Source organism: Luteimonas deserti (assembly GCF_013425765.1).
GTDB classification, from domain to species: Bacteria; Pseudomonadota; Gammaproteobacteria; order Xanthomonadales; family Xanthomonadaceae; genus Luteimonas; species Luteimonas deserti.
Genome location: NZ_JACCJZ010000010.1, coordinates 112,611 through 168,860, shown reverse-complemented (window position 1 = coordinate 168,860; position 56,250 = coordinate 112,611). Strand labels below are relative to the sequence as shown.

At 70.6% G+C, this 56,250-nt stretch carries 52 protein-coding genes and 3 pseudogenes (2 of these 55 running past the window's edge); 19 read left to right on the top strand and 36 right to left on the bottom strand.

What is annotated here, in order from left to right; genetic code table 11:
- A protein-coding gene (tyrS, locus tag H0E82_RS04325; RefSeq protein ID WP_180544153.1) for a tyrosine--tRNA ligase crosses the window boundary here: on the bottom strand, positions 1-203 show its start. It extends 1,009 nt beyond the left edge of the window; 203 of the gene's 1,212 nt are visible here — the first part of the coding sequence; its start codon is at positions 201-203; its stop codon lies beyond the left edge, outside the window.
- A 194-nt stretch (positions 204-397) separates the two neighbouring features.
- On the opposite strand from tyrS, the gene H0E82_RS04320 reads away from it, so the two are divergent.
- Together H0E82_RS04320 and H0E82_RS04315 are read left to right on the top strand one after the other, a co-directional pair.
- Positions 398-1,867, top strand: a complete 1,470-nt coding sequence (locus H0E82_RS04320) for a M23 family metallopeptidase (RefSeq protein WP_180544151.1) — start codon at positions 398-400, stop codon at positions 1,865-1,867.
- 53 nt (positions 1,868-1,920) lie between these two features.
- On the top strand, positions 1,921-3,051 hold the full coding sequence (locus tag H0E82_RS04315) for an anhydro-N-acetylmuramic acid kinase (protein ID WP_180544149.1): 1,131 nt from the start codon (positions 1,921-1,923) through the stop codon (positions 3,049-3,051).
- Here the strand turns inward: H0E82_RS04315 and H0E82_RS04310 are convergent.
- The 3 genes from H0E82_RS04310 to H0E82_RS04300 form a co-directional block, all read right to left on the bottom strand.
- The gene (locus tag H0E82_RS04310) at positions 3,039-3,323 is read right to left on the bottom strand and encodes a hypothetical protein (RefSeq protein WP_180544147.1); all 285 of its coding nucleotides are present in this window, start codon (positions 3,321-3,323) and stop codon (positions 3,039-3,041) included. The two genes, H0E82_RS04315 and H0E82_RS04310, sit on opposite strands and share 13 nt — an antisense overlap.
- Positions 3,324-3,491: 168 nt before the next feature.
- Entirely contained in the window at positions 3,492-4,892 is a 1,401-nt protein-coding gene (locus H0E82_RS04305) for an AmpG family muropeptide MFS transporter (RefSeq protein WP_328796957.1), read from the bottom strand.
- Positions 4,889-5,707 (bottom strand): exodeoxyribonuclease III, encoded by an 819-nt coding sequence (locus tag H0E82_RS04300; RefSeq protein ID WP_180544145.1) that lies wholly within the window; start codon positions 5,705-5,707, stop codon positions 4,889-4,891. Before H0E82_RS04300 ends, H0E82_RS04305 begins: the two co-directional genes overlap by 4 nt.
- Positions 5,708-5,814: 107 nt before the next feature.
- On the opposite strand from H0E82_RS04300, the gene H0E82_RS04295 reads away from it, so the two are divergent.
- The 4 genes from H0E82_RS04295 to H0E82_RS04280 all read left to right on the top strand — a co-directional run bounded on the left by H0E82_RS04295 (position 5,815) and on the right by H0E82_RS04280 (position 9,075).
- Positions 5,815-6,300: a GNAT family N-acetyltransferase gene (locus tag H0E82_RS04295; RefSeq protein ID WP_180544144.1), complete on the top strand. Its 486-nt coding sequence runs from the start codon at positions 5,815-5,817 to the stop codon at positions 6,298-6,300.
- On the top strand, positions 6,297-6,956 hold the full coding sequence (gene pyrE, locus H0E82_RS04290; RefSeq protein WP_180544142.1) for an orotate phosphoribosyltransferase: 660 nt from the start codon (positions 6,297-6,299) through the stop codon (positions 6,954-6,956). Before H0E82_RS04295 ends, pyrE begins: the two co-directional genes overlap by 4 nt.
- Positions 6,957-7,001: 45 nt before the next feature.
- Positions 7,002-7,640: a hypothetical protein gene (locus H0E82_RS04285; RefSeq protein ID WP_180544140.1), complete on the top strand. Its 639-nt coding sequence runs from the start codon at positions 7,002-7,004 to the stop codon at positions 7,638-7,640.
- Between the two features lie 640 nt (positions 7,641-8,280).
- Complete coding sequence (locus H0E82_RS04280; protein WP_180544138.1) at positions 8,281-9,075, top strand: undecaprenyl-diphosphate phosphatase; 795 nt, start codon at positions 8,281-8,283, stop codon at positions 9,073-9,075.
- 18 nt (positions 9,076-9,093) lie between these two features.
- Here the strand turns inward: H0E82_RS04280 and H0E82_RS04275 are convergent, their stop codons facing one another.
- The 20 genes and pseudogenes from H0E82_RS04275 to arsH form a co-directional block, all read right to left on the bottom strand.
- Positions 9,094-10,380 (bottom strand): RNA polymerase sigma factor, encoded by a 1,287-nt coding sequence (locus H0E82_RS04275; protein WP_180544136.1) that lies wholly within the window; start codon positions 10,378-10,380, stop codon positions 9,094-9,096.
- Positions 10,381-10,478: 98 nt separating this feature from the next.
- Complete coding sequence (locus tag H0E82_RS04270; protein ID WP_180544134.1) at positions 10,479-10,883, bottom strand: VOC family protein; 405 nt, start codon at positions 10,881-10,883, stop codon at positions 10,479-10,481.
- Positions 10,880-11,314 (bottom strand): VOC family protein, encoded by a 435-nt coding sequence (locus H0E82_RS04265; RefSeq protein ID WP_180544132.1) that lies wholly within the window; start codon positions 11,312-11,314, stop codon positions 10,880-10,882. Before H0E82_RS04265 ends, H0E82_RS04270 begins: the two co-directional genes overlap by 4 nt.
- Positions 11,315-12,335: 1,021 nt before the next feature.
- Positions 12,336-12,953, bottom strand: coding sequence for a YbhB/YbcL family Raf kinase inhibitor-like protein (locus tag H0E82_RS04260; protein WP_180544130.1), 618 nt, complete (start codon positions 12,951-12,953; stop codon positions 12,336-12,338).
- Between the two features lie 26 nt (positions 12,954-12,979).
- Positions 12,980-15,049 (bottom strand): tetratricopeptide repeat protein, encoded by a 2,070-nt coding sequence (locus H0E82_RS04255; RefSeq protein ID WP_180544128.1) that lies wholly within the window; start codon positions 15,047-15,049, stop codon positions 12,980-12,982.
- Positions 15,050-15,226: 177 nt separating this feature from the next.
- Positions 15,227-16,201 (bottom strand): annotated as a pseudogene (locus H0E82_RS04250) (YheT family hydrolase); the annotation flags it as partial.
- Positions 16,202-16,251: 50 nt separating this feature from the next.
- A complete protein-coding gene (locus H0E82_RS04245; protein ID WP_180544126.1) occupies positions 16,252-17,055 on the bottom strand; it encodes a lysophospholipid acyltransferase family protein in 804 nt (267 codons plus the stop codon).
- Positions 17,056-17,110: 55 nt separating this feature from the next.
- The gene (locus tag H0E82_RS04240) at positions 17,111-17,527 is read right to left on the bottom strand and encodes a hotdog fold thioesterase (RefSeq protein ID WP_180544124.1); all 417 of its coding nucleotides are present in this window, start codon (positions 17,525-17,527) and stop codon (positions 17,111-17,113) included.
- A gap of 332 nt (positions 17,528-17,859) precedes the next feature.
- Positions 17,860-18,030, bottom strand: a complete 171-nt coding sequence (locus tag H0E82_RS04235) for a hypothetical protein (protein ID WP_180544122.1) — start codon at positions 18,028-18,030, stop codon at positions 17,860-17,862.
- A gap of 37 nt (positions 18,031-18,067) precedes the next feature.
- Positions 18,068-18,199 (bottom strand): hypothetical protein, encoded by a 132-nt coding sequence (locus H0E82_RS16945; protein WP_268889895.1) that lies wholly within the window; start codon positions 18,197-18,199, stop codon positions 18,068-18,070.
- A 26-nt stretch (positions 18,200-18,225) separates the two neighbouring features.
- The gene (locus H0E82_RS16940; RefSeq protein WP_268889894.1) at positions 18,226-18,357 is read right to left on the bottom strand and encodes a hypothetical protein; all 132 of its coding nucleotides are present in this window, start codon (positions 18,355-18,357) and stop codon (positions 18,226-18,228) included.
- A gap of 28 nt (positions 18,358-18,385) precedes the next feature.
- The gene (locus H0E82_RS16935) at positions 18,386-18,517 is read right to left on the bottom strand and encodes a hypothetical protein (protein WP_268889893.1); all 132 of its coding nucleotides are present in this window, start codon (positions 18,515-18,517) and stop codon (positions 18,386-18,388) included.
- 29 nt (positions 18,518-18,546) lie between these two features.
- Entirely contained in the window at positions 18,547-18,702 is a 156-nt protein-coding gene (locus H0E82_RS04230) for a hypothetical protein (protein WP_180544120.1), read from the bottom strand.
- Between the two features lie 241 nt (positions 18,703-18,943).
- Positions 18,944-20,062 (bottom strand): MlaA family lipoprotein, encoded by a 1,119-nt coding sequence (locus tag H0E82_RS04225; RefSeq protein ID WP_180544118.1) that lies wholly within the window; start codon positions 20,060-20,062, stop codon positions 18,944-18,946.
- 50 nt (positions 20,063-20,112) lie between these two features.
- On the bottom strand, positions 20,113-20,403 hold the full coding sequence (locus H0E82_RS04220; RefSeq protein WP_328796956.1) for an STAS domain-containing protein: 291 nt from the start codon (positions 20,401-20,403) through the stop codon (positions 20,113-20,115).
- Complete coding sequence (locus H0E82_RS04215) at positions 20,400-21,062, bottom strand: MlaC/ttg2D family ABC transporter substrate-binding protein (RefSeq protein ID WP_180544340.1); 663 nt, start codon at positions 21,060-21,062, stop codon at positions 20,400-20,402. Before H0E82_RS04215 ends, H0E82_RS04220 begins: the two co-directional genes overlap by 4 nt.
- Positions 21,063-21,067: 5 nt before the next feature.
- Entirely contained in the window at positions 21,068-21,622 is a 555-nt protein-coding gene (gene mlaD / locus H0E82_RS04210; RefSeq protein WP_180544116.1) for an outer membrane lipid asymmetry maintenance protein MlaD, read from the bottom strand.
- A 73-nt stretch (positions 21,623-21,695) separates the two neighbouring features.
- Positions 21,696-22,439 carry an MlaE family lipid ABC transporter permease subunit gene (locus H0E82_RS04205; protein WP_180544114.1) on the bottom strand — a complete coding sequence of 248 codons (744 nt, stop codon included), beginning with the start codon at positions 22,437-22,439 and terminating at the stop codon, positions 21,696-21,698.
- Positions 22,436-23,233 (bottom strand): ABC transporter ATP-binding protein, encoded by a 798-nt coding sequence (locus H0E82_RS04200; protein WP_180544112.1) that lies wholly within the window; start codon positions 23,231-23,233, stop codon positions 22,436-22,438. The genes H0E82_RS04205 and H0E82_RS04200 overlap by 4 nt, the downstream gene beginning before the upstream one ends.
- A 164-nt stretch (positions 23,234-23,397) precedes the next feature.
- Positions 23,398-24,132, bottom strand: a complete 735-nt coding sequence (gene arsH, locus H0E82_RS04195; RefSeq protein ID WP_180544110.1) for an arsenical resistance protein ArsH — start codon at positions 24,130-24,132, stop codon at positions 23,398-23,400.
- A gap of 43 nt (positions 24,133-24,175) precedes the next feature.
- Between arsH and H0E82_RS04190 the strand changes: the two genes are divergently transcribed.
- From H0E82_RS04190 to arsB, 3 genes are read left to right on the top strand one after another with little or no spacing between them, the layout of a single operon-like run.
- Positions 24,176-24,499, top strand: coding sequence for an ArsR/SmtB family transcription factor (locus tag H0E82_RS04190; RefSeq protein WP_180544108.1), 324 nt, complete (start codon positions 24,176-24,178; stop codon positions 24,497-24,499).
- A 52-nt stretch (positions 24,500-24,551) separates the two neighbouring features.
- Positions 24,552-25,043 carry an arsenate reductase ArsC gene (locus H0E82_RS04185; protein ID WP_180544106.1) on the top strand — a complete coding sequence of 164 codons (492 nt, stop codon included), beginning with the start codon at positions 24,552-24,554 and terminating at the stop codon, positions 25,041-25,043.
- Complete coding sequence (gene arsB / locus H0E82_RS04180; protein ID WP_180544104.1) at positions 25,040-26,104, top strand: ACR3 family arsenite efflux transporter; 1,065 nt, start codon at positions 25,040-25,042, stop codon at positions 26,102-26,104. The genes H0E82_RS04185 and arsB overlap by 4 nt, the downstream gene beginning before the upstream one ends.
- 42 nt (positions 26,105-26,146) lie before the next feature.
- On the opposite strand, the gene H0E82_RS04175 is transcribed toward arsB, so the two are convergent.
- Positions 26,147-27,901: a phosphoethanolamine transferase gene (locus H0E82_RS04175; RefSeq protein WP_180544102.1), complete on the bottom strand. Its 1,755-nt coding sequence runs from the start codon at positions 27,899-27,901 to the stop codon at positions 26,147-26,149.
- 240 nt (positions 27,902-28,141) lie between these two features.
- On the opposite strand from H0E82_RS04175, the gene H0E82_RS04170 reads away from it, so the two are divergent.
- Positions 28,142-30,136: an LTA synthase family protein gene (locus H0E82_RS04170; RefSeq protein ID WP_180544100.1), complete on the top strand. Its 1,995-nt coding sequence runs from the start codon at positions 28,142-28,144 to the stop codon at positions 30,134-30,136.
- On the opposite strand, the gene H0E82_RS04165 is transcribed toward H0E82_RS04170, so the two are convergent.
- The gene (locus H0E82_RS04165; RefSeq protein WP_180544098.1) at positions 30,114-30,827 is read right to left on the bottom strand and encodes a phosphatase PAP2 family protein; all 714 of its coding nucleotides are present in this window, start codon (positions 30,825-30,827) and stop codon (positions 30,114-30,116) included. The two genes, H0E82_RS04170 and H0E82_RS04165, sit on opposite strands and share 23 nt — an antisense overlap.
- The gene (locus H0E82_RS04160; RefSeq protein WP_268889892.1) at positions 30,824-31,198 is read right to left on the bottom strand and encodes a diacylglycerol kinase; all 375 of its coding nucleotides are present in this window, start codon (positions 31,196-31,198) and stop codon (positions 30,824-30,826) included. The genes H0E82_RS04165 and H0E82_RS04160 overlap by 4 nt, the downstream gene beginning before the upstream one ends.
- A 178-nt stretch (positions 31,199-31,376) precedes the next feature.
- On the opposite strand from H0E82_RS04160, the pseudogene H0E82_RS04155 reads away from it, so the two are divergent.
- The 8 genes and pseudogenes from H0E82_RS04155 (at position 31,377) to H0E82_RS04115 (ending at position 44,708) form a co-directional block, all read left to right on the top strand.
- A pseudogene (locus H0E82_RS04155) lies at positions 31,377-32,066 on the top strand (response regulator transcription factor).
- Positions 32,050-33,350, top strand: a pseudogene (locus H0E82_RS04150) (sensor histidine kinase). The pseudogenes H0E82_RS04155 and H0E82_RS04150 overlap by 17 nt, the downstream one beginning before the upstream one ends.
- Positions 33,351-33,473: 123 nt before the next feature.
- On the top strand, positions 33,474-36,896 hold the full coding sequence (gene recC, locus H0E82_RS04145) for an exodeoxyribonuclease V subunit gamma (protein ID WP_180544096.1): 3,423 nt from the start codon (positions 33,474-33,476) through the stop codon (positions 36,894-36,896).
- A complete protein-coding gene (locus H0E82_RS04140; protein ID WP_180544338.1) occupies positions 36,887-40,510 on the top strand; it encodes a UvrD-helicase domain-containing protein in 3,624 nt (1,207 codons plus the stop codon). Before recC ends, H0E82_RS04140 begins: the two co-directional genes overlap by 10 nt.
- A gap of 322 nt (positions 40,511-40,832) precedes the next feature.
- The gene (locus tag H0E82_RS16760; protein WP_235974165.1) at positions 40,833-43,034 is read left to right on the top strand and encodes an AAA family ATPase; all 2,202 of its coding nucleotides are present in this window, start codon (positions 40,833-40,835) and stop codon (positions 43,032-43,034) included.
- Positions 43,035-43,303: 269 nt separating this feature from the next.
- Positions 43,304-43,720 (top strand): PDDEXK family nuclease, encoded by a 417-nt coding sequence (locus H0E82_RS04125; RefSeq protein WP_180544094.1) that lies wholly within the window; start codon positions 43,304-43,306, stop codon positions 43,718-43,720.
- Positions 43,690-44,142, top strand: coding sequence for a hypothetical protein (locus tag H0E82_RS04120; RefSeq protein ID WP_180544092.1), 453 nt, complete (start codon positions 43,690-43,692; stop codon positions 44,140-44,142). Before H0E82_RS04125 ends, H0E82_RS04120 begins: the two co-directional genes overlap by 31 nt.
- A 401-nt stretch (positions 44,143-44,543) precedes the next feature.
- Positions 44,544-44,708, top strand: coding sequence for a DUF1153 domain-containing protein (locus H0E82_RS04115; RefSeq protein WP_235974164.1), 165 nt, complete (start codon positions 44,544-44,546; stop codon positions 44,706-44,708).
- Between the two features lie 46 nt (positions 44,709-44,754).
- Here the strand turns inward: H0E82_RS04115 and H0E82_RS04110 are convergent, their stop codons facing one another.
- From H0E82_RS04110 to H0E82_RS04095, 4 genes are read right to left on the bottom strand one after another with little or no spacing between them, the layout of a single operon-like run.
- Positions 44,755-45,891, bottom strand: coding sequence for a response regulator (locus H0E82_RS04110; RefSeq protein WP_219338401.1), 1,137 nt, complete (start codon positions 45,889-45,891; stop codon positions 44,755-44,757).
- The gene (locus tag H0E82_RS04105; protein WP_180544090.1) at positions 45,888-46,985 is read right to left on the bottom strand and encodes an HDOD domain-containing protein; all 1,098 of its coding nucleotides are present in this window, start codon (positions 46,983-46,985) and stop codon (positions 45,888-45,890) included. The genes H0E82_RS04110 and H0E82_RS04105 overlap by 4 nt, the downstream gene beginning before the upstream one ends.
- Positions 46,986-46,987: 2 nt before the next feature.
- Positions 46,988-48,121: a sensor histidine kinase gene (locus tag H0E82_RS04100; protein ID WP_180544088.1), complete on the bottom strand. Its 1,134-nt coding sequence runs from the start codon at positions 48,119-48,121 to the stop codon at positions 46,988-46,990.
- A 3-nt stretch (positions 48,122-48,124) separates the two neighbouring features.
- Positions 48,125-49,237, bottom strand: coding sequence for an FIST N-terminal domain-containing protein (locus tag H0E82_RS04095; protein ID WP_180544086.1), 1,113 nt, complete (start codon positions 49,235-49,237; stop codon positions 48,125-48,127).
- A gap of 230 nt (positions 49,238-49,467) precedes the next feature.
- On the opposite strand from H0E82_RS04095, the gene H0E82_RS04090 reads away from it, so the two are divergent.
- Positions 49,468-50,205 (top strand): hypothetical protein, encoded by a 738-nt coding sequence (locus H0E82_RS04090; RefSeq protein ID WP_180544084.1) that lies wholly within the window; start codon positions 49,468-49,470, stop codon positions 50,203-50,205.
- Between the two features lie 180 nt (positions 50,206-50,385).
- Here the strand turns inward: H0E82_RS04090 and H0E82_RS04085 are convergent, their stop codons facing one another.
- The 5 genes from H0E82_RS04085 to H0E82_RS16750 all read right to left on the bottom strand — a co-directional run.
- The gene (locus H0E82_RS04085; protein WP_180544082.1) at positions 50,386-50,898 is read right to left on the bottom strand and encodes a gluconokinase; all 513 of its coding nucleotides are present in this window, start codon (positions 50,896-50,898) and stop codon (positions 50,386-50,388) included.
- Positions 50,898-53,261 carry a GH36-type glycosyl hydrolase domain-containing protein gene (locus H0E82_RS04080; RefSeq protein ID WP_235974163.1) on the bottom strand — a complete coding sequence of 788 codons (2,364 nt, stop codon included), beginning with the start codon at positions 53,259-53,261 and terminating at the stop codon, positions 50,898-50,900. The genes H0E82_RS04085 and H0E82_RS04080 overlap by 1 nt, the downstream gene beginning before the upstream one ends.
- A 5-nt stretch (positions 53,262-53,266) precedes the next feature.
- Positions 53,267-54,643 carry an MFS transporter gene (locus tag H0E82_RS04075; protein WP_180544078.1) on the bottom strand — a complete coding sequence of 459 codons (1,377 nt, stop codon included), beginning with the start codon at positions 54,641-54,643 and terminating at the stop codon, positions 53,267-53,269.
- A gap of 350 nt (positions 54,644-54,993) precedes the next feature.
- Positions 54,994-55,416, bottom strand: a complete 423-nt coding sequence (locus tag H0E82_RS16755; protein ID WP_180544077.1) for a hypothetical protein — start codon at positions 55,414-55,416, stop codon at positions 54,994-54,996.
- 119 nt (positions 55,417-55,535) lie between these two features.
- Positions 55,536-56,250: the 3' portion of an alpha/beta fold hydrolase gene (locus tag H0E82_RS16750; protein ID WP_180544075.1), read on the bottom strand. The gene runs 77 nt beyond the window's last position; the window shows 715 of its 792 coding nt (coding positions 78-792); its start codon lies beyond the right edge, outside the window — the gene reads right to left on this strand; it ends in the stop codon at positions 55,536-55,538.

Below are 56,250 nucleotides of genomic sequence, written 5' to 3'. Positions count from 1 at the left end.
ACCGTGTGGCCGAGGTCCTGGAACTGGCGCAGCTTGTTGAGCAGCACCGTGTGCCCGAGATGCAGGTCGGGCGCCGTGGGGTCGAACCCCGCCTTGATCCGCAACGGCCGACCGAGGGCGAGCCGGGCCTCCAGCTCGTCGCGCTTGAGGAGTTCATCGGTGCCGCGTGCGATCAGCTCGAGGGCGGTAGGGACATCGGACATCGGGGCGGCTCGTTCAGGCGGAGTGTGATGCCCGGCGTGTTGGTCATGTGAACGCGCCACAGCCAGGCGTTAACAGGTCGTTAGGAGGCTCGCGGGGAAAAATTCCCAATCCCGTCAGTGATTTGACGCATGGACCTCACATCTCTATGTTACCCCGCTGACACGTCTTTCACGCCATCCGGGATCCCGCCACGATGACGACACCTGTCCCGCCGCCGCAGGGCGACGCGCACCGCCAGCGGGTGCTGCACGAGAATCTCGAGGCAGCCGCCCGCAACACCGCCCTCGAGCAGGCGCGGCGTGTCGAGCTCTATCCCGGCCGCTGGACCCGTCGCGACTGGGCGCATGTGAGTCTGTTCGCCACCGTCGGCGCGCTGGTGGTGGCCCTGGTCCCGGGCCTGTCGCACGCGATGCGCGATGGCGGCGACGATGCCGGCGCGCTGGTGACCATGTCGCTGGCCCTGCCGCCGCTGACCACCGCGCAGCGCACGGCCCAGCAGGTGCGCGACGACTGGCAGCTGGTGACCGTCCAGCGCGGCCAGACCCTGGGCTCGATCTTCGCCGAACTCGATCTGCCCGCCTCGACGATGCACCGCATCCTCGAACTGCCCGACGCCAAGGCCAAGTTGACGCGCATGCGTCCGGGCACCGAGCTGGGCTTCGAGCTCGCCACCGACGGCAGCCTCAACAAGCTGCGCTACGACCGCAGCGACACCGAGCGCGTGGAGTTGACGGTCACCGGCGACACGGTCGCCGAGCAGGTCATCGAGCGCCCGGTCGAGGTCCGCAACGTGGTGATCAGCGGCATGGTCGGCCGCTCGCTGTTCCATTCGGCGCGCAAGCTCGGTCTGTCGGGCGCAAACATCAACACGCTGACCGACGAGGTCTTCAAGTACGACATCGACTTCAACACCGACGTCACCCAGAACGACCGCTTCAGCGTGGTCGTCGAGCAGGTCTGGCGCGAGGGCGAGCTGATCCGCAGCGGCCCGGTGCAGGCGGCGGTGTTCACCGCCAAGGGCAAGCCGTTCACCGCGTTCCGCTTCGAGCAGGACGGCAAGGCCGAGTACTACAACGCCGACGGCCGCCCGCTGAAGAAGAGCTTCATCCGCATGCCGATCCAGTACGCGCGCCTGAGCTCGCGCTTCGGCAGCCGTCGCCACCCGGTGCTCGGTACCATGCGCATGCACAAGGGCGTCGACTACGCGGCACCGACCGGCACGCCGATCATGGCCGCGGGCGATGCGCGCGTGCAGTTCCGCGGCGTGCAGGGCGGCTACGGCAATACGGTGGTGCTCGACCACGGCCGCGGCCACACCACCCTCTACGCGCACATGTCGCGCTTCGGCAACATCCGCCAGGGCCAGCGTGTGTCGCAGGGCACGGTGATCGGCTACGTCGGCACCACGGGCCTGTCGACCGGTCCGCACCTGCACTACGAATTCCGCGTCAACGGCGTGCACCGCAACCCGCTGCAGCACACGATGCCCGAGCCCGATCCGCTGACCGGCCCCGCGCTCGCGCAGTTCCGCCAGCAGACCGGACCGGCGCTGGCCCGGATCCGCGAGGTCGAGGATCTGATCTACGCGGACGTGTCGGCGACGCCCGATCCAGATCGCCAGGTGGCGGCAGCGCCTCGCGGACGCCCCGGCACGCGCGGCTGACACCTCGAACGCCCGGTTGATCCGGGCGTTCTCCATTCCGGCGATCCGCACCCATGTCCGACCTGTTTCTCGGCCTGATTTCGGGCACCAGTGCCGATGGCATCGACGCGGCCATCGCGCGCTTCGACGATGCCCGGCCCCGGGCGCGGGCAGAACTCGTGTTCGGCCGGACCTACCCCTGGGACGCGGCGCTGCGCAGCCGGCTGGTCGCGCTCGGCCAGCAGGATGCGGACCTGAGCCTGGACGCGCTGGGGGAACTCGAGACCCGCGTCGCCGAGGGCTTCGCCGACGCCGCCAACCGGGCCCTGGCCGACGCCCGGCTCGTCGCCGGCGACATCGCGGCGATCGGATCGCACGGCCAGACCCTGCGTCACCGCCCGCAGGGATGCCGCGGCGATGGCCGGCACGGCTTCACCCTCCAGCTGGGCGATCCCTCGCGGATCGCCGAGCGCACCGGCATCACCACGGTGGCCGACTTCCGCCGCCGCGATGTGGCTGCCGGCGGGCACGGCGCGCCGCTGCTGCCGGCGCTCCACGCGGCCTTGTTGCAGGACGCGCACGAGCAGCGGGCGGTCCTCAACCTCGGCGGCATCGCCAACCTGACCCTGTTGCCGGGTGGAGGGGGCGATGTCCGCGGCTTCGATACCGGCCCGGCCAACGGCCTGATGGATGCCTGGTGCCTGCGCCATACCGGCGCGGCCTTCGATCGCGACGGCGCGATGGCCGCGGGCGGCCGTGTGGATGCCGCGTTGCTCGCTCGGCTGCGCGACGACCCGTGGTTCGCGCTGCCGCCGCCGAAGTCCTCCGGGCGCGACCAGTTCCATCTGGCATGGGTGGAGGCCGCCCTGCAGGGCGGCGAGGCGCCGGCCGATGTCCAGGCCACGCTGCTGGCGCTGAGCGTGGCGACGATCACCGATGCGTTGCGCGCCGCGCAACCGGCGACGACCCGGTTGATCGCATGCGGCGGCGGCGTGCACAACGGCGCATTGATGCGCGCACTCGCCGCGGCGCTCCCGGGCACGCAGGTCGAGTCCAGTGCCGCGCACGGGCTGGACCCGGACCACATGGAAGCGATGGGCTTCGCCTGGCTGGCACGGCGCACGCTGCTCGGGATGCCCGGCAACCTGCCGTTGGTGACCGGTGCGGCGGGGCCGCGGATACTCGGCGGTATCTATCCCGCCTGAGCACCGGGCGCGCGGGCATCGACGGCCGTACCGGAACGGCCGATCAGCGCGAAGGTGTCGTCGGGCACCTGTTCCAGCGCGGAGATCGCAGCAGCCAGCACCGTGTCTTCTTCGGGATCGAAGCTCGAACGCTCGTCGCCGGTGCACGCGCGCAGGCCCTGCTCGAGCAGGAAACGCAGGGTGCGGGCCTGACCCCAGCCCTGGGCCGCGGCGAAGGTGTTGATGCGCTCGACCAGGGCGTCGTCGAGATCCTTGAGGGTGAGGTCGGTCATTCCGTGGCGTCTCCGGTGCAGATCATCGGCGCGTCGGAGACGCGCCCGGGGGATCGCACAAGAAGAACACAGATCCGGGGCCTGCGACCACGGCCTGGGTCACGAAACACATGGACGGCCGGCCACCGCGCAGGGCGGCTCACATTCGATGGGGCCGGGCTTGCCCGCCTAGCCCACGACGTCCGCGGCACGCACCGACGGCTGCACCGGCGGGCGTCGCCAGAGCACGATGCACAGCACGATGGCGGGGATGCCGATCAGCGCGGTGCCGGTGAAGAACAGCGCATAGCCCTCGAGCAGGGTCCGCCCCACCGCCAGCTGTTCCACCCAGACGCCGGAGAAGCCCTTGAGCACCTTGCCGGCGAGCGCGTAGAACGAGCTGAGCAGCGCGTACTGGGTGGCGGTGTAGCCCAGGCTGGTCAGGCTCGACATGTAGCCGATCAGGGCCACGCCGGCATAGCCGCTGCAGAAGTTGTCGATCACCATCGCCGCGGTGAACACGCCGGCATCCGAGCCGTGCAACGCGAGGTAGGCGAACGCCAGGTTCGAACCGGGACCGAGCACCGCGCCGGCCAGAAGCGTCGGCATGAAGCCGAAACGCACGGCCGACAGGCCGGCGGCGGCGATGCCGACGATGGTGGCGATCAGCCCGACCGAGCCGCGCACGGCACCGACGGTTTCCTTGTCGATGCCCAGATCGGCGTAGAAGGGGTTGGCCATCGGCCCCATCACGAAATCCGGCATCCGGTACAGGCAGATCGCCAGCAGCATCACGAAGGCGAACCGTCCGTGCTGGGCGAAGAACGCGATGAACGGGCCGACGATCGCGTCGAACAGGCCACGCGGCGTCCACAGCGTCGCCGGCAGCCCGCTCGTCACTCCGCTGGCCACCGGCTCGCGGGCGATCATCACAGCGACCATCCCCACGCCCATCAGCGCCGCCATCCACAGGTACGACAGCGACCAGCCGACGTGCGCGGCCATGATCAGGATCAGGGCGTCGGTGACCAGCAGCGCGCCGCGGTAACCGAGCGTCGAGCTCGAGGTCAGCAGGCCCTGCTGCTCGTTGCTCGACGCGCTCTCGATGCGCCAGGCGTCGATCACGATGTCCTGGGTGGCCGAGGCGAAGGCGACCGCGAGCGCCAGGCCGCCGAAGACCAGCAGCCGGTCGAGCCCGATGCCGGCGATCGTGACCACGTCCTCGCGCGGCTGGATCAGCACCATGCCCACGAGGGCCGCCGCCACCACGAGCTGGGCCAGCAGCATCCAGCCGCGGCGGCGGCCGAGCCAGCGCCCGAACAGCGGCGCGTCGGTCTTGTCGACCAGCGGCGCCCACAGGAACTTCAGCGAATACGCCAGGCCCACCCAGGACAGGAAGCCGATCGTCGACAGCTCGATGCCGTTCTCGCGCATCCAGAAGCCGAGCGTATTGCCGACCAGGTAGATCGGCACGCCCGAGCTGAAGCCCAGCAGCACCATCGCCAGCACCTTGCGCTGGCGCAGATTGGCCAGCACGGTGCGCCAGCCCGGGCGCGCGGTGGGCGGCTCGGTCGGCGCGGCGCTGCTCACGCGCGGTAATCCACGACCAGCGGCGCGTGGTCGGAGAAGCGCGGCTCGGCATGGACCGCGCAGGCGAGCACCCGGTCGCGCAGCGAGGGGGTGATGAACTGGTAGTCGATCCGCCAGCCCACGTCGTTCGCGCGGGCGGCGCCGCGGTTGCTCCACCAGGTGTATTCGGGCGCGTCGGGGCGCAGCACGCGCAGCGCGTCGAGCCAGCCGCTCGCGGGTGGCTCGACGAGACCGTCACCGCAACCGTCGGCGATCATGCCGTTGAGCCAGGCGCGTTCGGGCGGCGTGCAGCCGGAATTCTTCTGGTTGCTGGTCCAGTTCCTGATGTCGTGGCGCGCACGCACGATGTTCCAGTCGCCGCATAGCACGTAGTCGCGGCCGCTGGCCAGCCAGTCGTCGAGGATGGGCTTGAGCCAGGCCATGACCTCGAACTTGAAGCCCTGGCGCAGCTCGCCCGACGAGCCGGACGGAATGTAGAACGACACCACGCTGAGGTTGCCGAAGCGCGCCTCGATGTAGCGGCCCTCGTCGTCGAACGGCGCCCAGCCGAGCGACGTGCGGATCTCGTCGGGCTCGCGCTTCGCATAGATCGCCACGCCGCTGTAGCCCTTCTTGGTCGTCGCGTCGCGGAACCAGGCCTTGTAGCCGGCCGGCAGGAAATCGGCGTGCAGCCCGCCTTCGACGAGCAGCTGGTGCTCCTGCGCCTTGGTCTCCTGCATGCACAGCACGTCGGCGTCCTGGGCGACGAACCAGTCGAAGAAGCCCTTTTTCGCGGCGGAGCGCACGCCGTTGGCGTTGAAGCTGACGATTCTCATGCAGGCCCGGGGGGACATAAACCGGCGCCCAGCCTACCGGATTCACCTGCCTGCTTCGCCGGGCGTCAGGCTAGTCTGGATGGATGTCGCCGACCCGGCTCCGTGTGATGCCCGCCACCGCAGGCCAGGCCGACGCTGCGCGGCGGATCACGCTCGCGCCCGGCCAGGCCGCGTGGGTGGGTGACGTGGCGCTCAATGTCGAACTGGCCTGCGCCGCGCCCGACGCCGACGCGATGGTCGTCGTCCACGCAGGCGCGGTGATCGGCTTCTACCGGGTCGATCATCTGGCCACGGCGGTCACCCGGCACGCGCTCGACCCCCGCACGCTGACCCTGCGCGGGCTCGTACTCGATGCGGCGTGGCAGGGCCGCGGACTCGCACGCGCGGTGATCACGGCCTGCTGCGCGGACCTCGCCCGGCGCCACCCGGCACGACGCCTGCTCGCGCTCAACGTGCACATGCGCAATCACGTGGCCTGGCGGCTGTACCGTGGCACGGGCTTCGTGGACAACGGCGAGATCCTCCCCGGAGGTGCGGGCGGCCCGCAGCGTCTGCTGCTGCGCGCGCTGGGCATGGGACAATGCCCGCCATGAGCGACCACCGCACCCGGTTCCTGCAGCTCGCCCTCGATGCCGAGGCGCTGCGTTTTGGCGAATTCACCCTGAAATCGGGCCGGATCAGCCCCTATTTCTTCAACGCCGGACGCTTCGACACCGGCGCGGCGATCGCGTCGCTGGCCGCCTGTTACGCCGACGCCATCGATGCGGCCGGACTCGGCTTCGACCTGCTCTTCGGCCCGGCCTACAAGGGCATTCCGCTGGCGACGGCGCTGGCCTGCGAATACGCACGGCGTGGCCGCGACCTGCCGGTGGCGTTCAACCGCAAGGAGGCCAAGGCCCACGGCGAAGGCGGCACGCTGATCGGCGCGCCGCTGGCCGGCCGCCGGGTACTGGTCGTGGACGATGTGATCACCGCCGGTACCGCGATCCGAGAGGCACTCGGCCTGATCGCCGACGCCGGCGGCCACGTGGCCGGCATCGTGATCGCGCTCGACCGCCAGGAACGTCTCGACGACGCCGACCCGGCCTCCGCGGCCCAGCGCGTCGCACGCGCGCAGGGCGTGCCGGTGATCGCGATCGCCGGGCTGTCGGACCTGCTTGCGTTCGCCGGCGAAAACGCGACACTTGCAGCAGAACGCGACCGCCTGCTCGCCTACCGTGAGCGTCATGGCAGTGCATCCACAGGCTGACCCCGCCGGGTCGCGCCACTTCGGCCGCTCAGGGGGACGGACGAGATGACATTCCACGCACGACTGGCCGCAGCCACGCTGCTCGTCATGGCCACCGCCGCGGCGGCGCAGAATGCGCCCGACCGCAAGGTCTACTGCTGGGACGAAGGCGGCCGCCGGGTCTGCGGCGACGCCCTGCCCGGATCCGCGGTCAACGCCCCGCGCACCGAGATCAGCACGCGCAGCGGCCTGACCACGGCCGAACTCGCGCGCGCGCCGACCGCGGCCGAGCGCAGCGCCGCCGAAGCCGTGCAGCGCGAGACCCGTCTCGCGGCCGAGGCCGAGGCGGCCGCCCGCCGCCGCGAGCTGGCGATGGTCGAGTCCTACGCCACCGAGACCGACCTGCGCCGCGCCTACGGTGAACGCATCGTGCTGGTCGAGGAAGCGATCAAGACCTCGCGTATGGGCGTGGCCAACCTGCGCACGAGCCTGCTGTCCCAGCTGCGGCAGGCCGGCGAACTGGAACTCCACGCCCAGCCGGTGGGCAAGGCGCTGCGCGACCGCATCCAGAGCCAGCGCGCCGACCTGCTGCGCCAGCTCGCCGTGCTCGACCAGCAGCTCGGCGACCAGGCGGCGCTCGACGGCGACCTGCAGGCCGCGCTGACCCGATACCGCGAACTCAAGCAGACCGCCTCGCGCGACTGAGCCGCCGGCGCGGACCTTCCGGCAGGCCGAGCAGTGGGCCGCGCCAGAAGGCACGGCCGGGCAAGGAGCAAAAAGGCGGGCCTCGTGCACCGGGCAACCGCGCATCGGGCCTGTCCCTGCCGCGGCAGGCCCCGGCGCCGGCCTGCGACACACGGGGCTTGGTCCCCGATCCAGCGTCTGCCCCCCGGTCTACGCGCGTTGCGCCCTCCCCCGGGAAAAAAAACATCGGGGCGCAGCCCGACCCTGGCGGCACTCCGGCCGCCCCGCCCCCAGCTTCCACGGCCACCGGAACACGGCGGGGGCGCCACTGCCGGCGGCACGGCCGGCGCAGGCGATCACGCAGGTCGCGAAGCACATGGTCGATCAGCCCGCTGCAGTCGAAGCGACCTGCCGGTCTGGTGTCGCCGAGGCGGTCGGGCCTACCCGCGAGACGGATGGCACGGATCGCGTCGTCCGCCGGCCCTGCGACCGGCCGTGACCCGTCGCGCGGCCGCCGGTCTTCGCCGGTCCGGACCCACCCGGACCCGGTCGCGGCGGCGCGGTTTTCCGCACGGCGGCAGGTGCGCTCGGGCGGCGCGGGTTTGGTCGCGCCGCAGCGGCCACGTATCCTTGCCCGCCGCGCCGCCGCTTCCGAGGTCTCGTGTCCGATCCGATTTCCGCCCTGCTGCTCGGCATCATCGAAGGGCTGACCGAGTTCCTGCCCGTGTCGAGTACGGGACATCTGCTGATCGCCCAGCACTGGCTGGGAGCGCGCTCGGACTTCTTCAACATCGTGATCCAGGCCGGTGCGATCGTCGCGATCACCCTGGTGTTCCGCCAGCGCATCTGGGGCCTGACCACCGGGCTGCGCCAGCGCGAGAACCGCGACTACGCGATGAAGATCGCCGCGGCGTTCCTGACGACCGCCCTGCTCGGCCTGCCGGTGCGCATGGCCGGCTGGGAGCTGCCGGAAACCGTCAGCCCGGTCGCCTGGGCGCTGATCATCGGCGGCATCTGGATGATCGTGGCCGAACGGCTGTCCGAGCGCCGCACGGGCGTCGCCGAGGTGACCTGGACGGTGGCCCTGCTGGTCGGCGTGGCCCAGGTGGTCGCCGGCGTGTTTCCCGGCACCTCGCGCTCGGCCGCGGCGATCTTCATCGCGATGCTCGCGGGTCTGAGCAAGCGCTCGGCGGCCACCGAATTCGTGTTCCTGGTCGGCATTCCGACCATGTTCGCGGCCAGCGCCTACGCCTTTCTCGAACTGTGGCTGGACCAGGGCCTCGGCGAGGAGGCCTGGGGCGACGTCGCTCTGGCCTTCGTCGCGGCCATGGTCACCGGTTTCATCGTCGTCAAATGGCTGCTCGGATTCATCAAGCAGCACCGGTTCACCGGCTTCGCGCTGTATCGCATCGCGCTCGGCGCGGGCCTGCTGCTCTTGATGCCGTCCGGCACCTGACGGCGCCCGAGGCGCGGCTCATCCGGGCGACGACGGGGCGGCCCGGCACGCTGCTGCGCGCGCCAGCAGCCAGTCGCGCTCGCGTGCCGTGGGCGCCAGATCCGCCGCGCCGGCATAGGCCCGGCCCGCCTCGTCGTCGCGCCCGAGCTTCGCCAGCAGATCGCCGCGCACTGCCGGCAGCAGGTGGTAGTCCGCCAGCGCCGCGTCGCCGGCCAGCGTTTCCACCAGCGGCAGGGCGGCGGCGGGCCCCTCGGCCATGCCCACGGCGACCGCGCGGTTGAGCGCCACCACCGGCGAGCCGGTCCGGGCGAGCAGCCGGGTGTACAGCGCGGCGATGCGCGGCCAGTCGGTGTCCGCCGCCGCGGGCGCGGTGGCGTGGCAGGCGGCGATCGCGGCCTGCAGCTCGTAGGCGCCCGCCGGTGCGCGGCCACGGGCGGCCCGTGCACGGTCGAGCGATGCCAGCCCCGCCGCGATCAGCGCGCGGTCCCAGCGCGCGCGGTCCTGCTCGGGCAGCAGTACCGGCTGGCCGTCGGCGCCGGTGCGTGCCGGCAGCCGCGAGGCCTGCAGCGCGATCAGTGCACGCAGCCCGTGGACCTCCGGGGCCTGCGGCAGCAGCGCGGCGAGCACCCCGGCCAGGCGCATCGCCTCGGTGCACAGGTCGTGGCGCGCCCAGGTCTCGCCACTGCTCGCGGCGTAGCCTTCGTTGAAGATCAGGTAGAGCACCTGCAGCACGGCCTGCAGACGCGACTGCAGGGCATCGCGCGGTGGCACCTCGAAGGGCACCCCGCGCTGGGCCAGGGCGCGCTTGGCACGGACGATGCGCTGCGCCACCGTGGCCTCCGGCACCAGATAAGCCCGGGCGATCTCGGCCGTGGTCAGCCCGCCGACCAGCCGCAGGGTCAAGGCCACCCGCGCCTCGTCCGGCAGCACGGGATGGCAGGCGACGAAGACCAGGCGCAGCACGTCGTCGTCGATCGCCAGGTCGAGGGCGTCCTGCGCACGGGCATCGGCCTCGCGCTGCGCCTGCTCCATCAGTCGGGCCAGTTCGGCGTGGCGGGCGTCGGCCATGCGGCTATGCCGGAGCCGGTCGATCCCGCGGCGCCGCGCGGTGGTCATCAGCCATGCGCCGGGTGCGTCGGGCACGCCGGACCGGGGCCAGGTCTCGAGGGCCGCGACCAGGGCGTCCTGGGCGAGTTCCTCGGCCAGATCAAGATCGCGCACCACGCGCATGAGGCCGCCGACGATGCGCGGCATCTCCTCGCGCCACAGCGCTTCGATGGTGCGATGGGTGTCCGAGCTGGGCATCGCGGACGATGACACCATCGCGCGACGCGGCCGGCAAGCCCGGCCCGGCGGCGGTCTGCGCAGGAGCGACGGGCATGGCGCGGGACATGGGGCCGCGCTCACGCGACCGGGCACGCCGCGTCCATGACCATCAGTTCCCACAGATGCCCGTCCGGGTCCTCGAAGCCGTGCTGGTACATGAAACCGTGGTCGATCGCCTCCGCCGGCACGCGCGCGCCGGCGGCGCGGGCGCGGTCGACCATCGTGTCGACGGCCGCCCGGCTCTCGCGCGACAGGCACAGGATCGCCTCGGTGCAGTCGCCGGCGCAGACCGGCCGGGTGGTGAAGGTCTGGAAGAACGACCGCACCAGCAGCATCACGAAGATGCCGTCACCGACGATCATGCAGGTCGCCTTGTCGTCGGTGAACCGCGGATCGAAAGCGAAGCCGAGCGCGCTGAAGAACCGCACGCTGCGATCGAGATCGGCCACCGGGAGGTTCACGTAGATCTGCGCCGCACTCATGCCGCGGTCTCCATGTCGCCGCAGGCGCGGGCGTGCAGCACCATCCAGCCGGTGCCGAAGCGGTCGACCAGCATCCCGAAGCGGTGGGCGAAGAAGGTGGATTCCATCGGCATGCGCACGGCGCCGCCGTCGGCCAGCGCGGCGAAAATGCGCTCGGCCTGGGCGTCGTCGTCCACGCCCAGGCTGACGAAGGCGTGCGGCCCGGCGGGCAACGGCATGCCGGGCGGTACGTCGGAGCCCATCAGCGCGAATGCACCGAGGTCGAGCCAGGCGTGCATGATCCGGCCGGCCGCATCGGGGCCGCCGCAGTCACCGTCGGGGCTCTCGGCGTACGCCATCAGCTGCGGGGCGGGTGCGCCGAGGATCGCCGCATACGCGGCGAAAGCCTCGGCGCAACTGCCGTCGAAATAGAGGTAGGGATCGATGCGCATGTCTCGGCTCCGCGGTGCGCCCGGATGGGCGGTCTCGGGAGTACGACGAAGTCGTGGGCCCCGAATCGACACACGGGGTGTCCCGGATGGGATCGGCATTCGTCGCGGCCCCTCCACGCTCCCATTCCGTATCCGTGAGGACACCCCGCGCGTCGACCCTGCCCCAAGGCCGCATCCCATCGCGCCCAGCGCCTGCGCTTCGACCGCGTCGCCGGTCCGTGCCCAGCCGTCGCCGACCCGACTGGCCGAAAGCCTCGACGTCCGAACCCGCCACGCTGCCGGTGCCCATCGCCGCGCTGTTCCCCGAACGCGCCGCCCGTTGCAACGGGAGTTGGGCGAGGGCGGCGCGCCGCGCGCGCATCGCACCGGGGATGTCCGCATGCGCAGCGTGCCCATGGACACCCGGCCCCCGAGCAGATGGCCGTCCGGTCGCGCCGGAGCACGCGCGGCGCGAGTCGATCGCCGGTGAATGCCTGCAACCGGACCGGCGCGGGAGTGGCTGCGGACAGTGCTTCGCGCTCGGCGCGCCGGTCACGACCCGGAAAGCGCGCCCGAAGGCGCGGCTGGCCGCGCTGCCGCGTGGGATAGTGCAGCAGTTGCTGGACAGACCGTCCATCCGCGATCGGGTGCGGAACGACACTGCGCGCGACGTAGCGGGCTTCGCCTTTGCAGCGCCGCCCGCCCCACCCGGTACGGCAGCGCCGGCGAGTCGACCTTCCTGGAGAGCCCCGGGCGCGCGGTGCCTGCCGCGTACCTCGGGGTCCGGAGCATGGCTGCAGGCCTGCCCGTGGGTGACGACACCGCGGTCTCCGCCGGCCTGAGAACGCCCGGTGAGTCCAGCTGCATCGGGCGCTGACGCGGTTCGAAGACGAAGCGGACGCGCGCACGGGGGGGCGCGTCCGCTGCCCCGACACCCCGACCCGCCCGGCGGACGCGTCTTCGCAGGCCTGGGGGCTGGACCATGGCGATCGATCCTAGGATGCCGGGCGCCGACACGCGCTCGGACGCGCCGAACCCGCGATCAGGCCGGGACGGCCTCCGGGTGCAAGGCGTAGGTGCCCCAAGTACACGCCTCGGCGAGTACGTGGCCCTGCATCGCGCGCTGGATGTCGGCCGCCGTGAAGCGCTCGGGCAGGTCCAGGCGCGCGACATCCAGGGCGAAGAGGCGGAAGAAGTACCGGTGCGTGCGCAGATCGTTCGGCGGCGGGTACGGGCCGTCGTAGCCGACCCAGTCACCCGCCATGTCCGGGTCGCCGGCGAACCAGCCGGTGTAGTCGTTGAGTCCCTGGCGCGCGCCCGCGGGACCGGGCGGCGTGCGCTTGCCGCCGGCCTGCACGCCATCGCTGGCGCTGCCGGCGGCGATCTCGCGCAGGTCCGGCGGGATGTCGGCCATCGCCCAGTGCACGAACGGCCCGCGCGGGTGTTCGACGGGAATCTCCACGCCTTCCTTGCCGGCAAGCGATGGATCGGTGGGGGCATCCGGGTCGATGCACAGCAACGCCAGGGACTGCGTGCCAGCGGGCACCTCGTCCCAGGCCAGATGCGGATTGCGGTTGCCACCGAAGCCGGCCGGTGTGCCGGCGGCGAAGGCGGCCGGAATCGGCCCGCCCTGTTCGAAACTCTCGCTGTGGATGCGCATGGAACCTCCGTTGGCGGATGGACGTGTCAGTCGCGCGGGTAGCCCAGGCGAACCGCGACCGGGGTCAGCGCGCCGATCGCAGCCGGCATCGCCTGGATGTACTGGCGCCAGTGACCCATCGGAAAACGATCCGGCCCGAGCGCTTCGAGCGGCGGCGCCGGGTAGTCGGCGATTTCGAGCGCGCGGCCGAGCTCGGTGGCCAGTGTCGCGGGATCCGCGGCCGGGGCGTCGGTGTGCACGATGGCATGCGGCACCAGGTCACGCTCGACGAGATCGGCGAGCTGTCCGAGGTGCCGGGCCAGCCACTGCGCCGCGCGGTCGATGTCCTCGATGCGCAGGGTCAACAGCGTACCGAAGGCGAGCCAGTCCACCAGCATGTCGCGCGGATCGCGCAGCGCGATCAGCAGGCGGGCGCTGGGCAGCTGCGCGCGGAATACCGCAACCCACGCGTTGTCCCACCACGGCAACCAGTCGACGATGGCGCCGTCGGCGATGCCGCGCGCCGGCAGCTGCGCGCGCCAGCCCGATGCCACCTGCTCGGCGGTGAACTCGCCGGCGGCGAAGCGCGCGGGCGCGGTGGTGTCCTGGAACGCATCCGACACGCCGCGCGCGAAGCGGTCGCTGCGGAACGCCGGGATCATGCGCTGCAGCACCGCGCCGATGCGATCGGCATTGGCGCCCGGTCCGCCGTACAGGAAGACCGCCGGCGGCTGGGCGTCGTCGCGTTCGGGACGCGGGGGCCACTCGCGCGGCGGCGCGGTCGGCTCAGGCGCATGCCCGGTGCCTTCGGTCGCCTCGACGCTCACCGAGGCCCAGGTCGCGACCGCGTCGGTGTAGCGGCCGGCGGCATCCTGGGCGAGGCCGATCCAGCGCCGGAGCATGGTTCGGGCCGCGTCGTGGGCCGTCGGCAGCAGATCTTCGGCGAACGCGATCGCGGCATCGGGATCGCGCTCGAGCAGGCGGTTGAACTGGAACTCGTTGGCGACCGCATGCCCGGGCTGCAGCGCGGTGATCACGCGCGAGGCCGCCTCGGCAGCGTCGAGGTCGCCGGTCGCGGCGTGATGGGTCAGCCTCGCCTGCAATGCCGGCACGTGATCCGGGCGTGCGGCGTTCCAGCGCTCGACCACTGCGCCTGCGCCCTCGCCGCCGAAGGCTTCGAAAGCGAGTCGCGCGACCCACAGGTGATCGGCGTCCGGGGCTGTGACGAGGCCGCGGTCGAGGGTCTCGCGGGCGGTGTCGACCGCGTCGTCCGCGCTCCACAGGCGGACGAGGGCGTCGGTGGTACGCGGCGACCATGGCATTGCCTCGAACGCGGCCTGCAGCAGCGGCAGGGCCCGCTCGGGACGTCCGGCGTGGATTTCGAGTTCACCGGCGATGGTCTGCCACGCCGGCGTGGCCTGGGCCGGATCGGCCAGCAGCTCGGTGATCAGGTCCGCGGCCTCGGCCGGACGGCCCTGCTCGAGCATGATGCGCGCGAGCAGGCCACGTAGCTGGACCTGGCCGGTCGACTCGAGCACCCGGCGGAACGACTGTTCGGCGAACGCCAGATGGCCGCGCGCGAGATAGGCGAAGGCCAGCGCATTGAGGATCTGCAGGTCGTCGGGGGCCCGCTCGGCGGCCGCGGACAACAGCGCCAGCGCGCGGTCGTGCTCGCCGCGGCGCGAGGCGAGCGTGCCCTCGACCATCGTCGTCCACGGATGGTCCGGCGCCACCCGGGCGGCGAGCTTGTGCTGGCGCTCGGCCTCGTCGAGGTCGCCGCGGCCGATCGCGAGCTGGGCCTGCATGACGTACGCACCGAACTGGTTGGGATCCAGTGCGACCGTCTGCGACAGCGCCGCCAGTGCCGCCTCGACGTCACGGGCGCCGAGCAGCATGCCCGCACGCTGGAAATGCAGTTCCGCATCGTCGGGCGCGAGCGCGAGTGCGGCATCGAGCGCGGCCAGGGCGGCGGGCTGGTCGCCGGTCGCGCGCAGGGCGAGGGCCAGCAGGCGCTGGACGTCCGCGTCCTGCGGCGCGTCTGCGGCGGCCTGGCGGGCGAGGTCGAGCGCCTCGTCGTTGGCGCCGCGGCGCAGTGCGTCGAGAATCCTGTCCTGCATGGTGTCTGCTGCCGGCACGCGGCCGTCCGTCGGAATGGCCGGCCATTGTAGCGAGGCCCGTCGGCGCGCCCGACGGGCGCGTTCGACGGCTCGCACTCAGCCGCCCGGGGCGTGCGCGTGCACGGCGGCGGCCAGACGGGTGCGCAGGCCGCCTTCGCCCCCCGCGGCGTCCGCGTGCGCGGCCAGCCGCGCGGTGACCCAGCCTTCGGCGAAGCCGTCCAGGCGACGATCGAGCAGGAAACCGCAATGGCCGCCCCAGCGGCTCAGTTCCAGCCGCGCGTGCGCCGGCAGGGCCAGGGCGTGGAAGGCGTCGAGCGGAATCACCGGATCGTCCGCGGCCATCAGGATGTCGGCCGGCACCTGCAGGCCGGACAGCCTGTCGCCGGCGACCGAATAGCCGTCGAAGTACGCGTCGATCGAATCGAAATCGGTATGGGTCTGGACCAGCCAGTCGGTCAGCTCGCGCATGCCGAGGCCGAGGGTGGCATCGTCGAAGGCGTGGTGGTGCGGAAACAGCTCGCGCTTGCGCCGCAGCGAGGCGCGCCAGGTCCGCTCGAAATGGCGCAGGTACAGGCGGTGCCCGCGCTCCATGTAGAGCATGGTGCGGGCCGGGTCGATCACCGGACAGACCGAAGCCACACCGGCCAGCTGCAGTCCCGCGCCCGGCGCGCGCAAGCCCAGTCGCAGCGCGAAGTTGCCGCCCAGCGAATACCCCGCGGCGACCATCGGTCGCGCGGGAAAGCGCTGCGCGACATCGAGCGCGGCGTGCACCACCTCGTCGATGCGATTGGAATGGAAGATCGCCTCGTTGAGGTGATGGCTGCCGCCGTGGTCACGGAAATTCAGCCGGAACACCTCGAAGCCGCATTCGAGCAGGCGCGCCGCGGTGAGCCGCATGTAACTCGACTCGGTACTGCCTTCCCAGCCGTGCAGCAGCAGAGCCAGGCCACGCGAGCGCCGGCCCGGCAGCGCGCTGTGCAGGCCCTGCAGGCGCACGCCGTCGCCGCCGTCGACCAGATGCGCCGTGGTCACCGCACCGGTCGCGGCCAGACGCTGCGCGCCGCGCTTGCGCCGCCAAGGACTGCTCGCCAGCACCGTCTGCACGTGCGGACTGCGCAGCCAGTGCGGCGGCGTGTAGTCGCTGCCCGCGATGCGCCCGTTCTCCCCGGGCGCGACAAGCGCGGGCAGCAGCGCCTGCGAGGTCATCCCACCGGACCCAGCGCGGCCACGATGCGCTCGCGCGACAGCTCGGCCATACGCCGCCGGCCTTCGGTATTGCCCGGCAGGATCGGCTCGAGGAACACGACCTCGGCCTCGCGCGCCGGCTCGCCGAGCAGGCGCATGAAATTGGCGAAGAACGACTCGCGTTCGCCGAAGGCGACGATGGTCTGCGCGCAGCCACCGGCGCCGTAGCGCAGCGCCACCGGCTGCACCGCGACGTTGCCCTGCACCGCGGCCTGGAAGATCCGCGCGTGGAACGGGCCGACGCGGTCCCCGCCGCGGGTGCGCCCCTCGGGAAAGACACCCACGGCCTGCCCGGCACGCAGGCGGCCGAGCATCGCCTCGAGCACGCCGCCGAGGGATTCCTGGTTGCCGCGCTGGTGGAAGATGGTGTCGCCGCGCGCGGCCAGCCAGCCCACCACAGGCCAGCCGGCGATCTCGCGCTTGGCGACGAATCCCATCATGCGTTGGCTGTGCAACGCGGATATGTCGATCCAGCTCACGTGGTTGGCGACGAACAGCACCGCACCGGGCAGAGGCGTCCCGATCCGGCGCAGGCGGAAACCGAAGAGCCGCATCAGGCCGCCCTGCCACCAGCGGATCGCGCGATGCCCGGGCGGATCTCCGCTTGCCCAGCGACGACGCGCCAATGGCGGCGCACCGAGCAGCAGCACCACCGGCAGGTGCACGAACACGTGCCACAGCAACAGGGGCACGCGGACCGCATAGCGCAGTGCGCGCGCAGGCAGGCCGCCGGCGCGTGCGGGCATGGGGGGGGACGTCATGCGGGCACGATACCCAAAGCCGGGCCACGCCGGCTAGCGGGATGAATGCGTGCGATCACGGTGTCGGGATCACCGCGAGCGTCAGCCGCGACACGCACACCGGGCGCCCGTCGGCATCGTCGATGCGGATGTCCCAGACCTGGGTGGTCCGACCGACGTGCAGCGGGCGCGCCGTACCGGTGACGCTGCCGCTGCGCACCGCGCGCAGATGGTTGGCGTTGATCTCGATGCCGACGACACCGAAGCCTTCGGGCGCAGCCAGGCCGCCGGCGGAACTGCCGAGCGTTTCCGCCAGCAGTGCGGATGCACCGCCGTGCAGCAGGCCGTACGGCTGATGGGTGCGTGCATCGACCGGCATCGTGGCACGCAGCAGATCCTCGCCGATCTCGGTGAACACGATGCCGAGGGTGGCGATGGCGGTGCCGGCCGACATCGCGTTGAGCTGGTCGACCGTGGTGGTCTTTCGGAACATGGACGCATCCGCGGTGGGGAGACGGGCAGCTTACGGCGCAGGCGCCGACTGGCCTATCCGCAGGTCCGGTTCGCGCGGCGCCGTGACGGAAAGGCGGCCGCGTCGTCCGTGTGGGCGGGGGGCCGGCAGGCACATCGGCAGCGCCAGCGGCGCCTGCCGATGGGGTCGCCGGGACGACCTCGGCGTGGATTCGAAGGCGGCGCGGTGTCCGCATGGCGCGATGCGTCGCCCGTTGACGGGGGTGCGGCCCGCTTCGAGGCTCGACGGTGAGGAGCGCGGCACGGGCGCGTGGCGGTCCGGAAAGGCACGGCAGCGTCGGCCGGCAGCCGGCCTCAGAGGATGCGGAAGCGGCTCGGCAGTGCGCGCGGGCTGCGGCGGGGCGGCAGGCGACGCGTGTCGCAGATGGCCGCAGGGATCGCGCTGCGGGCGGTCGGGACGGCCGGAAGGTCCTCGGCCACGGATTGCTGGGCGGCGGCGTGCACGATGGCGTGATTGCGGTTCATGGCGGGTCCTGACGGAGGATGGATCGCCAGCGGAAGATCAGGCGATGCGAAAGCGGCTGGGCACAGGGGCCTGGCTGTAGCTGCGCGGGGTGCCATAACCACTGCTGCGGCCATAGCTGGCGCCGAAGGGACGGGGTGAGGCGGAACGGCTGGCGTGGATGCGGTTCATGACGGTGGTCTCGAGGGGAGCGCAGGTCAGACGACGCGGAAGCGGGCCGGCACCGAGGTCCGGCCGTAGCTGCGCGGGGTGCCGTACCCGCTGCTGCGGCCGTAGCTGGCGCCGAACGGACGGGGGACGGTGGGACGGCTGGCGTGGATGCGATTCATGGCGGTGGTCTCGTCGTGGGGTCGGGGGTCAGACGACGCGGAAGCGGGCCGGCACCGAGGCCTGGCCGTAGCTGCGCGGAGTGCCGTACCCGCTGCTGCGGCCGTAGCTGGCGCCGAAGGGACGGGGGGAGGCGGAACGGGTGGCGTGGATGCGGTTCATGGCGGTGGTCTCGTCGTGGGGGTCGAGGGTCAGACGACGCGGAAGCGGGCCGGCACGGAAGGCTGGCTGTAGGTGCGCGGGGTGCCGTACCCGCTGCTGCGGCCGTAACCGGTGCCGAACGCGCGGCTACGGGCGCCGAGGTCGAAGCTGCGGGCGGGGATCTGGGGGGTGGTCTGGGTCTGCATGGCGGTTGCTCCGTGTGGTTGTGATCTGGTGTGTTGGTAGACTACAACACCACCGTTCGATAACACCACCCTGCCAGAGGTCATGTCAGGCAAAACCCGACATTTTGTTAATCTACTGTTCATAAATAAGCGGCATCCGGAGCGGGCGGCACGCCTGAGAACCGCCGCGTGTGGCCGGCCTCACCCGACCGACGCAAAAAAAAGCCCCGCATCAGCGGGGCTTCGATCGGAGGAGCCGGACTCAGGGGGGGGTCGGCACGCCGGGGATCACCGGCATCACGTCCACCGGCACAGTGGGCATGGCGTCGTCCTCGTAGAGATAGTCCGGCAGATCGTCCTGCTCGTCGCGGCTGCGCCGGACCGATTCGATCTGGTAGGCGCGCCGCTGCATCCAGGCATCGCGGATCAATGCGTACTCGTCGGTGGCACCCAGCCGCATGCTGTCCAATGCGAACAGGCGCGTGCGCAGGTCCACCAGCTGCAGGCCCTGCAGGCCGAAGCGAACGGTGTCGTCGCCGATCTGTCGCATGGGCGAAAGCGGCGCATCGCCCACGAGGCCGAAACCGTCGCGCAGCGTGCGCGGACCGAACAGCGGCAGTTCGACGTAGCGCGAATTACGCCAGCCCCACACGCCGAGCGTCTGCCCGAAATCGGCGTCACGGTGCGGAATGTCCGCATCCGATGCCGGGTCGAAGATGCCGCCGATGCCCAGCGTACTGTTGATCAGGAACCGCCCCAGCGACTGCCCGGCCGCCTTGGGCCTGCCCTGCAGCAGTGCATTGACCGCGCTGACCGGCTGACCGAGATTGCTGAAGAAATTGCCCACGCCCAGGCGCACCGGTCGTGGCACCACGGCCACGTAGGCGCGCGCCAGCGGCGTCGCGATGCCGCGATCGATGGCGCTGTTGAACGCGAACACGCGCCGGTTGAGCGGCTCCCAGGGGTCGTAGCTGCGCGGCATCTGCGCCGCATCGGGCAGCGTGGGATCGGCCACCGGGTCGTAAACGGGCTCGCCATACAGCGCCGCGTAGTCGAGCTCGGCCTCGGTCGGCGTGCCGTTCGCGGGCAGGCCGTCAACCGGCGTGCCGCCGGCCGGCGTGGCGTCGCCGGCAACGCGGGCCGCTTCGTCGAACGCGGCGATGACCTCGCCGGTGTCCGGCGCGGCCGGCACATCGGCGCCTTCGGCATCGGCCACGGTCGGCACGTCACCCGGCGCGGGCGACACACGGGTTTCCGCGTCGTCGATCGCGGCACTGGGCGGCGGCACACGATCACGCGGCGTGCCCGTACCGGCGCAGGCGGACAACACGGCGGCCGCGAGCAGCGGCGCGATCAGGCGGATCTGGGAAGGCGTCGCCATGGGAGGGTCCAGTGGAACGATGGGGGCGATAGCGGGCGACGGGCGACGGCTCAGGCCGACACGAAGCCCAACGCCGGAGTCAGACGGTACGCGCCGCACAGGTCGGCCAGTCCCGGCGGCGAACCGTCCACCGTCAGCCCGCCGGCATCGGCCAGCTCGGCCAACAGGGCGAGCCCGGCGCTGTCGACCGCGCTGACGGCGTGCAGGTCGAGACGCGTCGCCCCGGCCCGCAGCGGCGCCGCCTGCGCCCACAACGCGGGCACGGACGCAGCCGCAACCACGCCGGAGACGGCCAGCGCGTCGCCGTCACGCCGCACCGAGGCCGCAGGCGCGTGACTCACTCGGCGGTGGCCTGGATCTGGCCGCTGCGCAGCTCGCGCGCGACTTCGGGGATCGACTTGCGCTGCAGCTGCGGGTCGAACTGGTCACGGAACGTACGGACGAAGGAGACGCCTTCGACCATCACGTCGAATACCTTCCAGCCGCCACCGCTCTGGCGCATCAGGTAGTCCACGGGGATCGGCTCGCCGCCGCTGCGCAGCAGTTCGCTCGACACGCGCACGCCCAGACCGCGCGGCAACGGCGTCTCGGACTTGATGCGCACGCGCAGCTGGGTGTTGAAGTCGAGCAGCGACGAGCCGTAGCGGCGCATCAGGTTCTCGGCCAACGCGTCGCCGAAGATCTTGACGTCGGCATCCGAGGCGCCGCGCGCATGCCGGCCCAGCACCTGGCGGGCGGCGTAGTCGCGGTCGAACATCGTGTCGAACTCGCCCGTGATGAACCGCTGCAGCGCGGCACGGTCCCGGGTGAACTCGGCACGGCGCGATTCCAGGGTCTTGAGCACGCGCTCGCTGTTGGCCAGCACCAGGCGGCTGGGCGCCCCGGCCTGCGCATTGGCGGCCTGCGCGGTGGCCGGCGCGGCCTGCTGGGCGAAGGCGATGGCGGGCAGGGACAAGGCGGCGGCGAGCGCCAGCGGCAGCGCGCGGCGGATCAGGGTCATGCGGATCATGGAAGCACTCCTTCGTCACGGGGGGACGCGTCGGGGGACGCGGTGTCGTACGGATCGTCCGTCGACGGTGCGGCGCCGGCGTCTGCGCCGCCACCGCTGAACATGTACTTGCCGACCATCTGGATCAGGTCCACCGCCGGGGAGGTGAACGCGATCTCCTCGCCCGGCTGCAGCGCTTCGAGATCGCCGCCCGGGGACAGGCCGACATAGCTCTCGCCGAGCAGGCCGCCGGTGAGGATCGCCGCGGACGTGTCGGCAGGAATCTCGTTGAAGCGCTCCTGCACCGCCAGGGTCACGATCGAATCGAAGCGCACCGGATCCAGATCGATCTTCGACACCCGGCCGATGGTCACGCCACCGATCTTCACCGGCGCATTGGGGCGCAGCTGGCCGAGGTTGCTGAAGCGCGCACTGAGCTCGTAGGTGCCGCCACGGACGAACCCGAACTGGCCGTTGGTCGAGGCCATCGCCAGCACCAGCAGCGACGCGAGCGCCAGCAGCAGAAACGCACCGACGGCGAACTCGAGACGGGGACCACGGGCGCTTGTCATGGGAATCACCTTTGCAGCAGACCGCCGACAGGGCGGTGAATGGAATGGAGGCGGTTCAGCCGCGACCTGGCGGTCAGCGGAACAGGAAGGCCGACATCACGAAATTGAACATCAGCACCAGCAGCGAGGCATTGACCACCGCACGCGTCGTAGCCACCGAGGTGCCCTCGATCGTCGGCTCGGCGTGGAAGCCCACATACGAGGCGACCAGCGCCGCGATGCCGCCGAACACCGCCGATTTCACGAACGCGATCAGGAAATCGCCGCGGAAGTCGACCGCGTCCTGCATCGCCTGCCAGAACATGCCGTTGTCGATGCCGAGGATCTGCACCGCCTGGAACCAGCTCGCCGACAGCGCGAGGCTGCAGAAGAACGCGGTCAGCAGCGGCACGCAGATCACCGCGGCCCAGAACCGCGGCGCCACCGCCTTGGCCACCGGATCGATCGCCATCAGGCCGAGCGCGGTGATCTGGTCGGTCGCACGCATCAGGCCGAGTTCGGCGGCGATCGAACTGCCGGCGCGCCCGACGAACAGCAGCGCGGTCAGCACCGGCGCCAGTTCGCGATACAGGCCCAGGCCGATCAGCACGCTGACCTGGTTGCTGGCGCCGTAGGTTTCCAGCGCGCGGTAGCCCAGCAGGGTCAGCGACAGCCCGACGAAGGCACCGCCAACGGCGATGATCGGCAGGGAGCGGCCGCCGATCTTGTAGATCTCGCGCAGCAGCTCGGAGAAGAAATCGGCGGTCGGCTTCGACGCGCGCAGCACCGACAGCGAGAACAACCCGGCGCGGCCGAGCGAGCGGATCGCAGCGGTCATCGCGCGGCCTCCGTGGGGGCGAGATCGCCGCGGTCGAATGCGATGGGCCCGTCGGGCTCGCCGCGCAGGAACTGGCGCACCAGCGGATCCTCGCTGGCCTCGAGCGCAGCCGGCGTGCCCTGGAACACGATGCGACCGTTGGCGATCACGATCGCGTGGTCGGCCACCGGCAGCGTCTCGTGCACGTGGTGGGTGACGATGATGCTGGTCAGCCCGAGCGAGGCGTTGAGGCGGCCGATCAGGCTCATGATCACGCCCGAGGCGATCGGGTCCAGCCCGGTCAGCGGCTCGTCGTAGATCATCAGCGGCGGATCGAGCGCCAGCGCGCGCGCCAGCGCCACGCGGCGCGCCATGCCGCCCGACAGCTCGCGCGGGAACAGGCCGGCCGCGGCGCGCAGGCCCACCGCCTGCAGCTTCATCGCCACGAGGCGCGCGATCACCGGCTTCGGCAACTTGGTGTGCAGCCGCAACGGCAGCGCGATGTTGTCGCCCGCGGTGAGATCGGTGAGCAGGCCGTTGCCCTGCAGCAGCACGCCGATCCGCTTGCGCAGTTCGAGCAGGTCACGGGTGCGTGTCGGCACGCGCTGACCGAAGACCTCGACCGTGCCGGCGGCCGGCACCAGCTCGCCGGTCAGCGCCGACAACAGCGTCGACTTGCCGCTTCCCGACGGCCCGAGAACCGCGGTCACGCTGCCGCGTGGCACCGAGAGATCGATGCCCGACAGCACGGTGCGCCCGCCCCGCTCGAGGCGGACGTCACGCAGCAGCACGGCAGGAGCCTGGGAATCGGGCATGGAATCCAACGAAAGGGCGGAAGCGGTTCGCGCAGGTGCGGCAGGCGCGCAACCCGAAGAGCATGGCGAGAACACACTGAATCTTAACCCAGCCAGTGAACTGGCGAGTACAGAAATTGTCCCGCAACCGGGCAGGAGCATCCCGGCTTCGCGCGCCGTAATGCCTAGTCCGCAGCCGATGCGGACGCGACCTGCGCACCCGAGCGCGCGGCCAGCATCGCGGCCGCCACATCGCCGACCCGCTCGCTGTAGCGGTCGGTCAGCAGCTCGCTGCGGTCGCGCACCAGCCAGGTGAAGCGCACCAGCTCCTCCATCACGTCGACCACGCGGTCGTAGTACGCCGACGGCTTCATCCGCCCGGCCTCGTCGAATTCCTGCCAGGCCTTGGGCACCGAGGACTGGTTGGGGATGGTGACCATGCGCATCCAGCGGCCCAGCAGGCGCAGCGCATTGACCACGTTGAACGACTGCGAGCCACCGCAGACCTGCATCACCGCCAGCGTGCGGCCCTGGGTGGGACGCATGCCGCCGCTTTCCAGCGGCAGCCAGTCGATCTGGTTCTTGAACACCGCCGTCGGCGCGCCGTGGCGTTCGGGGCTCACCCAGACCTGGCCTTCCGACCACATCGAAAGCGCACGCAGCTCCTGCACCTTCGGGTGCATGGCCGGCACCGAATCGAGCATCGGCAGCTCGCTGGGATCGAACAGCCGCGTCTCCGCGCCGAACAGCTCGAGCAGCCGCTGCGCCTCGAGCGCGAGCTTGCGGCTGTAGGACTCGGGGCGCAGCGAGCCGTAGAGGATCAGGATGCGCGGCCGATGGCCGCCGGCCGGCGCGCCGAGGGCCACCGGGTCGACGGGCTTGAACGCGGCGGGCACGAGATTGGGCAGATCGGAGGTCATCGGCGACTTGTTGCGGTCATAAATGTTCGACTATTCTAGAAATATGGAACATGAAACCGCAACCGGCGCGCTTTCGGCGCTCGGCCACAGCACCCGGCTCGCCGTCTTCCGCCTGCTGGTGCAGGCCGGCCGCAGCGGGCGTCTGGCCGGCGATATCGCCACCGCGCTGGACCTGCCGGGCGCGACGCTGTCGTTCCACCTCAAGGAACTGGCCAGCGCCGGACTCATCACCGGCGAGCAGCGCGGCCGGACCATCTGCTACCGCGCCGACTTCGACGCGATGAACGCACTGGTCGGCTACCTCACCGAAAACTGTTGTGCGGGCGACGAGGGCGCGTGCCCGCCGGCCGCCGGCTGCGCGCCCTGAACCGGTTCCGCACTGCGTCTCCCCATCACTCATTCCCTCAGCGAGCCATCCCATGACCCGACGCGTCCTGTTCCTGTGCACCGGCAATTCCGCCCGCAGCGTGCTGGCCGAAGCCACCTTGCGCGCCTGGGGCGTGGGCCGCTTTGATGCCTACAGCGCCGGCAGCCAGCCGGCCGGCCAGGTGAACCCGTTCGCGATCGAGCAGCTGCAGCGGGAAGGTTTCCCCACCGACAACCTGCGCAGCAAGTCCTGGGACGAGTTCTCGGCCGAGACCGCCGCGCCGATGGACCTGATCGTCACCGTCTGCGACAGTGCTGCCGGCGAAAGCTGCCCGATCGTCCACGGTGACTTCGTCCGCGTGCACTGGGGCCTGTTCGACCCCGCCGCGGTCACCGGCAGCGACGCCGACAAGCGCGCCGCCTTTGCCGAGGCGCACGCGATCATCCAGAAGCGCCTGCGCGCGTTTCTCGACATCCGCGATGACGTCTGGGCCGACAAGGCCGCAGTCAAGGCGCTGCTCGAACCGATCGCCGACGTCGAATGAGCACGCCCGCGCCTGCACCCGCGCCGGGCCGCCTGTCCTTTCTCGACCGCTGGCTGACGCTGTGGATCTTCGCGGCGATGGCGCTGGGCATCGCGCTGGGCACGCTGTTCGACGGCCTGCCGGACGCGCTGAACGCGATGAGCTGGGGCACCACCAACATCCCGATCGCGATCGGCCTGATCCTGATGATGTATCCGCCGCTGGCCAAGGTGCGCTATGCGGAACTGCCCAACGTGTTCCGCGACAAGCGCGTGCTGGCGCTGTCGCTGGTGCAGAACTGGCTGATCGGGCCGTTCCTGATGTTCGGGCTGGCGGTGCTGTTCCTGCGCGACTACCCCGAGTACATGACCGGCCTGATCCTGATCGGCCTCGCCCGCTGCATCGCGATGGTGCTGGTGTGGAACCAGCTCGCGCGCGGCGACAACCAGTACGTCGCCGGGCTGGTCGCGTTCAACTCGGTGTTCCAGATCCTGTTCTTCAGCGCGTACGCCTGGTTCTTCCTGAGCTGGCTGCCGCCGGTGTTCGGGCTGGAAGGCAGCGTCATCGACGTCAGCATCTGGACCATCGCGCAGGCGGTGCTGATCTACCTCGGCATTCCGTTCCTGGCCGGCTATCTGACCCGGCGCTGGCTGGTGAAATCCAAGGGCGAAGCCTGGTACGAGACGCGCTTCCTCCCGAAGATCAGCCCGATCACGCTGGCCGCGCTGCTGTTCACCATCGTCGCGATGTTCAGCCTCAAGGGCGGCGACGTGGTGCGGATTCCGATGGACGTGGTGCGCATCGCGATCCCGCTGACGCTGTACTTCCTGATGCAGTTCGTCCTGAGCTTCTGGATGGGCCGGCTGATCGCCAAGGACTATCCGCGCACGACGGCGATCGCGTTCACGGCCGCCGGCAACAACTTCGAGCTGGCGATCGCGGTCGCCATCGCGGCCTTCGGCCTGGCCTCGCCGGTCGCGTTCGCGGCCGTCATCGGGCCGCTGGTCGAGGTGCCGGTGCTGATACTGCTGGTGCATGTGGCGCTGTGGATGCAGCGCCGCTGGTTCGGCCGCGCCGCCTGACCCACCTCGCGCGTCCTGCATGCCAGGGCGCGGCACGCGCGCTCAGCCGGTGCGGCACCCGCCCGCGATGTCGCGGCGGCGGTCGTAGGCGCGCGTGGCAATGTCGAAGAAGCCGAGCACGGTGGCAAACAGGTCGTCGTGGCTGTGCGGCGCCTGCGCGGCGGTGGCGACACAAGCGAGGTCGACGCCCATCGAGCGTGCCGAGTCGGCCGCGGTCCACAGCACCATCGGCACCTGCAGTTGCTGCGCCGGCGCGATCGCGTACGGCGCGCCGTGCAGGAACAGGCCGTATTCGCCCAGCGATTCGCCGTGGTCGGACACGTACAGCAGCGCGCTGTCGCGGTCGGTCCGTGCGGCCAGCAGGTCGATCAGCTGGCCGAGCACGGCGTCGGCGTAGAGGATCGCGTTGTCGTAGGCGTTGACGATCGCCGGCTGCGCGCAGCGCGCCAGATCCGCGCTGGTGCAGGTGGGCCGGTAGCGCGCGAACGTCTCGGGATAGCGCTCGAAATACGCCGGCCCGTGGTTGCCGAGCATGTGCAGCACCAGCAGCGTATCGCCCTGCGCGGTGTCCAGACGCTGGCGCAACGCGGTCACGAGCACGGCGTCCAGACAGCGGCCGTCACGGCAGGCGGCCGGATCGATCGCCGCGGTCATCGTCTCCATGCCGGTCCCCGCGCAGACGCCCTTGCAGCCGGACTGGTTGTCCAGCCAGTCGACGGTGACGCCGGTGCGGGCGACGACGTCGAGCAGACTCTGCTGCGCGCGGATCGCATCGCGATCGTAGTGCGCGCGGCCGAGCGCGGAGAACATGCACGGCAGCGAGACCTCGGTGCTGCTGCCGCAGGCACTGACGTCGGGGAAATTGACCACGCCGCGCGCACGCAGCTGCGGCGTCGTGTCGCGTGCATAGCCGTTGAGGCCCCAGTGGTCGGCGCGCACGGTTTCGCCGATCACCAGCACCAGCAGGCGCGGCCGGCGCATCACGGGTGTCGTCGTCTGCCGGGCATCGGTGGCCACCGGCTGGCGTTCGCCCGGCGGCACCTCGTCGCGCTCACCCGCGGCGCGCACTGCCGATACCAGCACGTTGCCCGGCGTGATCCGGTAGCGCAGCGCATGGTCGGCGCGGACCAGCGAGAAGATGCCCTGCGACGCACTGCCGAGCGCGCCCGCGGCCAGCAGCGCCATCGCCAGCAGGAACGCCACGCGGCGCACCGCAGCGCGCCCGATCGCATCCCGCCGCACCGGCACCAGCGCCAGCAGCACGGCCGGTGCGACGCCCCGCAGCAGCACGTGCAGCAGCAGGCCCGCCGACAGCAGCTCCCGGCTTTCTGCCGGATTGGTGCGCAGCACGTTGTGGATCATCTCCACATCGAACAGCACCGCGTAATGCGTCGCGAAGAACGATGCCAACGCGGTGACCACCAGCAGCGCGCACAGCACCGGCTTCAGCGCGCGACCGAATGCGAACAGACCGAACAGCAATGCGTGCAGCGCCACCAGCGCCACGCCGAATGCGACCTGCACGCCCGGCGCCGCACCGGCCACGTGCAAGTCGTGCCAGAACGGCGCGTTGGCGCTGACGATGCACCAGGCCGACACCGCGATGAGCAGCCCTTCGGGCGGGCAGGGCCGCTGCAGGGCTGCACACAGGCGGGGCCACGCACCTGACGCAATGTCCGTCAGGCCGTTGTGGCCACGTTCGCTGGCGGGCGCGACGGGCCCCGCCAAGGTTCTGGGCGACAGCGATGGCGTGGTGGCGCCGCGTTCCTGCGCCGGCGTGCGCGGCACGTGCCGCACGCCCGGTGTCCGTCCCTGTCCCTGCATCGCCAAAGCGCCCGCGTCATGCCGGAACGTCCCGGCGTGCGCAGGCTCGCGGCGATCGCGTCGGAAAGCCGTGGGAACGCCGTTGCCCAAACCTTAACCCGTGGGCACCGGCCTGCCCGCGTTCCGACAGTTCTCCGACATCACCGCGCCCAGCCTGCGCAGCGCATCACCGGCCCAGAGCGCGCCGGTGTGCGTCCATCAGGAGGCCTGACGATGTCCCGTTCCTTTCCGCGCCCGGTGTCCGGTCTTGCGCCCTTCCTACTGGTGTTCGTAGCCGGCCTGGCGCTGCTGTCCGCCTCGCGCCTCGGCCTGTCGCTGTGGCACGCCGGCGCGGTCGAGGCCGTGGACGGCTGGGCCCCCGTCCTGCTGCAGGGCCTGCGTGTCGACGTGGCGACGATGTGCATGTTGCTCGGGGTGGCCGCCGCGCTCTACCTGCTGCTGCCCGTCGGCCTGCGCACGCGTCGATGGGTCCGCGCGGTGTTCGCCGGCTGGCTGACGCTGGCGCTCGTGCTGCCGCTGACGCTGGAACTGGCCACGCCCGCCTTCATGCACGAGTACGGCCTGCGGCCCAACCGCGTGTTCGTCGAATACCTGCTGTATCCGCAGGAGATCGCGTCGACGCTGGGCAAGGGCCATCTGGCGAGCAGCCTGTTGACGCTCGCGTTGAGCATGGCCGCCGCGCTGCTGGGCTACCGCGTGATCCGCCGCGCGCTCGCGCGCGCCGGGAGCGCCGACAGCGGCTGGACGCTGCGCTTGGGTCTCGCCGTGCTGGTGGTGGCGCTGTCGGCAATGGGCATCCGTTCCACGCTCGGTCACCGGCCGATGAATCCGGCGCTGCTCGCGTTCTCCAGCGACGCCACGGTCAACACGCTGCCATTGAACTCGTTCTATTCGGTCGCGTTCTCGATCCGCGACCTGCTGCGCGACGATCCCGGCGCGCGGCTCTACGACACCGCCACGCCGGATGCCGCGGTGGCCGCCTACATGCATGCGCGCACCGGCACGTCGCTCGCGGCGTCGACATCCGCGCCGGTGCTGGTCGACCACGCGCCGGCCTATACCGGGCGGCCGCGCAACCTGGTGATCGTGCTCGAGGAAAGCCTGGGCGCGCAGTTCGTCGGCAGCCTCGGCGGCCTGCCGCTCACGCCGAACTACGACCGCCTCGCCGCGCAGGGCTGGGCGTTCGACCGGCTCTACGCGACCGGTACGCGCTCGGTGCGCGGCATCGAGGCCGTCATCAGCGGCTACACGCCGACGCCGTCGCAGGCGACGGTCAAGCGTCCGCGTGCGCAGGGGCAGTTCTTCACCCTGGCCAGCGTGCTCGCACGCCACGGCTACGACACCACGTTCTACTACGGCGGTGAAAGCCACTTCGACAATATGCGCGGCTTCCTGCTGTCGAATGGCTTTTCGCGCATCGTCGACCGCAAGGATTACGACGCGCCGGCGTTCGTCGGCTCGTGGGGCGTGTCGGACGAAGATCTGTTCGATCACGCGCATGCCGAGTTCACCCGGCTGCACGCGGCGGGCACGCCGTTTCTCGGCTTCGTGTTCACCTCGAGCAACCACGACCCGTTCGAGTTTCCCGACGGTCGCATCGAGCTGCACGATGCGCAGAAGGCCACGCGCAACAACGCCGCCAAGTACGCCGACTACGCGCTGGGCCGCTTCATGGACCAGGCGATGGCGTCGTCTTACCGCGACGACACGGTGTTCCTGATCGTCGCCGACCACGACTCGCGCGCGTTCGGCCGCACGCTGGTGCCGGTCGACAACTTCCACATTCCCGGGCTCATCGTCGCGCCCGGCCTCGCGCCGCGGCGCGACGAGCGTCTGGTGAGCCAGATCGATCTGGGGCCGACGCTGCTGTCGCTGGCCGGCATCGACGATCCCACGCCGATGATCGGCGTCGACCTCACGCGTCCAGGCGGCCCGGGCCGCGCGCTGATGCAGTACGACCAGACCTTCGCCTACATGACCGACGACGCGATGGTGGTGCTGCAGCCGTCGCAGGCGCCGCTCGCGTTCGTGCGCCGCGCCGACGGCGCGCTGCAGCCGCAGGCCACCGCGCCGCCGGGCCTGGTCCGCGATGCCACGATGCATGCCCTCTGGGGCACGCTGGCCTACGAGCACGGCTGGCACAGCCTGCCCGACGCGCGCGCCGATGCCGGGGCGGGACGCGTACTCAGCGCCGCGCGTGCGCGCTGAGCGCCGTCCAGCCCGGCCAGTACCGGGCGACGCCGGTGGCCACGCTGGCGCACACCGCGAGCGCCCACACGTCGTGGGACAGGAAATGCGCGCCGCGCAGCTGCTGGGCCGCGCCGAACACCGTGCCCAGGATCAGGCCGACGGCCAGACCCCAACAGCGCCAGCGCGGCGCGGCGTGGCCGAGCGCGAAATGCAAGCCGATCCAGGCATAGCCGGCGCCGGCATGGCCGGCCGGAAAACAGGCGCCCGCGCCGGCGAACGGCAGCGCCCAGTCGCGCGTGCCGCCGTAGCGCAGCAGATCCCACGGGCAGTCGACGCCGGTGATGCGCTTGAGCACGGCGATCAGCACCGCGCACAGCCCCACGGTGACCAGCAGATAGCCGGCCGCGCTGCGCCAGCGCGCGGACAGCACGTGCAGGCGCCGGTCGAGCAGCAGCGCCGCGGCCAGCGTCGCGCCCGCCAGCACGGTGAGCAGACGACCGCCGTCGTGCAGCAGGCGCGACGTCCACCACGCCTCGCGCCAGGCCCAGCGGCCGCCTTCCCAGGCATAGAACCGGTCCGCCAGCCACGCATCGACGCCGAGCCCCTGCAGCGGCACCGTCAGCGCGAGCGCCACAAGCAGCATCGCTGTGATCGCGGGCCAGCCATCGAGACGCCAGGCGGCCGGCCAGCCGGTGGCGCGCACGCTCACCACGGCACGCAGGCCCAGACCGCGCCGTGCAGCAGCAGGCTCACCGTCACCGCGGCCGAGCCCGCGTCCTTGGCCTTGCCCGACAGCGGATGCCGCTCGGCGCCGATGCGGTCGATCGCCGCTTCCACCGCGGTGTTGAGCAGTTCGACCACGAACACCAGGCCCAGCGTCACCAGCAGCAGCGCGCGCCATAGCGGCGCGGGCACCAGCAGCCAGATCGCCGGCGCCACGACCAGCGCCAGCAGCGCTTCCTGCCGGAACGCTGCTTCGCTGCGCCAGGTCTCGTGCAGGCCGCGGCGCGAATGGCCCAGCGCCGCGATCAGGCGCGACACGCCGGTCGCAGCAGGCCCGGTGGAAGTGGACATCGACATCGCAGGCTCCGGCCGGCGGAGGGGCGCCGGCGCAGCCCGCAGCGTCGCGGGCGCGCTGTCGGAACGCGGTCGGAGATTCCTTCGCGGCGCATTAAGTCCGCGCGGACGCCGCGGGTTCGTCTGGCGGCAGCGCGCTGCCGCGGGCATGCTAGGTCGCGATCGCCCTGCACGGACCGCCATGCGCCTGCTCATCGTCGAGGACCACGCGCCGCTGGTCGCCAGCCTGTTCGCCTACTTCGAAGCGCGCGGCGCGCAGCTCGACGCGGCGCCCGACGGCGTGGTCGGCCTGCACCTGGCGGTGACCCAGACCTTCGATGCGATCGTGCTCGACTGGATGCTGCCGCGGCTGGAAGGCCCGCAGGTACTCAGGACGCTGCGCGAGCACGGCATCGACACCCCCGTGCTGATGCTCACCGCGCGCGACCAATTGCCCGACAAGCTCACCGGGTTCCGCGCCGGCGCCGACGACTACCTCACCAAGCCCTTCGACCTCGCCGAACTCGAGGTGCGCCTGCTCGCGCTGATGACCCGCGCACGCGGCCGCAGTGCCGCGCGGGCGCTCGAGGTCGGCGACCTGCGCCTCGACCTGGCGACACTGGAAGTGCACCGCGGTGGCCGTCTGCTGCACCTGTTTCCAGCGTCGCGGAAACTGCTGTAGGTGTTGATGCAGGCCAGCCCCGCCGCGGTCAGTCGCCAGCAACTGGAATACGCGCTGTGGGGCGACGAACCGCCCGACGGCGACATGCTCCGCTCGCACATCTACGAACTGCGCCGCAGCGTCGACGGCGACCAGCCGGTCAAGCTGGTCCACACCATTCCGCGGGTGGGCTACCGCATCGCACTCGACGCCCATGCGCCGGCGTCCTAGCCTCGCGCGGCAGATCACCCTCGCGGTGGTCGCCTATGCGGTGCTGCTGAGCATCGCGCTGTTCGTGCACGGCGTACTGGTCAACGAGACCGCCGAGCGCATGGTCTGGAAGACCCTGCTCGACACCCAGCTGACCGAGATCCTCGAGCGGCAGCACACGCAGCCCGGCTACGAATGGCGCAACAACGGCCGCTTCGACCTCTACGCACTCGACGCGCCGGGGGATGTGCCAGAGGCGCTGCGCCGGTTGGCGCCGGGTTTTCACGACAGCATGGTCTACGGCGGCAACGAGTGGGCGGTGCTGGTACGGGCCGGCGACGCAGGTCGCCTTGCTCTGGTGCTGGACATCGACGGCTTCGAAGACCAGGAGCGGGTGCTGATGCGGCCGGTGGTCGCCTCGTCCGCGCTTCTGCTGCTGTTGCTGGGCGTTGCCGCCTACTTCGGTGCGCGCCTGCTGACCCGGCCGCTGCGCGACCTCGCCGCGCGCATCGCTGCGCTGCGCCCGACCGCCGCGGCCAGCGTGTCGGCCTGCCGCCGCGGTCGAGTTCGGAACTGGCGATCATCACCGGCGCACTCGACGACTACCTCGAACGCAACGAGCAATTCGTCGATCGCGAACGTGCGTTCATCGACACTGCCAGCCATGAACTGCGCACGCCGCTGTCGGTGATCCGCAGCGCCAGCCAGATCGCGTTGTCCGGGCCGCGCACGCCCGAGGCGATGGCGACGCAGCTTTCGCGGATCGCGCGCACCACGCAGGAGGTCGAACAGCTGATCTCCGTCCTGCTGGTGCTGGCCAAGGATCCGGCGCGCGCGCTGGCCGGCGCGGAACGCCTGCATCTCGACGCCTTGCTGCCGCGGATCGTCGACGATCACCGACCGCTCGCAGCCGGCAAGGATCTGCAGCTCGTCGTCGACGCGCTGGCGCCGGCCACCCTGGTCGCGCCCGAGGCGGTGGTCCGCATCGCGATCGGCAACCTGGTGCGCAACGCGATCGAGCATAGCGACCGCGGCACGATCCACATCAGTCTCGAACCCGGCGGACGCGTGGTGATCCGCGATCCCGGACACGGCATGACGCCCGAGGAGATCAGCGCGCTCTATGCGCGCCTGGCACGCGGCGGCGAGCGCAGTGCCGGCATTGGCTTGGCGCTGATCGCCAGGCTCAGCGAGCACCTGGGCTGGCAGCTCGATATCGACTCGGACCCGACGCGCGGCACCGTCGCCCGGCTGCGATTTCCGGCGGCCGCCGGTCCGCTGCCCGGCGAGACGCCCGCAGACTGACGTCCTGCGTCGCCGAGTCTGCGTCCGCCGAATCGGCCTGGCTGCAGGCGCAGCTGCACATCGTCGTAGCCGGGTGACCTCGCGGATCGCAGGCGCTGCGACGCACTGCGGCACAATCGCCGGATGCCTGCCGCGCCCACGCCCGACTTCCGCCTCTATCACTCCAATGCGCTGGAGGTGCTGGCGGGCCTGATGGCGCACGCGCTGCGCACGCCGGCGCCGGGGCAGTCGCTGCTGGCGCCGGATGTGGTGCTGATTCCGCAGGTCGCGATGCGACGCTGGCTGCAGGCGACGCTCGCTGCCGAACACGGCGTCGCCGCGAACCTGGAATTCGTGACGCCGGGCGAATTCGTCGGCAAGGCGCTGTCGGCGAATCTCGGCCCGCCGACCGACGAACCCGACGCGGCCGCGCTGCGCTGGCATCTCTACGCCGCGCTGACCGATCCGGCCTTCCTCGCCCAGACGGCGCTCGCCGCACTACGCGCGCATGTCGACAGCAATGATCCGCTGCGGCCGTGGGCGCTGGCCGGCGAACTCGCCTCGGTGTTCGAGAAGTACCAGGCCTGGCGCCGCGACTGGCTGCTGCGCTGGGAAGCGGGCGCGGATACCGACGATCCGCAGGCGATCCTGTGGCGGCGCATCGCGCGCGGCCGCCAGCATCGCGCGCGGCGCATCCAGCAGTATCTCGACCGCTTCGAAAGCCCCGACGCGCCGTTGCCGGTCGGTCTGCCGCCGCGGCTGTTCGCGTTCGCCACGCTCAACGTCTCGCCCGACGTGCTGCGCGTGCTGGCCACGCAGGCACGGGTGGGCACGCTGCATTTCTACGTGCCCTCGCCCAGTCGCGATTACTGGGGCGATCTGCAACGCGTGCGCGCCGGCGGCGCCGAGGCCGCGCGCACCGAGAATCCGCTGCTGCAGGCCTGGGGCCACGCCGGTCGCGATTTCATGGCCGTGCTCGGCAGCTACGAAGTCGTGCATCCCGATATCGAACTGCGCAGCGATGCCGATCCCGGCGAGGGCGGCGGCGCGCTGCACGGCAGCCTGCTGCGTCGGCTGCAGTCGGACCTGTTCCAGCGCCTGCCGTCACCGCCGCTGACGCCGACCGCGATCGATCCACGCACGCGTCTGCCGGCATTGCGGCGCGACGATCCCAGCCTGCAGGTGCACGCCTGCCACACGCGCCTGCGCGAACTGCAGGTGCTGCACGACCAGTTGCGCGCCCTGTTCGAGGATCCGCGTTTCGACCCGCCGCTGCAGCCGCGCGACGTCGCGGTGCTGGCGCCCGACATCGATCCCTATATCCCGTATCTGGATGCGGTGTTCGGCGGTCGCGGGCGTGAGGGGCAGGCCGCGCACGAGCACATTCCCTACGCGCTGGCCGATGCCAGCCCGCTCGCCGGTGAGCCGCTGGCCGACGTGTTCCTGCGTCTGCTCGCGCTGCCGGTCGCGCGGTTCGGGCTGGAAGAAACGCTGGATCTGCTGGCGAGCCCGCCGCTCGCCGAATCCGCCGGGCTGGATGCCGGTGCGTTCGCGCGGCTGCATGCGTGGCTGTTCGCGGCCGGCGCGCGCTGGGGCATCGACGCCGCCCATCGCGCGCGCCTCGACGCGCCGGCCGACGACGCCTACACCTGGGCCTTCGCGCTCGACCGCCTGCTGCTCGGTCACGCCAGCGGCAGCGATGCGCCGATCGCGACGGCATCCGGTCACCTGATCGCACCATTGCCCGAACTCGAAGGCAGCGCGCTCGATGCGCTCGACACGCTGGTCCGCCTGCTGCGCGTACTCGCGCGCCATGCCGATCTGCTCGGCGAGGCGATGCCGCCCGAGGCCTGGCGCGATCGCCTGCTGCGCCTGCTCGACGCGTTGCTGCCGAAGCCGCCGTCCGCGCCCGCGACCCAGCGCGCGCTCGACCGTTTGCGCAGCCTGATCGACGCCTTCGCCGCCGATGCCACGCGCGCCGGCTTCGATGCGCCGGTGCCGTCGGAAGCCGTACGCGCGCATTTTGCTGGTGTGCTCGGCGAGGCCGACACGCGCGCGCCGCTGCTGACCGGTGGCGTCAGCGTCGGCCGCATGGTGCCGATGCGCCTGCTGCCGTTCCGCGCGATCTGCCTGCTCGGCATGGACGACGGCGACTTCCCGCGTCGCGATTCCGCGGCCGGACTCAACCGTCTGACCGCCGAACTCGGCACCGATCGTCGCCAGGTCGGCGACCGCAGCACGCGCGACGACGACCGGTTCCTCTTCCTGCAATTGTTCGCCGCCGCGCAGGACGTGTTCTACGTCAGCTACCAGGGCGCGGACCCGCGCGACGGCAGCGTGCGCGAGCCTTCGGTGCTGGTGACCGAACTGCTGGCCGCCGCCGATGCGCAGCACGCGCCGGACGCGCACGCGGCGGACGACCTCGTCGTGCATCACCCGCTGCAGCCGTTCGCGCCCGCCGCGTTCGGCGCCGGCGACGAGCCGCGTCGTTTCTCGTATCGCCAGCAGTGGTGGCAGGCCGCATCGCAGCCGGTGCAGCGGCGCATCGCCTTGCCGGCGTGGTTCGACGGCACGGCGCTGCCGCCGATCGAAGAGGCAGAGGACGCGTTGTCGCTCGATACGCTGCGCCGCTTTCTGCAGGCGCCGGCCGAGACCTTCCTGCGCCAGCGGCTGGGCATGCGACTGGCCGACGTCGAGACGCTCGAAGGCGATGTCGAACCGTTGCTCGCGCCCGGCCGCGGCCTCGCGAAACAACAGCTGCAGCGTGCGGTGTTCGAGGCGCGTCTGCGCGGCGACGACGATGCGACCACGCAGGCCCTGCTGCGCGCACGCGGCCTGTTGCCGTCCGGCCCGCTGGGGCGTCGCACACTCGATGCGGTGCGCCGCGAAGTCGACGGTTACGCCGAGGCGTTCCGCGCATGGCGTGGCGATGCGATCGCCGAATCACCGCGGATCGAGGCCGACATCAACGTCCCCGGATCAGGTCCGGGACAGGCTGTGCGCCTGCACGGCCGACTCGGCGACGTGTATCCGCATGGCATCGCGCGCGTCCGCTTCGATGCGCCGAATGGCAATTCCGCGATCCGCGACGGCCTCGACTGGCTGCTCGCCAGCGCCGCCGGACTTGAGACGCCGCTGGTGCAGTTCCACGACGGCGGCGATGCGGGTGCCGGTCCGCATACGCGCGCCACGCTCGCACCGCACGAGGCCCGCGCGCTGCTCGCGCATCTGATCGCACTGCGCGCCCAGGGTCTGCGCGCGCCGCTGCCCTTCGCGCCCTATAGCGGCTGGGAACTGTTCAACGCGCCGACGCTCGAACGCGGTCTCCAGAACGCAGCGAAGAAATGGCACGGCAGCGACCGCAGCTGGGGCGAGGGCAATACCGAAGCGCTGCGTCTCGCGCTGCGCGGGCGCGATCCGTTTACCGACGCCGCCACGCAGATCGCGTTCGTCGACCAGGCGATGACGGTGTTCGGCGCGGTGGTGAAGGGTCTGGTCTACGGCGGCACCGATCTGGATGCGCTGCGCACGATCGCCGCGGAACTTGACGTGGAGGAATCGGAATGAGCAGCACCGATCCCTACCTGCTGCTGCCGCTCGACGGCGTGCGCGCCATCGAGGCCTCGGCCGGCACCGGCAAGACGTTCACGCTGGCGACGCTGGTCGTGCGGCTCGTCGTCGAAGGTGGCCTGCGCGTCGGCGAAATTCTCGCGGTGACCTTCACCGAAGCCGCGACCCAGGAACTGCGCAGCCGCATCCACAAACGCCTCAAGATGGCCGAGGCGCTAGTCGAGGCCGACATCGGCGATGACGCGCCTCCCGAAGCCGCGCTGACCAGTGCCGTGCTCGTGCAGCATCTCGCACGTGGCGAGGAAAGCGCCGACGCCTTGCGGCGCCGCCTGCGCGCCGCGGCCGACGAGATCGATCTCGCCGCGATCTTCACCATCCACGGCTTCTGCGCGCGCGTGCTGCGCGAACACGCGCTGGAAGCCGGGCAGGGTTTCGACGCGCCCGAACTGATGGCCAGCGACACCGCGCTTCGCGAAGCCATCGCCGCCGATCTGTGGCGCTCGCACGGCGTCGAGCCCGATGCCGCCGACGATCTGCTGAGCTTGTGGTCCGGCGGCCCGCTCGCGCTCGCCGGCGATCTGTCGCCGCTGGTGCGCGAACGCGTGCTGCGGCCCGCACTGGCCGACCTGCCCGACGACCCGGCGCCGCGTCTGCGCACTGCGGGCGGCGCGCTCGCGCACGCGTTCCAGGCGCACGGCGACGATCTCCGCGCGTCGCTGATCGAGGCCGTCGACAGCAAGATCCTGCACGGCGCCAGCTACAAGGCCGACTGGATCACCGCGCTGTTCGCCGATCTGCGCACCTGGTGCGCGACCGGCGATCACGACGCGCCGTTCCAGCACGCCAAGCTGGCGAATCTGCGTCGCGACCGGTTGATCGAGAAGACCAACAAGACCGCCAAGGGCCCGACGCCGGACTCGCCCGTGTGCGATGCGATTCCCGCGTATCTCGATGCGCTCGACGAAATCGCCGAATGGCAGGACGCGCGCCGCGTCGAGCTGCTGCACCGCCTGCGCGATGACGCGCGTGCCCGCGTCGATCGTTTCAAGCAGCAGCAGCGCGTGCAGACCTACGACGATCTGATCGACCGTGTTGCCGATGCCGTCGATGGCCCACAGGCCGACGCGCTGGTCGCGCAGCTGCGCGCGCAATACCGGGTCGCGCTGGTCGACGAATTCCAGGACACCGATCCGCGCCAGTGGCGCATCTTCGAACGCGTGTTCGGCGCCGCCAGCTGCGCGCCGGCGCTGTTCGTCATCGGCGATCCCAAGCAGGCGATCTATGGTTTTCGCGGCGGCGACGTCGAAACCTATCTCGCCGCGCAGGCCTCGGCCGAACTGGCACCGCCACTTGCGCTGAACTTCCGTTCGCGCCCCGGTGTGCTGCGCGCGGTCGCGGCGCTGTACGCACAGGCCGATGCGTCGGGACATCCGCCGTTCGTCGATGCCCGCATTGCGTTTCGCGAAGTCGCACCCGGCGGCGTGCGGCGCGACGACGACTATCTGCAGGGCGGCGTGCCTGCGCCCGCGCTCACGCTGTGGCAGGCACCCGATCCGCCGCCGGACCACAAGGGCAAGCTGAAACCCTGGAGCGCCGGCCGTTCGCGCGAACTCGCGACGCAGGCCTGTGTGGCCGAAATCCATCGCGTGCTGTCCGATGCGCGCGAAGGCCGCGCGCTGATCGAGGGCCGCCCGGTGCAGCCCGGCGACGTCGCGGTGCTGGTGCGCTCGCACAGTGAGGCCACGCGCATCCGCGCCGCGCTGGCGATGGTCGGTATTCCCGCGGTCGCGGCCGGAAAGCAGAGCCTGTTCGCGACCGCGGAGACACGCGATGTGCATGCGCTGCTGCTCGCGCTGCTGCACGGCGCCGATGACGGCCGCCTGCGCATGGCGCTGTCGACGGTGCTGATCGGTGAGGACGCGACGCAGGTCGCCGCACTCGACGAGGACGGCGACGCGCTGCGCACCTGGCAACTCGCCGCGCTCGGCTGGCGCGATCGCCTGCAACGCGGCGGCCCGCTCGCCCTGATCACCGATCTCTGCGCTGCGCACGCGGGCCGCCTGCTCGGCCTGCTCGATGGCGAGCGTCGCCTGACCAACTATCTGCAGCTCGCCGAACTGCTGCAGGAAGCGCAGGCGCATGCGCTGGGTCTGCACGGCCTGGTCGACTGGCTGTCGCGCGCGATCGCATCCGCCAGCAGCGACGACGACAGCCAGTTGCTGCGCCTCGAATCCGACGCGCGCCGGGTGCAGGTGGTCACGCTGCACAAGAGCAAGGGGCTCGAATATCCGCTGGTGTTCCTGCCGTTCGCCGGTATCGGCGGCAAGCCGCGCGACGCCGCCCGCCACGTCACCGTGGCCGACGACGCCGGCCGCGCCCTGCACTGGAAGCTGTTGCCGTCGCGCTCGGGCTGGGACGCGGCGAAGCAGCGTTGGCAGGACAGTCAACGCGCCGAAGACGCGCGCCTGCTCTACGTCGGCCTGACCCGCGCGCGCCATGCACTGTGGATCGCCAGTGGCAAATTCTTCGGCCATGACAAGGCCGCGATCGCGCACATGATCGCGACGCCAGACGCGCTCGCCGAAGCACTAGGCAGTGCCATCCGCATCGACACTCAGGCGCCGCCGGCATCACTGCCGTGGCTGCCGCCCGAATCCGAGGACGTCGTGCCGGCCGCGCGCGTCGCCACGCGCTCGCTGCTCAGCGACTGGTGGGTCTACAGCTTCACCCAGCTGGCGAATGCCGAGTCCGGCCACGACGCTTCGAGCGCATCCACGCAGGCCGCGCCCGGTGGGCTGGACGAGCCGGCTGTCGATCCCGATGCCGCGCCGGACGCTGCGGTCGAGAGCGATGTCTACGACCCGCGCTTCGCCGGCGCGCGCTTTGGCGTGGTGCTGCACGACGTGCTCGAACGCAGCGACTTCGCGCAGTGGTCCACGTGGACGCCCGATGCGCCCGCACCGGAGGCCGATGCGGACGTCATCGTTGAGCGCCTGCGCGCCGCTGGTTACGCCGACGCCGATCTCGACGACGGCATCGCCGTGCTGACCCCGCTCGTCGGCCAGACGCTGACCGTCACCCTGCCCGAAGGCGTGCGCCTCGCCGACGTGCCGGCGGATGCGCGTCGTCCGGAAATCGAGTTCCAGTTCGCCCTCGCACCCACGCGCATCGACGCCCTGCTCGCCCTGCTGCATCGCCACGACGTGCTGCGCACCCGCAGCGGCTTCGGCACGCGTCGCCAGCTCGAAGGGCTGATGACCGGCCTGATCGACCTGACCTACATCCACGAGGGCCGCTGGTACGTGCTGGACTACAAGACCAACCGCCTGCCCGGCTACGGCCCCGCGCAGCTCGAGGCCGCGATGGCGCACAGCGAGTACGACCTGCAGGCGCTGATCTACACCATGGCCCTGCATCGCTGGCTGCGCTTCCGTCTGGGCGACGGCTACGACTACACGCGTGATTTCGGCGGCGTGCGGTATCTGTTCTGCCGCGGCCTGGATGCCACGCGCGAAGATGCGCCGGGTGTGCAGGCATGGCGGTTCTCGCCTGAACTGGTGGATGCGCTGGATGGGCTGTTCGCCGGGCGAAATGCGGAGGTGGCGGCGTGAAGTGCGTAGACAACCACCTGTCCGGCTGCGGAGCCCGTTCGGAAGTCGAGGTGGCGCGTGGATGCCGCGTTTACGCGCGCGTCCACCCTTGCCCATGCCGCTCTACCCGGGGCAGCGGAGCGTTGCAGGGCCGAGGAAGGCGATGCGGCACTCCCGCACTGCTCGCGCCTGCTCGATTCGAGCCTCTCTTCCCTTGGGGTAATGAAGGCTGCCTGCGTGCCACCGGCTCACGCGCCGGTGAACGCCTTCGGGGCAAGGCGAGTGCAGCAGCGCCGAACGCGGGTCGGGGTAAGGGAAACCGATCACTGGAAGCCCGGGCACGATGAGCACCCGCGCCCTTCTCCCGAGCCTTCGCGACGCCGGCGCGCTGCGTACGCTCGACAATGCGCTCGCGCAGTCGCTGCGGCGCCTCGATCCCGCCACGCCCGACACCGTGCTCGCTGCCGCCGCCCTCGCGTCGCTCGCCGTCGCCAACGGGCATGCCGGTTTCGATCCCGCCGCGCCGCAACGTCTCGTCGACGCCGACATCGACTGGCCCGCGGCCGAATCCTGGCGCGCCGATCTCGATGCCTCGCCTTGGGTGTCGCGACCCGCCGACGGCGAGGCCGAATCCGACGCCGATGCGCCACTGGTGTTCGAGCACGGCCTGCTCTATCTGCGCCGCTACCGCGAGTACGAACGCCGCCTCGCACTCGGCCTGCGCCGTATCGGCGCGCACGCACCGGAGCCCGGCGACACGGAGGCACTGGCGTCGCTGTTCGCGCACTTGTTTCCCGATGCCCGCACCGGCGGCGATCGGCAGGCCCTCGCCGCCGCGGTCGCGCTCCGCCACACCCTGGTGCTGGTGACCGGCGGTCCCGGCACCGGCAAGACCACCACGATCACCCGTCTGCTGGCATTGCTCGCCGCGCAGGCGCTGCACGGCCGGCACCCCGCACCGCGCATCGCGCTCGCTGCGCCCACCGGTCGCGCCGCCGAGCGCATGGCCGAGAGCGTGCGCAAGGCCGTGCAGGCGCTGGCCGCAGCCGGCGTCGAGCCCGCATTGCTCGACACCCTGCCCACCGCCGGCACCACGCTGCACCGCCTGCTCGGCACGATTCCCGACAGCCCGCGTTTCCGCCACTACGCCGACAATCCGGTGCCGTTCGATGTCGTCGTCGTCGACGAAGCCTCGATGATCGATCTGCCGCTGATGACCAAACTGGTCGACGCCGTCGCCGACGGCGCGCGCCTCGTGCTGCTGGGCGATCCCGACCAGCTGCCCTCGGTCGAAGCCGGCGACGTGCTCAGCGGCATCCTGCGCGCGGCCGGCGACGGCTCGGGTGGATCCAGTGACGATGCCGCAGTGTCGAGGCGTCTGTCCGGTGACCCCGCGTGGCGGATGCGCGCGACACCTGCCGCGTCCGTGGCGGCAGGTGCCGTATCCCAGGACGATCAGCGTTCTGGCACCGGCGCGGACGTGGCGCCGTCCGCGTCCACTGCCCCAGGCCTTCATTTCCGCGCCGGCGGGACACGCGGTTCAAGGGCGCACGGCGCTGGTCATCCAGGGAGCTCCGGCCAGGCAGAAGCGACATTCATCGATGACCCGCGCGACGCGCTGTCGGAGCGCAGCGCCCGCCCGACCCGACATGCGTCTGTCGACATCCGCGGGGCGGAGGGTGGTCATCGCCACGACGCGACGGGGTTCCCCGGCCGCCGCATCCACCTGCAACGCGGTTACCGTCAGAGCGCCGCGCTCGATCTCGCGCCGCTCGCCGCCGCCGTGCGCGAGGGCGATGCCGCTACCGCACTGTCGCTGCTCCGCACGGGAGATCTCGCCGGCGTGCAGTTCCATGAGGGCCAGGCCGATCCGCTCTCCGCGCAACGCGATGGGCTGCTCGCGCATTGGACCGCACTCGCCGAGACCACCGATCCCGCCGAAGCCCTGGCCCGTGCCGGTCGCCTGCGCATCCTCACCGCCGTGCGCGACGGGCCCCAGGGCGCACGCGGGCTCAATGCGCGGATCGAAGCGTTGCTCGGCGGCAGCATGCGACGCGGCGCCGGTCCCGGTTATTTCCACGGTCGGCTGTTGCTGATCACCGAGAACAGCTATCGGCACCGGCTGTTCAACGGCGACATCGGCATCTGTCTTGCGGACGACGGCGGCGCGATCACGGCCTGGTTCCCGGGCGACGATCCGCAGCGTCCCCGTCCCTTCCATCCCGCCGCCTTGCCGGCCCACGACAGCGCGTTCGCCATGACGGTGCACAAGGCCCAGGGCTCGGAGTTCGACGAGGCGTGGCTGGTGCTGCCCGAGCGCGACAACCGCGTGCTCTCGCGCGAGCTGGTCTACACGGGCCTCACCCGCGCGCGCAGTGCGTTGCATGTGGCCGCGAGCGACGCGATTCTGCGCGCCGCCCTCGGACGGCATGCGGGACGGTGGTCGGGCCTCGCCTGGCGTCTGGGCGCGATGCCTGCGCCCCCGCCCGCGCCTGGCGAGGTGCCCGTCGAAGCGGAACCGCCGGCGCAGGGCGCGTTGTTCTGATGCAACGCAGCCGCTGCCGCGCCACACGCATTCGCGTGGCGCGGGCTGCGCACTGCGGCATGCCCCGGGTACCGTCGGGAACGTCATCCGCCGTGTGCGTCGCCACCCCAGCGGGCATGGCGGGCCTGCCGAGCTGACCGCCGCACGCCGACGCGCGGTCCGACGCAGCCGCGCGCGCCCTGCGATACCGGCTGCACCCCGGAGAACGTGACCGCTTTCACGCAAACCGGCTTCGCGTTATCGTCCGGCGCAGGGGACAGGGGATTCGCATGGGACGCGGACGACGCAGCACGCTCGAGGATCTGGCGGCATTGCCGTGGCCGGTGGGTCTGACGGTCGGCCTGCTGGGCTATGCCGGCATCCGGCATGGCATTCCCGTGGTCTTCGCGCGCCTTGACGGGCCGTTCGCACAGGCCTTCGCTGCCCAGGGCGACGCACTGGCGCCCATCGCGTGGATGGTGCTGGCCGTGTGCTGCATCGCCTCGCTGGTGGCGTTCGTCAACGCCCGCAACCGCCGCCGCCTGCTCGACACCCGCACCGGCCTCGAGAGCCTGGCCGCCGTCGGCTGGCGCGAGTTCGAGCAGCTCGTCGGTGAAGCCTTCCGCCGGCAGGGCTACGCCGTCGCGGAAACCGGCCTGGGCGGCCCGGATGGCGATTGGAGATCAAAGGGAAGCCGGCGGCTGTAGAACATGACACCGAGGATGCAGACGACGCCGACGAGGAGACGGCATCCGAGGATGACGCGCCCGCTTGCACCGACGCGAAGGTCGACAAGGCCCCGGCCTTCGGTATGACGCTGGATCAGATGGACGAGGCCGACCGCCTGCTCGATCTGCTACGTGCCCAAGGGGATCTGTTGATGGCCGGGGGCGGCGGTGACTCTGCGGACGGCACGATCATCGTGATCGGCTCAGCGATCTTCGATAACGCGGAGGAGATGAAGGACATGATCCGGCAGATCAGCCGTCAGACACTCGATGCAAAGTCCGGCGGGGGTTCACGCGTGCGGGAGATGCCTGCGGCCTACGGCACCATCGACGGCAGCACGCCTGCACGTCTGGCAGCCCATCGCCCGAACCCGGATGCCTCTGGCGTGCGCCTGCACTGAGACAGGCTGCGGGGGCAGTGCGGTACAGGCCGCGCTGCCCCTGCGCAGCGACCGGTAGTCGCCTGAGCTCAGAAAATCGCCCCTTGACTGTGCATGGTGCCGGTCCCCGTCTTCGAGCCAGGTCGGAAGCAAACAAGCAAGGCATCGAAGTCCGCTTCTGGCCGAGGCTGTGTGAAAACCCAAATCGACTTGCCACGAGTTTGAGTTTCAGGCCACGGGGCGCGAGAAAACCTCCGCGAAACTCGCGGAGAAGGTACGAGATTGATCATTCTTTGATCACCCCCAAACTCTCTGGGAGTTTTCCACAGCCTCGGCCAACAGCGGACCAACTTGACGAGGAGCTTTCCGAAGGACCCACTGAACTCCTGCGCAGATGTTGCGTTTCGACCAAGGAGACACCGATGAGCGAAGAAGAAGAGATCAGGCGCTGGATGGCCCGGCGCAAGTCGGCGCTGGTGCTGAAGATCATTCAGAGCAAGACAACGGTGGCGCGGGCGAGCCGGCAATTCGACCTGACGCCAGCGGAAATCGAGAACTGGATCCAGGACGGCAAGCGTGGATCCTGACGATCGCGTGGCTGTTCCGCGGGCGATAGCGCCGTTCCGCCGTTCCTCAGCCGGAGCAGCTGACCCGCAGCGGCTCGGCGATGGCATGGGCCGCCACGTGGTTGCGCAAGGCCAGGATCGCGGTGGCGGTTAGTTCACTGCCGGCAGTCAGCACCAGGATTCCGCGCTGGGTGCGGATGTCTTCCTCGACGATCCAGCCGGGCATCAGGTCGCGGACCCGCACGCTGCGGCTGCGGCGCATGCTTTCCATGCGGAAGTCGAACAGCGCGCGCACGATCTCGCCGGGCACCGGCGGCTCCATTGTGGTCAGCGCCCCGAGCGCGCGTGCGTGCGAGGCCGAGCCCGCCAGGAGACGGGTCAGCTCCAGCGCGGCGCGCAGGAGATGGGCGCCGCGGACCACTACGTCCGCGGCTTCCGGCGGGGGCGGCACAGCCTGGTGGCGCACGATCTCGGCGACCGGCTGCAGGCGCGGTATCGAGACGATCAGGCGATAGCCGACTTCGGGATGACGCTGCAACAGCGCGCGCTCGGAGTCCTCCAGCGGCTCGCCCGCAAGGTCGCGCTGCAGGAGCTCGCTTGGCACGCCGACCAGGCCGATCTGGCTCAGCGCCGCGGCTACCTGCACGGTCCAGCCCTCGGCCCAGTCGAGCCTGCCCAGGGCGTGGCGGACGCAGGTCTGCGCCAGGGTGGCGCACTGGAACGCGGCCGGAGCCGCCATCGACAGCACTTCGCCCAGGGTGTTCACCGCACTCGAGAGCGTGGTTTCCAGCACCTCCCGTTCCAGGAGAGTCATCCGGTGCCGTGTCGTCGCTTCATCCAGCGTGGCGACCAGCACCTCGGTCGGACACGGCTTGCACAGGAAGCGGAAGATGGCGCCGTGGTTGATCGCAGCGATGGCCGAGGCGGTGTCGGCCTGGCCGGTGAGCAGGATGCGCACAGTGTCGGGCGCGCGTTGCCGGGCTTGCGCCAGGAAAGCGACGCCGTCCATGTTGGGCATGCGCATGTCGGAAACGATTGCTGCGAAGGGGCCTGAAGCCTCCAGCGCCGCCAGTCCGGCGGCACCACCGTCGGCGGTGGTCACGTCGAACCGATCAAACAGACTGCGCTCCAGGCCCGCCAGCAGATTGGGCTCGTCGTCCACGCAGAGGATGCGCGGCAATGCGGCTTCGCTCATGCGGTTCATTTGCCCGGCACCTGCGCCGCGCATGTGCGGCCCCACTGCTGCAGCCGTTCGGCCACGCCCATCCTGTCCAGATACCCCTTGTCCGGACTCTCGCCGCGGGCGAGCGCCACGGCGACGTGCACCACACCCAGTGCGTCGAACGCCTTGGGCTGGACGCGCTCGGGATTGCGGTGGTGCGCGACCGCTTCCACGATCGTCGCCGGCAGGCCCCACATGCCCAGCAGATAGGCGCCGATCTCCGCATGCGTGGGAAAACCGTCGCCGCGCGCGTCCGCCTCTCCGCACAGGTGCTCGACCTCCGGCAATAGCTTGCCTACCTCGGCCAACAGCGCGGCGGTGGTGGTGGTCTCGCGCGGCGCGTACGCGTCGGCGATCTCTCCGGCCAAGCGCGAGGCGTGCACGGCCTGCAGGCGCAGCGCGTCCACCTCGGCGCACTCCTTCCTGCCGAACACCTCAGTGGCGAGCACCAGAGTCCGCAGAGTGGGCAGGCCGACGCGCGCAACCGCCTCGGCGATGTCGGCCACGAGCTCGCCCTCGTTGAAGAAGGCGCAATTGGCCAGTTGCAGCACCTTGGCCGCGAGCGCCGGGTCCTGTTCGACGGTGGCCACCACCTGCGCCACGCGTTCGCCTTCCTCGGCCAGCAACCGGGTCAGGCGCTCGTACATGTGCGGCGCAGCCGGCAACGTGCCGATGCGGCCGACCACCTCCTGCAGCGCCTTGTGCTGCAACAGCTCCTGCAGCCCCATGGTGCGGTCGATCGCCTCGATCAGCGCGTCTCCGTCGCATGGCTTGGCGAGGAAGCGGTGGGCCACGTCCAGCGTGCGTAGCGCCGCTTCCTGTTCGGTATGGCCGGAGAGGATGATCCGCACCGTGGCCGGCCAGGCATCGCGAACGCGGCGCAGCAACTGGCCGCCATCCATCATCGGCATGCGCATGTCCGACACCACCACGTCCGCCGGTTGCGCCACCAGCTTCACAAGGGCATCGGCACCGCTGGTGGCGAAATCCGTTTCCCAATCGCGATCGGCCATGAACAATGTGCGGCGGATGCCCGCCAGTACCCGCTCCTCGTCGTCCACGAACAGAATGCGCATGGTTACTCTCCCGCTTCCACCGGCAAACGCACGATAAAAACGGTGCCCTTGCCGCGCTCCGTCTCGAAGAAGATGCTGCCCTTGTGTCTGTCGACCACGGTCGAATAGGCCATCGATAGTCCCTGGCCGGTGCCCTTGCCGACTTCTTTGGTGGTGAAGAACGGATCGAACACGCGGCCGCGGATGTGCTCGGGGATGCCGGGACCGTCGTCCTCGACGCGGATGTCCACGTGACCCGGCACCGTACTGCGCAACGTCACCGTGATCCTGCCCTTTTCCTTGCCACCGGGCTCGAGCGTATCGGCCACCGCGTGCGCCGCGTTGACCACGAGGTTCAGGACCACCTGGCCGATCTCGTCGCGCAGGCAGGACACTGCCGGCACGCCCTCGTCGAACGCCGTCTCGAGGTCTGCCACGTACTTCCACTCGTTCCGCGCCACGGTCACGGTGGTGTTGATCAGCGCGCGCAAATCCACCGGCTCCTTGCGTCCGGCCGAAGGATGCGAGAACTCCTTCATCGCGCCGACGATGCGCGAGATGCGATCCAGGCCCTCGATCGACTGTTCGAGCGCCTCGGGCACCTGCTGACGAAGGAATTCCAGCTTCGACAACCTGGCCAGAGCCTCGAACTCGGCGATCCGGTCCGCGGCCGCGCCGCCCGCGCGCGCGGCGGCAACCACTTCGCAGGCCTTGGTCAGCATGCGTTCGACTACTGCACTGGCCTTAGCGACGAAGGCGACGTTGTCGCGGACGTACTGCGTCGGCGTATTGATCTCGTGGGCCACGCCCGCGGCGAGTTGGCCGATCGATTCCATCTTGTGCGCTTGCAACAACACGGCCTGCGCCTTGCCGAGTTCGGTGAGCGCGTCCTGCAGTTCGCGCCGCTCCTCCGTCAGCTCGCGCGTTTTCATGGCCACGACCCGGCCGAGCGCGATGTTCTGTTCCAGCACCGCCAGCGGCGAGGTCTCCGCTTCGTCGCGCGCTTGCACGCAGCGCTTGAGCACGGCGATGGTCTTGTCGCGCGCGGCGAGCCTGCGCTCCAGTTCCGCGATGCGCGCTTCGACGCCGGCCGCCGGTTTTTTGGGTTCAATGGCCGCCACGAATCCGTGCGGCACGATGGTCGCTTCGGTCGCCATGGCTCATCCTCCGATCGCCACTCCGGTGAAGGTCTGGTTGACGTGCAGTCCGTTGAACTGTTCGCCATAGGTCGAGAAGCCGAACACGCGCTGGCGCGCCATGAACTCGCCCACTTCGGCAGCCCTCCCGTTCTGCTCGAACTCCACCCGCCGCAAGATGCAATCGCAACCGATCACCAAAGCCGGTTCCGGTACCGCACGGCGCACGTTCTGGAACGCCGTGGCCAGGGTCGCCATCACGTCGACGGCCTTGCCCACCGACACCACACGGCCCTCGTCGATGGCGCAGTAGCAGGTCAGCGACAGGTCTTCGTTGACCCGCTGGATCGAGCGGACATAGGGCTCGCCGGCCAGCGTGATCAGTAGCGGATGGGTGGAGAACACCATGGGATCCAATGCCTCCGCCGGCACGCCGATCGCCTCGGCGTAGGCCAAGGCCGCCGGTTCGCCGTTGATCTCGGTAATGATGCGGCGCTGCCGATCGGCGCCGGTAATCACCAGTTCCACATCGCTGGCGACAAAGTGCTGGAACTTGAACGTGGCGAACGGCACGGCGCTCTCGAATAGAGCGAACACCGCAGCGTCTTGCAGGAAGCGCCCGTCATAGTAGACGTGGGTCCGCTCGAAGCGCAGGTTGTCGCCCGCCGATCCGCCTACGAGGGGGACGTTGCCGAACATCTGGTACAGCGCGGCCGCGAGGAATTCCTCGCAGGCGGACAGCCCATCCACCAGCAACAGGCCGAAATGGCGGCGATCGGGCGCGGCGGCCACGATCTCCTGCACCGTCTCGGAAACGAGCGCGGCCTGCGCCTGAAGATCGGATAGCGGTGCGATCGGGAAAGGAAGGAGACGGAGAGATCCGCCACGCAACCCGGCCACCAGCATGCCGCAGGCCTGAAAGCCTTCCGGCCCGATCTGTCCGGACGAGGTACATCCCACCACCGGGCAGGCGAAGGTGGCGCGGATAGCCGGCCCCAACGCGTCCAGATCATTGTCGGGATCGCAGAAGAACAGGATCCCGTCCAGGTCGTCGGGCCCGAGGCGGTCCGACAGCTCCCGCATCGCAGCGATCACATCGCGCTGTTGCGTCTGCGCATAGGCCACTTGGAGCGCCATGTCCTTCTCCCTCGGTGTCTGGCCTTGCTTGGGAAATCGGCCGCAAGGGGAGATTCTTGAATGGAACCGAGATAATGGTGCCAGATTCACTTATGGCACCCTCTTGAGGGCGCCCGCCGAACAAACGTGATGGGGTCAGATTCGCCTATCCAGGTCCGGGGACAATTTCGGATCATGGCGACCCGCATCCCCACGCAATGAAACGACACATGCATATCCCCACCGCCTCATTGCTGCTCGTCATCGCATACTGCGCGGTGGTGCGTCCTGCGCACGCCTTTGAGCTGCTGGAGGTGGTCTATCCCCCCATCGCTGAGCGCGCAGCGACACCCGAGGCATTCGTGCCTGCCGGCTGGCGGCTGGAACACAGCGCGCGGGGTCGTTTGAACGAGGACGATCGTGAGGATGCGCTGCTGGTGCTGCGCATGGATGCAGCCGCCAACGTGGTCGACAACACCGGCTTCGGACCTGACCGCTTCGACACCAATCCGCGAATGCTGGTGGCGGTGGTCGGTGAGGCGGATGGCAGCTGGCGGCGGGTGATGGCGGACCACGCGTTGGTGCCGCGGCCGGAAGCGCCGGTGATGGATGACTTCCTGCGCGACGACGCAGGCAGCGCGATCCGGCCGAACCGCACCTGGTCCATCGGCCTGCACAGCTGGGCGAGCGCCGGCACCTGGAGCACGCGCGAGGTCGCGTACACGTTCCGGCTGGAAGGCGACTGCATGCGACTCATCGGTTACGACGACATGCACCTGCATCGCGGCTCAGGCGAGATCACCACGACCAGCGTGAACTACCTCAACGGCCGCGCGTGGGTGCGACCGGGTTCCATCGCGGACGACACGCCAGGTCCAAAACAGTGGACGCGGCTGGCATCGAAGGCGCGCATCTGTATCGGCGACATCAGGGACGGCTTGTCGTTCAACCCACAGCTTGTGGAGATGCGCGCGCCGGAGCCGTTGTGACCGTTGCCGGTTCACGTGGCATCTCCAGCGCGCGCCTTACCGCCGCATGCATCGTTCCCACCGCTGCTGCATGCTTTGGGCGAGCCAGGCGATCGTCAGCCTGCGGGAGATCAGCGCGCTGACGCGGAGTACGGGTCGGCACCAGTTCGGCCACGGTGGACCGGCGCCCGCCTCCCGCAGCTAGACGGTCAGGCGCAGTGCCGCGAGCGCGTCGCGCAGCATCTCGGCCGGCGGCTGATCGATTGCCATCGTCACGACGTCGGCTTCGCCGGCCGGCATCTCCAGCGCCTCGAACTGGCCGTCGAGCAGCGACGCCGGCATGTAGTGCCCGCTGCGGGCCTGCATGCGCGCGGCGATCAGGGCCTGGTCGCCGTGCAGGAACAGGAAGCGCAGCGACAGGCCGGTGTCGCGCAGCCGGTCGCGATGGCGGCGGCGCAGGCCGGAGAACGCGAGCACGACGCGTTCGCCGTTCGCCACGCGCGCGGTGAGTTCGGCCGCGATGCGTGCCACCCACGGGTCGCGCATGGCGTCGGTGAGCGGCAGGCCGGCGGCCATGCGCGCGCGGGCGGCGGCGTCGTGGATGTCGTCGGCATCGATGAAGGTGGCCTGCCACTCCCCGGCCAGCAGGCGTGCCAGCGTGGTCTTGCCGCTGCCCGAGACACCCATGACGATCACCACCTGCGGTGCGGCCATCACGCGGGCAAGTCCACGTCGATGCGATGTCGCGCACCGGCGACGATGCCGCGCAGCCGCGGTGCGTCGAGCACGTGCCCGTCGGCGCGCACGCGCATCGTGTCCACGCCGGGCACGCGGCGCACCTGCAGGGTGATCTCGGCGCCGCGGAAGCGACGTACCACCGAGGCCTCGGACCAGTGCGAGGGCAGCTGCGGCGCGATGCGCAGCGCATCGCCTTCGCCGCGCAGCCCGAACAGGCCTTCGATCAGGCAGCGATACAGCCACGCCGCGGTGCCGGTGTTGAACAGCTGGCTGGAGCGCCCCGCGGTGCGCGGATGGCCGCGCCAGTCGCCGCGGTAGTAGTTGGGCACGAACACCGGCAGCTGGCCGCGCTGCAGCAGGTCGTGGGCATCGGGCCCGGGCAGCATGGCGCGCAGCACGCGCCAGGCGCGGTCGGCGTCGCCCGCCTCGTACAGCGCGTGCAGGTAGAACGCGGCGGCGTGGTTGTAGACCGAGCCGTTCTCGGCCGAGCCGGGGAATTTCTGGGTGAGCCGGCCCACGTCGTCGCGCATGCCGGTGTAGGGCGGATCGAGCATGGCCACGCCGTACGGCGAGACGAGTTGCGCTTCCACGGCGGCCAGCAGCTGTGTGCGGCGCGTGGCGTCGGCCGCGCCCGAGAGCATCGCCCAGCTCTGCGGATTGAGATAGATGCGGCCTTCGGTGTCGCGCTGCACGCCGAAGACGACGCCGTCGTCGGTGATGCCGCGCGCGTACCACTCGCCGTCCCACAGGTGGGCGTTGGCGGCGTCGTTGCAGGCCTGTGCGCCCTGTGCGAAGACATCGGCTGCGGCGTCGCCGGCATGGCGCGCGCGGATGCCGGCCCACAGCCGCAGGGCATGCGCGGTGGCCAGCGTGAGCCAGCCGGAGACGCCGCGGCCCTGGTAGCCGACCATGTTCATCGGATCGCACCAGTCGCCCTGGGCGATGTAGCTCAGGCCCCGCGCATCGCGTGCCGAGAGCAGCCAGTGCATGGCGCGGTCCACGCGTTCGGCCAAGCTGGCGGTGTGGCCTTGCGCATCGGTGACCGCCACATCGAGCACGGCGTCGTCGCCGGTTTCGTCGAGGTAGGCCTGCAGGAAGACGGGCAGCCACACGCAATGATCGGTGTGCGGGATCTGGTTGATGTACTTCAGCTGCGCCCCGTCGACCAGCAGGATGCCGTCGGGCATGGCGCCACTGGATTCCTGCTGCGACAGCGCGCGCAGGAACGCGGCGCGCGCGGTCGCCGGCTGCAGGTAGGCCATGCCCATGTGGTCCTGCAGCAGGTTGCGCGTCTGCGGATCGGTGGTCAGGCGGTTGACGTCGCCGTGGTAGTAGACCTGCCGCGGCAGCCAGTGGTTGGCGAAGGCGTCGAGCCACGCGTCGGGGGTGCGGATGTCGATGCAGCCGCGCCCGCCGGCGAGGTAATCGGCATACGCGGTGGCCGCCGCTTCGAACCCACCGGGGGCGAGGTAGTTCGCACGCAATGCGTGGATCTGCGCATCGTCGCGCGCGGGGCCGAAGACGAAGCGTTCTTCGCGCTCGTCGCCATCGGCGAGCACGACGCGGTACTGCAGTGCCGCGGTCGGCATTTCGTAGTCGGCGTCGCGGCACCCCAGCAGCGGGGCATCGGTGATCGCCGAAGGCGCCTGCAGGCCGCCTTCGCCTTCGAACGCGGCTTGGCGCGCGTCCCAGGCGTCGGGGGCATTGGCGTGCAGCAGCACGGTGCGGTCCATGAAGTCGCGCTGGACGAAGTAGTCGGCCACCTTCTGGTAGGGCGTGACGCTGCTGCAGACGATGCCGCCCAGATCCTCGCGCCACGTCGCGGACTGGTTCATCCACGACATGTAGCCGACCGGGAAATACGGGTAGAGGCTGAGTCGTCGCGTGCGTCCCGACGCATTGCGCACGCGCAGCGTCCACAGCTCGGCGACATCGTCCACGGCCAGCGTCAGGCGCCATTCGAAGGCGAGGCCGTCGCGCTCGACGCGCCAGGTGAGTGCCTCCGGCGCGGCCTCGAACGCGAACCCATCGGCGGACGCGCGGACGGGCTCGTGCGGCAGCGAGCACAACGTGCCGTCGTCCTCGTCCTTGACGTAGCAGAAGCGCCCCGGGTGATGCGCGTACACCGGCTGCTCGGGCTGCATGAAACTGCGCGCCTCGAGCGTGGGCGCATGCGCGTACTTCGCGGGCTCGGGCTGCATGAATTGCGCGGTGGCGAAGCCGCGGCACGTGGCCTGCACCATCATCCGCCGGTTCCAGAGGAACGCCGAGGCGTGCGGCATGGCGGTGGGGCTGTCGATGGTGAAGCGGCGACCGTCGTCGCTGAACCCGTATTGCATTGCACTCATCCGCGTTCGGCCCGGCGCGCGTCGAGCGCGTTCTGGACATCGGTCATCATCGAGGCATCGAGTGGATAGCCCCGCATCACGGCCGCCGCGGCGAAGGCCACCACGCCCGGAATCACCGTCAGCAGCAGCGCGATGCCGAGCTGCGAGGCATCGGATTGCGCCTCGTTGGCGACGTAGCCCATTGCCGCCAGCACCCAGCCGATCATCGCGGCGGCCAGCGCGCCGCCGAGCTTTTGCGAGAACGTGGCCGCCGAGAACGTCATCGCCGTGGCGCGCCGGCCGGTCTTCCACTCGGTGTAGTCGGCGCAGTCGGCGTACATCGAGAACGCCAGCGGCGATTTCGGCCCAAGCGCCAGACCGACCAGCATGTTGAGCACGAACAGCAGCCAGATCGCATCGCGCGGCACCAGGAACATCGCGCAACTGAGCACGCCCACGGCGGCCATCAGCCACATCATCAGCCGCTTCTTGTCGACGAAGCGCGTCATCAGCGGCGTGAGCGCTGCGCCCGTGGCCAGGGCCACGGAATAGCCGCCGAGGAACCAGCCGGTGAGGTCGGGGCGCTCGACGTAGTACTTGAGGTAGTACACCGTGGCGCCGCTGCGCATGACGATGGTGATCATGATCACCAGGGCCAGCACGAACAGCACCATCCACGGCCGGTTGTCGAGCAGATCGCGCAGGTCCTGGCGCACGTCGCTGCGCTGCGACGGCGGCGGCGTGATCCGCTCGCGCGTGCTGAGGAATACGGTCGCGAACAGCAACGACGCGACCAGCCCGTACAGCCCCAGCGTGAGTTGCCAACCCAGGGCGACGTTGTCGCCGCCGAACCAGCGCACCAGGTCCAGCGTGAACGCATTGACCACCGTGGTGCCGGCGAACGCGGCGATGAAGCGGAAGCTGATCAGCGTGGTGCGCTGCTGGCCGTCGCTGGTCATCACCGCCGACAGCGCCGAGTAGGGCGTGCTGAGCACGGTGTAGGCCAGCATCATCACGCTGAAGGTCACGTAGGCCCACACGAGGCGGCCGGTGTCGCCGAGGTCGGGCACGGTCCAGGTCAGCACGCCGGCGCACGCCAGCGGCAACGCGCCCCACAGCAGATAGGGCCGGAAGCGGCCGAAGCGTGTGCGGGTGCGGTCGGCGATGGCGCCCATCAGCGGATCGGTGACCGCGTCGAACACGCGCGTGACCAGGATCATCGTGCCCACGGCCGCCGCGGCCAGGCCCATCACGTCGGTGTAGAAGATCAGCAGGAACGCGGAGATGTTGGCCCAGTAGAGATTGAAGCCGAAATCGCCGATGCCGTAGCCCACCTTCTCGCGCAGGGGGACGCGTGTCCGAGCGCCGTCACCCCCGGGATGCTGGATCTGCATGCGCCCTCCGCGGCGTGGCCAGGCGAATGCGTGGCGTATGCAGAGCGGCGATGCCCTGCGCTGACAACGCTGTCAACTATCCCGCAAAGGCCCGGTTTCGACAACCGCGGAAACGGAAGGCGTGCGCCGTGTCAGGTGAGGCTGTCTTGCGCGCCCTGGCCGTCGCATCTTCGGCATGGAGACGTCATCGGATCCCGGCGGTCGCGGGGACGACGGCAGCGATACGAGTCGTTCCTGGATGCGGTTCGCATCGCCCGTCGCCTTCGTTGCAAGCGCGACGCGCGGCGTCATCCGATCGCCCGGACGCCTCGCCAGCGGGCTCGCAGGCACGCGTGCACCATGGGCGATGATCAGCGTCGGCTGCCGACCGACCCGCTCGAACTGCGGGTGCGTGTCGCGACCTGATCTTCCGGCACGAAAGTCAGCGCGGGCACGGCATCGACCGGTTGCGGACGGGTCTCGCCGCCACGCCCTTCGAATGCCGCGTCGAGCAGGATGCGCAGCGAGCGGTTGGGCTCCATCGGCAGCATGGAGATCATGCAGACCTTCTCGAGCGACGTGGATTCCGCCGTGTCGACCAGTTCGGCCTTCAGGTCTTCGCGGGTGTAGGTGACGATGTAGTGGTCGTCCTGGTCCACCGTCAGCAGCGTGTGCCTGCGCAGGTCCTCGGGGACGTCGCTGTCGCCGAAGTTCCACAGGAACCGGGCCGGGCCGCCGAGGATGGGACCGCCGAAGGCGAGTTGTCGCGCCATCAGGGCGTCGAGAATCCGCATTGGCCTGGGCAGTCTGCTCTGCACTGATGAACACCTGGTCGTACTGCATGGCGCACGCCTTCGGCCGGATCGGCCGCATCGGGATGGACACCGCGCGGCTGCGCGCGGCCTTGATCGGGTCAGCGCCCGTTCGCCGCCCGGCGGGCCGCCCGGTCGATGACATCGGCCACCACACGTGGCTGCGTGGCGTACAACGCGTGGCTCGCCGGGACGTTGGTGATCTCCGCGCCGATGCGCTTGGCCATGTGCTGCAACATGGCCTGGTCGAATGCCTTGTCTTCCGTGGCGATGACCGACCAGCTCGGCTTGCTGCGCCAGGCGGCGTGCTGCAAGGGCGTTGCAAAGGCGCTCATGTTGATCGGCACCTGCGCATCGGCCATGAACGCGGCATCCGCGTCGCTGGCGTCGTGGGCGAAGCCGGCCTTGAATCCCGCACGATCGAGAAAGCCGTAGCCGTCGGGACGGGTGTCGATGACGAATTCGGGCTGGGGCGCGAAGCCCTCGTACTGCTGCGCGGTGGTCTCCCCGGCGTCCGGCAACAGCGCCGAGACGTAGACCAGGCCGACCACCGTGTCGTGCATGCCGGCTTCGGTGATCACGGTACCGCCCCAGGAATGGCCGACGAGCACGGTGGGCCCGTCCTGACGGTCGAGGACGCGCGTGGTGGCGGCGACGTCGTCGGCCAGCGACGTCAGCGGGTTCTGCACGATGCTGACGCGGTAGCCGCGCTCGATCAGCAGGTCGTAGACGCCACGCCAACCGGCGCCGTCGACGAAGGCGCCGTGCACCAGAACGATGTTGCGCACCGCGTTGGCGGGCAAAGGCGCGGCGGGG

Coding starts and splice junctions, on each gene's coding strand:
- H0E82_RS04320 (WP_180544151.1), top strand. CDS start 398: ATGACGACACCTGTCCCGCCGCCGCAGGGCGACGCGCACCGCCAGCGG.
- H0E82_RS04315 (WP_180544149.1), top strand. CDS start 1,921: ATGTCCGACCTGTTTCTCGGCCTGATTTCGGGCACCAGTGCCGATGGC.
- H0E82_RS04310 (WP_180544147.1), bottom strand. CDS start 3,323: ATGACCGACCTCACCCTCAAGGATCTCGACGACGCCCTGGTCGAGCGC.
- H0E82_RS04300 (WP_180544145.1), bottom strand. CDS start 5,707: ATGAGAATCGTCAGCTTCAACGCCAACGGCGTGCGCTCCGCCGCGAAA.
- H0E82_RS04295 (WP_180544144.1), top strand. CDS start 5,815: ATGCCCGCCACCGCAGGCCAGGCCGACGCTGCGCGGCGGATCACGCTC.
- pyrE (WP_180544142.1), top strand. CDS start 6,297: ATGAGCGACCACCGCACCCGGTTCCTGCAGCTCGCCCTCGATGCCGAG.
- H0E82_RS04285 (WP_180544140.1), top strand. CDS start 7,002: ATGACATTCCACGCACGACTGGCCGCAGCCACGCTGCTCGTCATGGCC.
- H0E82_RS04275 (WP_180544136.1), bottom strand. CDS start 10,380: ATGCCCAGCTCGGACACCCATCGCACCATCGAAGCGCTGTGGCGCGAG.
- H0E82_RS04270 (WP_180544134.1), bottom strand. CDS start 10,883: ATGAGTGCGGCGCAGATCTACGTGAACCTCCCGGTGGCCGATCTCGAT.
- H0E82_RS04265 (WP_180544132.1), bottom strand. CDS start 11,314: ATGCGCATCGATCCCTACCTCTATTTCGACGGCAGTTGCGCCGAGGCT.
- H0E82_RS04260 (WP_180544130.1), bottom strand. CDS start 12,953: ATGCGCATCCACAGCGAGAGTTTCGAACAGGGCGGGCCGATTCCGGCC.
- H0E82_RS04255 (WP_180544128.1), bottom strand. CDS start 15,049: ATGCAGGACAGGATTCTCGACGCACTGCGCCGCGGCGCCAACGACGAG.
- H0E82_RS04245 (WP_180544126.1), bottom strand. CDS start 17,055: ATGACGTCCCCCCCCATGCCCGCACGCGCCGGCGGCCTGCCTGCGCGC.
- H0E82_RS04240 (WP_180544124.1), bottom strand. CDS start 17,527: ATGTTCCGAAAGACCACCACGGTCGACCAGCTCAACGCGATGTCGGCC.
- H0E82_RS04235 (WP_180544122.1), bottom strand. CDS start 18,030: ATGAACCGCAATCACGCCATCGTGCACGCCGCCGCCCAGCAATCCGTG.
- H0E82_RS16945 (WP_268889895.1), bottom strand. CDS start 18,199: ATGAACCGCATCCACGCCAGCCGTTCCGCCTCACCCCGTCCCTTCGGC.
- H0E82_RS16940 (WP_268889894.1), bottom strand. CDS start 18,357: ATGAATCGCATCCACGCCAGCCGTCCCACCGTCCCCCGTCCGTTCGGC.
- H0E82_RS16935 (WP_268889893.1), bottom strand. CDS start 18,517: ATGAACCGCATCCACGCCACCCGTTCCGCCTCCCCCCGTCCCTTCGGC.
- H0E82_RS04230 (WP_180544120.1), bottom strand. CDS start 18,702: ATGCAGACCCAGACCACCCCCCAGATCCCCGCCCGCAGCTTCGACCTC.
- H0E82_RS04225 (WP_180544118.1), bottom strand. CDS start 20,062: ATGGCGACGCCTTCCCAGATCCGCCTGATCGCGCCGCTGCTCGCGGCC.
- H0E82_RS04215 (WP_180544340.1), bottom strand. CDS start 21,062: ATGACCCTGATCCGCCGCGCGCTGCCGCTGGCGCTCGCCGCCGCCTTG.
- mlaD (WP_180544116.1), bottom strand. CDS start 21,622: ATGACAAGCGCCCGTGGTCCCCGTCTCGAGTTCGCCGTCGGTGCGTTT.
- H0E82_RS04205 (WP_180544114.1), bottom strand. CDS start 22,439: ATGACCGCTGCGATCCGCTCGCTCGGCCGCGCCGGGTTGTTCTCGCTG.
- H0E82_RS04200 (WP_180544112.1), bottom strand. CDS start 23,233: ATGCCCGATTCCCAGGCTCCTGCCGTGCTGCTGCGTGACGTCCGCCTC.
- arsH (WP_180544110.1), bottom strand. CDS start 24,132: ATGACCTCCGATCTGCCCAATCTCGTGCCCGCCGCGTTCAAGCCCGTC.
- H0E82_RS04190 (WP_180544108.1), top strand. CDS start 24,176: ATGGAACATGAAACCGCAACCGGCGCGCTTTCGGCGCTCGGCCACAGC.
- H0E82_RS04185 (WP_180544106.1), top strand. CDS start 24,552: ATGACCCGACGCGTCCTGTTCCTGTGCACCGGCAATTCCGCCCGCAGC.
- arsB (WP_180544104.1), top strand. CDS start 25,040: ATGAGCACGCCCGCGCCTGCACCCGCGCCGGGCCGCCTGTCCTTTCTC.
- H0E82_RS04170 (WP_180544100.1), top strand. CDS start 28,142: ATGTCCCGTTCCTTTCCGCGCCCGGTGTCCGGTCTTGCGCCCTTCCTA.
- H0E82_RS04160 (WP_268889892.1), bottom strand. CDS start 31,198: ATGTCGATGTCCACTTCCACCGGGCCTGCTGCGACCGGCGTGTCGCGC.
- recC (WP_180544096.1), top strand. CDS start 33,474: ATGCCTGCCGCGCCCACGCCCGACTTCCGCCTCTATCACTCCAATGCG.
- H0E82_RS16760 (WP_235974165.1), top strand. CDS start 40,833: ATGAGCACCCGCGCCCTTCTCCCGAGCCTTCGCGACGCCGGCGCGCTG.
- H0E82_RS04125 (WP_180544094.1), top strand. CDS start 43,304: ATGGGACGCGGACGACGCAGCACGCTCGAGGATCTGGCGGCATTGCCG.
- H0E82_RS04115 (WP_235974164.1), top strand. CDS start 44,544: ATGAGCGAAGAAGAAGAGATCAGGCGCTGGATGGCCCGGCGCAAGTCG.
- H0E82_RS04110 (WP_219338401.1), bottom strand. CDS start 45,891: ATGAACCGCATGAGCGAAGCCGCATTGCCGCGCATCCTCTGCGTGGAC.
- H0E82_RS04105 (WP_180544090.1), bottom strand. CDS start 46,985: ATGCGCATTCTGTTCGTGGACGACGAGGAGCGGGTACTGGCGGGCATC.
- H0E82_RS04100 (WP_180544088.1), bottom strand. CDS start 48,121: ATGGCGACCGAAGCGACCATCGTGCCGCACGGATTCGTGGCGGCCATT.
- H0E82_RS04095 (WP_180544086.1), bottom strand. CDS start 49,237: ATGGCGCTCCAAGTGGCCTATGCGCAGACGCAACAGCGCGATGTGATC.
- H0E82_RS04085 (WP_180544082.1), bottom strand. CDS start 50,898: ATGGCCGCACCGCAGGTGGTGATCGTCATGGGTGTCTCGGGCAGCGGC.
- H0E82_RS04080 (WP_235974163.1), bottom strand. CDS start 53,261: ATGCAATACGGGTTCAGCGACGACGGTCGCCGCTTCACCATCGACAGC.
- H0E82_RS04075 (WP_180544078.1), bottom strand. CDS start 54,643: ATGCAGATCCAGCATCCCGGGGGTGACGGCGCTCGGACACGCGTCCCC.
- H0E82_RS16755 (WP_180544077.1), bottom strand. CDS start 55,416: ATGCGGATTCTCGACGCCCTGATGGCGCGACAACTCGCCTTCGGCGGT.